A 56,728-nucleotide genomic window follows, 5' to 3' on the forward strand; every position below is an offset into this window, starting at 1 on the left:
CGCGGCGTCGAAGTCGGGCAGACCGGCGCGGCCCTTGCGGGCGATGAGACCCAGCACCGTACCCATGGAAAACTTGGATTGATGCACCGTGCGCGGGTCGACCACGGGGCCGAGCACGTCGATGGCGCCCTGGTGCACATGGGCCACGACGCGGTCGATGCCGTCTTCGGTCAGGTTGTGTTCGCGCAGCACCTGCTGCAGCGCGTCGGCGGCGGGATGGGTGTGGCGGCAGGACGCGTGGAACTTGAACGAGGTTTCGGCCAAGGCCCAGCGGGCGCCCAGGCGGTCGGTCAGGCGTGACGGATCGGCGTCGCGGGACATGCCGGCGGCCATGCCCTGCGGGCCTTCCAGGATGTGGCGCGCGCCGGTGAAGCCTTCGCGCGCCAGGTAGGCGGCGGCGATGCCGTTGGCGGCGGCGCGGGCGGTGTGCAGCTGCTTGGAATCGGCCGCGTCGCGCAGGAATTCCCACAGGCCGGCGGCCTGGGTGCCGGCCGAGCCCAGGGCGTTCAGCATGGCCTCGGGCGACAGGCCCAGCAGGCGGCCGGTGGTGACGGCGGCGGCCAGGGTGCCAGCGGTGCCGGTGGTGTGGAAGATCTTGTAGTGCGACCGTCCCAGGAATTCGCCGACGCGGATGCCGACTTCGTACCCGGCCACAGCGGCCACCAGCAGATCGCGGCCCGAACTGCCCAGCGCCTGGGCGACGGCCAGCGCCGGCGGGAACACCACGGCGGCGGGGTGGAACACCGACCCGTTGTGCACGTCGTCCTGCTCGACCACGTGGGCGGCGGCGGCGTTGACCATGGCGGCGAACACCGGCGAGGTGCGGCGCCGGTTGATCAGGATTTCGCTGGGGCCGTCGGCCGGCCCCATGGCGGCGGCGTAACGGTCGATGGCCAGCACCGGACGGGCAGAGGCGCCGGCCAGGATCGAGGCCAGGCAGTCCAGCAGCAGGTCTTCGGCGCGGCGCAGCACCGGGGCGGGAATGTCTTCAAAGCGCAGGTTGGCCGCAAAAGCGGCGAGTTCGGCGCTGAGGTGGGGAGTGTCTTTGGCGGCGGTCATGTCAGAAAGAGCGGGGCAGGCCCAGGATGTGTTCGGCGACGTAGGACAGGATCAGGTTGGTCGAGATCGGCGCGACCTGATACAGGCGGGTTTCGCGGAATTTGCGTTCGACGTCGTATTCGGTGGCAAAACCGAAGCCGCCGTGGAATTGCAGGCAGGCGTTGGCGGCTTCCCAGGAGGCATCCGCGGCCAGCAGCTTGGCCATGTTGGCCTGGGCGCCGCAAGGCTCGTGGGCGTCGAACAGGCGGCAGGCTTCATAGCGCATCAGGCTGGCGGCCTCGACGTTGATGTGGGCCCGCGCGATGGGGAACTGCACGCCCTGGTTCTGGCCGATGGGACGGCCGAACACCATGCGTTCCTTGGCGTAGGCGGTGACCTTGTCCACGAACCAGTAGCCGTCGCCGATGCATTCGGCGGCGATCAGGGTGCGTTCGGCGTTCAGGCCGTCCAGGATGTACTTGAAGCCCTTGCCTTCCTCGCCGATCAGGTTGTCGGCGGGGATTTCGAGGTTGTCGAAGAACAGCTCGTTGGTTTCGTGGTTGACCATGTTGGGGATCGGGCGGATCGACATGCCATGTTTGACGGCTTCGTGCAGGTCGACCAGGAAGATGGACATGCCTTCGGACTTGCGGGTGACCTGGTCCAGCGGTGTGGTGCGGGCCAGGAGGATCATCAGGTCGGAGTGCTGCACCCGCGAGATCCAGACCTTCTGGCCGTTGATGACGTAGCGGTCGCCGCGGCGTACGGCGGTGGTCTTGATCTTGGTGGTGTCGGTGCCGGTGGTGGGCTCGGTGACGCCCATGGATTGCAGCCGCAGCTCGCCCGCGGCGATGCGCGGCAGGTATTCGCGCTTTTGCGCTTCGGAGCCGTGGCGCAGCAGGGTGCCCATGTTGTACATCTGGCCGTGGCAGGCGCCGGAGTTGCCGCCGCTGCGGTTGATTTCTTCCATGATGACCGAGGCTTCGGTCAGGCCCAGGCCCGAGCCGCCGTATTCCTGGGGAATCAGCGCCGCCAGCCAACCGGCTTCGGTGAGTGCGCGGACGAAGGCTTCGGGGTAGCCGCGTTCTTCGTCGACTTTGCGGAAGTATTCAGCGGGAAATTGCGCGCACAGGTCGCGTACGGCTTCGCGGATGTCCTGGTAGGCGTGGGAGGCGTCGGGCATGGGGTCGGATGGGGTATCGGTGTCGGTGAATGAATCGGTACAGGATCGAATGTGCCGCAAGAGGCCGCGCCTGCCAATTCACGATTCATTAATACGGGGTTCCTGTTCGCAAAAGCGCACTTATGTGACGGCCGTTTGTCATGCGGGGACGGGGATGTGTCAAGAAATTGCCAAACTGCATCTCCATAATCGCCTCGATACGCCTAGGTGGCGATGCAACAGATGGATGGATATGCGGAAAAATCTCAGGGTGACGACGGCGGTTTCGGCGATTCTGGCGATGTTTGTGGCGCTGTTCGCGCTGGCGGCCGCGGCGGGGATCGCCGTGCTGCGCGATAACCGGGCCGATCTCGAAGCGCTCGGCCGGGGCAGCATCGAGCGCGCCAGCGACCTGTCGGACATGACCAGCCGCCTGTTCCAGGCGCGCGCGGCGCTGACCGACGCCAAGACCGCGATGGAAGGCGGGCTGGAAGCGGCCCGCGACCAGTCGCTGAACCAGGCCGACACGCTGCTCAAGCAGGCCGCGGCCAGCCTGGCGCGGCTGCGCGCCAATGCCGACACCAGCGCGCAGGGCGCGCCGCTGTTCGACCAGGCGTTGGCGGCCAACGCCGCCTTCGCCGACCAGACCCTGGTGCCGATGTTCAAGGCCATCAAGGGCTGGAACGGTATCGAGGTCAACCGGCTGGTGGACAAGGTGTTGCCGGTGAGCGGGGCCGCCTACGTGAAGCAGGCGGACGCCTACCAGGCCTACGCCCGGGCGCAAGGGCAGGCCGCGGTGGCCGACGCCAGCCAGACGATGCAGCGGGTGACGGTGGTGGCGGCGGCCGTGCTGGCCTTCGTGCTGGTGCTGGCGGTGCTGATCCGGCTGGCGTTCCGCCGCCGTATCCTGCGGCCGCTGAACGAAGCCGGCGCGCACTTTGACCGCATCGCCGACGGCGACCTGACGGGCAATATCGCCATGCATGGCGACAACGAGATTGGCGTGCTGTATTCGGCCATGCGTCGCATGCAGACGGGCCTGTCGGCGGCGGTGGCGTCGGTGCGCCACGGCGTCGAGGAAATCCATACCGGCTCGGGCGAGATCGCCGCGGGCGGGGCCGACATGTCGGACCGCACGGCGCGCCAGGCCGGCTCGCTGCAGGAAGCGGCGGCCAACATGACGCAACTGGCGCACACAGTGCAGCTGACCGCGGGCAACGCCGACCAGGCCAGCCGCCAGGCCCTCTCCGCGACCCAGTTGGCCCAGCGCGGCGGCGAGGCGGTGCAGGAAGTGGTGATCAGCATGCAGGGTATCGCCGACAGCGCGCGCCGCATCGGCGAGATCGTGGGCGTGGTGGACAGCATCGCCTTCCAGACCAACATCCTGGCGCTGAACGCGGCGGTGGAAGCGGCGCGCGCGGGCGAGCAGGGCAAGGGTTTCGCGGTGGTGGCGGGCGAAGTGCGCTCGCTGGCCCAGCGCAGCGCCCAGGCCGCCAAGGAAATCAAGGGCTTGATCGAGGATTCGGGCTCGCGGGTGCAGGCCGGCGTGCGTCAGGTGAACCTGGCCGGCGACACCATGCGCGAGATGCGGGCGTCGGTGGACAAGGTGACGCAGATCGTGGCGGAAATCTCCGCCGCCACGGCCGAGCAGGCCGCCGGGATCGCGTCGGTCAATGACGCGGTGGCGGACATCGAGCGTTCGACCCAGGAGAACGCGGCGATGGTGGAGCAGACCGCCGCCGCCGCGGCCGCGCTGGAGCAGCAGGCGCAAGGCCTGCGGCGCGCGGTGTCGGTATTCCAGATCGCCCAGGCGGCCGAGGCGGCCGCCCGGCAGGCGTCAGGGGGAGAACTGCGGCAGGGCGGCGCCGCGGTAGCGCTCGGTCACCAGCGACAGATTCCCATGCTTGACCTTGTGCTTGACATGGGCAGCGGCCGACGCGATGTCCTCCGGGCGGATGCGCTCGCATAACGAGGGGGTGACGGTCAGCGCGCCGACCCCCAGTGTCACGAACGGGAAGAAGCGCGGCACGCCGTAGCGGTCTTCGGCCTCGATGCCGCCGTTGCGGCGGCCCTGGTCGTCGTACAGGTCGATGGCGCGCTCATTGAATTCGGCGATGATGCGCTGGATGCGCTCGGTCCAGTCGGGGCTGCGCAGCAGCACCACGAAGTCGTCGCCGCCCACGTGGCCGACGAAGTCGCGCAGCGGGTCGCAGTGGCGCTTGATGACGTCGGCGGTCAGCATGATCATGTCGTCGCCGCGCCAATAGCCGTAGACGTCGTTGAACGGCTTGAAGTTGTTCAGGTCGCCATAGCAGATGGTGAAGTCGGCGGCGTCGTCCAGCAGCGTGGCGATGTGTCGGCTGATGGGGATGTTGCCCGGCAGCGAGGTCAGCGGATTGGCATAGCGCGCGGCCTCGATGCGCATTTCGGTCACCGAGCGCACCAGCGTCTCGCCGGTGGCCAGGCCGTCGTAGCGGCCGTCGCGGGTGATAATCAGGCCGTCCATCAGGTAGCGCTGATCTTCCGAGATCAGCACGTGGCTGAGTTGGTCGATGGACACGTCCAGGTCCACCAGCACCGGCTCGGCGTTCATGAAGGTCGAGCAGGCATCGCGGCCGAACAGTTCGCGGGTGTAGCGCTGGGCGTAATGCTCGGAGAAATCGCGCCGGTTGATGATGCCGACCGGGCGGTTGTCGCCGTCCACCACCGCCACCGCGTGCTGGCTCTTGTGTTCGATGAACAGGCGGTGCACGTCGTCATTGGTGTGCTTGGTCAGGAGCGCGGCGGGCGCCTCGACCCGCAGGCTGGCGGCGGTGCCGCCGGCCGAGCGTTGCGACAGCGGCGCCGGGGTACGCACTCGCAGGGAATCGCGCAACGGCGCCGTCAGCTCGGTCAGCAGCGCCTCGTCCGGGCGGCCCAGCAACCAGCCCTGGGCATAGCGGATTTCCAGGTCACGCACCACGGCCAGGTCCTCGGCGGTCTCGATGCCTTCGGCGACGATGGCGGTACCCAGGTACTGCGCCACCTTGAGAATGGCGCGCACCATGTTCTGCTTGCGGTCGTCGTGGCCGATGCCGTTGAAGAAATAGCGGTCGATCTTGACCAGGTCGGGCTGCATCTCGGACCACAGCTGCAGGTTCGAGTTGCCCACGCCGTAGTCGTCCAGCGCGATGCGCATGCCGTATTCGCGCAGGCAGGCAAAAGCGCTGCCCAGCGTGGCCATGTGTTCGGACAGGGGGTCCTGTTCGGTCAGCTCGACGATGATGTTGGACGGCGCCAGCGTGCAATCCTTGAGCAGGCGCAGCGGCATCTCGTCGCCCCACAGCGTCCAATAATGGATCAGGGCGGATCCCGACAGGTTCAGGAACAGCTTGCCCGGCGCCTCGTTCTGCGTGAAGCCCTGGGCGCCGGCGCGAAAGCTGGCCAGTTCCAATTGCGGATGCAGGCCCTGGCGCCGGGCTTCGGCGAACAGGGCGTCGGGGAAGTGCAGGGCGGTGTCGACCGGCCCGCGGATCAGGCTTTCGTGGCCGTAGATCCTGCTGTGAGAAAGGTCGATGACGGGCTGGAAGCGCGGCCGCAGCAGGCGCTCGCGCAGGATGCCGGCCAGACTGACGGACGCGGGCGCCGCGCCGCTGGGAGGGAGGGGCGCACCGGCCGCGGTCGGCCGTGGCAAAGCGTGAAGTGGGTTCATCGCCGGGACGTTCAGATACGATCAGTGACAAGATTAGTGATATTGACCACTGAATATTTCTGTGTTGTTGCGGTTACACGTAACAGGCGGTCTTCAATGACGACCGCGCCCTATACAATTTGCCCCATGACTTCCCCCAACATTCCCGATTCCCTGCGCCGCGTCGTGCTGGCTTCCAACAATGCCGGCAAGCTGCGCGAGTTTTCCGCCTTGTTCGCACCGCTCGGCATCGAACTCGTGCCGCAGGGCGAACTGGGCGTGCCCGAGGCCGAAGAGCCGCACGTCACCTTTGTCGAAAATGCGCTGACCAAGGCCCGCCACGCCAGCCGCCTGACGGGCTTGCCCGCGCTGGCTGACGATTCCGGCCTATGCGTGGCCGCGCTGGACGGCGCCCCGGGCGTGTATTCCGCCCGCTACGCCAAGATGCACGGCGGCGAAAAATCCGACCAGGCCAACAACGCGCTGCTGGTGTCCAAACTGGCGTCGGCCACCGACCGCAGCGCCTGGTACGTAGCGGTGCTGGCGCTGGTGCGCAGCGAAAACGACCCGCGGCCCCTGATCGGCGAAGGCCTGTGGCACGGTGAAATCATCGACCAGGCCGAAGGCGCCAACGGCTTTGGCTACGATCCGCACTTTTACTTGCCCGACCTGGGGCTGACGGCCGCGTCCCTGGACCCCGAGGAAAAGAACGCCATCAGCCACCGCGCCCGCGCCCTGCGCGAACTGCTGGGCAAGCTGAACCAGGTTTGATGACGCCGGCGCCCGCGCCGCGTCCAGGAACACCGCATGTCCATCACCATACCCATCCGCTCTGAAATGGGCGCGGCTCGTCCGCGTCTGGTCACCCCCGCTGGCGCCACGCTGACCAGCCTGCCGCCGCTGTCGGTGTACGTGCACGTGCCCTGGTGTGTGCGCAAGTGCCCGTATTGCGACTTCAATTCGCACCAGGCCCCTGGCGAAATCCCCGAACGCGCCTATCTGGATGCGCTGCGCAGCGACCTGGAGCAAGCCTTGCCGTCCATCTGGGGCCGCCAGGTGGTGTCGGTCTTTATTGGCGGCGGCACGCCCAGCCTGCTATCGGCCGCCGGCCTGGACGAGCTGCTGGCCATGCTGCGCGCCTGTCTGAACCTGTGGCCCGACGCCGAAATCACCATGGAAGCCAACCCCGGCACGGCCGAGGCAGGCCGCTTCCGTGACTACGCGGCCAGCGGCGTGACCCGGTTTTCACTGGGCATCCAGAGTTTCGACGACGCCCAGCTGAAGAAGCTGGGCCGCATCCATGATTCGGCCCAGGCCCGAGCCGCGATCGACATGGCCCAGCGCGCCGCGCCCCGCGTCAACCTGGACATGATGTTCGCCCTGCCGGGGCAGACGCTGCAGGCCTGTGTGGCCGATCTGCGCCAGGCCATCGGTTTTGGCACGGAGCACCTGTCGCTCTATCACCTGACGATGGAGCCCAATACGGTGTTCGCCAAGTTCCCGCCCGAGGACCTGCCGGACGACGACACCAGCGCCGCCATGCAGGATGCGGTCGAGGCCGAACTGGCCGGCGCCGGCCTGGCTCGCTACGAGGTGTCGGCGTACGCCCGTCCCGGCGCGCGCAGCCGCCACAATATGAACTATTGGGAATTCGGCGATTACCTGGGCCTGGGCCCGGGCGCGCACGGCAAGCTGTCGTTTCATGACCGCATCGTGCGCGAGGCACGGCTGCGCAACCCCGATTCCTGGATGCAGGCCGCCACCGCCCGCGACGGCAGCCACCTGTCGGAAAACCGCCAGGTGGGCCCGGATGAATTGCCCTTCGAGTTCATGCTGAACGCCCTGCGCCTGAAGGATGGGGTGGCCAGCACGATGTTCAGCGAGCGCACCGGCCTGTCACTGGCCGCCATTGCGCACCAATTGGAGGCAGCCTCCAAGCGGGGCCTGCTGGACGCCGATCCGACCCGCTTGCGGGCTACGCCCCTGGGCTGGCGATTCCTGAACGACCTGCAGGAAATGTTCCTGTAGCAGTCTGGCACCAAAATGGGGCATTCGTGCCCCATGATTTGCACCATATTGGTGCTACATTTTCCTTCACCTCGCCACCTCCTCGGGCAATCCCGGGGGTAGAACCTGGCACGCTTATTGCTTCCCTCTTTTATGCCAGTCGAGAGCGGCACAGCCCTCGACCCTTTTATCTAATGGAGATGACATGGCAAGCCCGAAAGACGTCCTGAAACAGATCGCCGATAACGAAGTCAAATTCGTGGATTTCCGCTTTACCGATACGGTTGGCCGTGAGCACCACGTGTCCGTGCCCACCACCGCGATCGACGAAGACAAGCTGGAAAGCGGGCAGGCCTTCGACGGTTCGTCGATTCCGGGCTGGAAGGGCATCGAAGCCTCCGACATGCTGCTCATCCCCGACCTGTCGACCGCCAATCTGGATCCGTTCCGCGAAGAGCCGACGCTGATCCTGTCGTGCGACGTGGTCGAACCGTCCGACCTGAAGGGCTATGACCGCGACCCGCGTTCGCTGGCCAAGCGCGCCGAAGCCTACCTGAAGGCCTCGGGCCTGGGCGACACCGCCTACTTCGGTCCGGAACCCGAGTTCTTCGTGTTCGACGGCGTGACCTGGAACACCGACATGTCGGGCACCTTCGTCAAGATCAAGTCCGAAGAAGCCTCGTGGTCGACCGGCCTGGAATTCGAAGGCGGCAACACCGGTCACCGTCCCGCGGTCAAGGGCGGCTACTTCCCCGTGCCCCCGGTCGATTCGTTCCAGGACATGCGTTCGGAAATGTGCCTGCTGATGGAACAAATGGGCGTGCCGGTCGAGGTGCACCACCATGAAGTCGCCGGCGCCGGCCAGCTGGAAATCGGCACCAAGTTCAGCACCCTGGTGCAACGCGCCGACTGGACCCAGATCGTCAAATACGTCGTGCACAACGTGGCCCACGCCTACGGCAAGACCGCCACGTTCATGCCCAAGCCCATCGTTGGCGACAACGGTTCGGGCATGCACGTCCACCAGTCCATCTGGAAGGACGGCCAGAACCTGTTCGCGGGCAACGGCTACGCTGGCCTGTCGGAATTCGCGCTGTACTACATCGGCGGCATCATCAAGCACGCCCGCGCCCTGAACGCCATCACCAACCCGGGCACCAACTCGTACAAGCGCCTGGTTCCGCACTACGAAGCCCCGGTCAAGCTGGCTTACTCGGCCCGCAACCGTTCGGCCTCGATCCGCATTCCGTACGTCGGTAACCCGAAGGGCCGCCGCGTCGAAGCGCGTTTCCCGGACCCCCTGGCCAACCCGTACCTGGCCTTCTCGGCCCTGATGATGGCCGGCCTGGACGGCGTGCAGAACAAGATTCACCCCGGCGATCCCGCCGACAAGAATCTGTACGACCTGCCGCCGGAAGAAGACGCCAAGATCCCGACCGTGTGCTCCTCGCTGGAACAAGCGCTGGAAGCCCTGGACAGCGATCGCGAGTTCCTGACCCGTGGTGGCGTGTTCAGCAACGACATGCTCAACGCCTACATCGACCTGAAGATGGGCGATGTGAACCGTCTGCGCATGACCACGCACCCGGTCGAATTCGACATGTACTACAGCCTCTGATCGCTAGAGGCCGTGGCTGGGGGAGCGCGATGATGTAGGCAGAAACCAGGGCCCACAGCACGCGCACCGCCAGGTCGCTGACCGATCGCTTGCCCGTCCGGCCCCGTGCCGGCGGGCAGGGCGCCGCCAGAGGCGCCGCGGGGTCCGCGTTCCGATTTCCCCCTGTAGTCATTCGGGTACGTTGAAAAATGAATGTAGAAGCTCTCGATCTGCTTGCCACGTCCGTTTTCCTGGTCAACGAACGCGGGCACATCGAATACGCCAATGCGGCCGCCGAAGATCTGTTCGGCCGCTCACGCAAGCAGTTGTGCGGCCATTCCGCCGCCACGCTGTTCGACAACCCAGAGAACATCCAATCATCCATCGACCGCGCCGCCGCGGGCAGGTATGCCGACGTCCGCCAACTGGCGTCGCTGCGCCGCGCCGCCGAATCCGTGGAAGTGGCCGTGACCACGGTGGGATTGACGGGCCAACGCTGGCCCGCCTTGATCGAAACCCGCGAGATCGAACAGCGCGTGCTGGCCGACCGCAACCATCGCCTGGTCGACGAGATCGAGGCGCACCGCGAATTGCTGCGCAACCTGGCGCATGAAGTCAAGAATCCCCTGGGCGGATTGCGCGGCGCCGCGCAACTGCTGGAAGCCGAGCTGCCCAGCGCGGCGCTGGCGGAATACACCCAGGTCATCATTTCCGAAGCCGACCGCCTGCAGGCGCTGGTGGACCGCCTGAGCGGCCCGCAACGTGTGCCGCTCAATGCGCGGCCGGTGAACATCCATGAAATCTGCGAGCGCGTCTGCGCCCTGATCCAGGCCGAGTTCCGCCACGACGTCACGCTGGTGCGCGACTACGACGCGTCGATGCCCGACTTGAAAGGCGACGCCGCCCGCCTGATGCAGGCCGTGCTCAACGTGGCGCGCAACGCCGCCCAGGAACTGGTCGCCCGTCCGCAAGGGCCGGGCGTCGAGCCCGGCGTGGTGACTTTGCGCACCCGCGTCGCGCGCCAAGTCATGCTGGCGCACCGGCAGCACCGCCTGGCGCTGGAATTGTCGATCATCGACAACGGCCCCGGCGTACCCGACCACATCCGCGACCGCATTTTCCATCCGCTGGTCACGGCGCGTGCCGGCGGCACCGGACTGGGCCTGAGCCTGGCCCAGGACTTCGTGCAGCAGCACGGCGGCATCATCGAATTTGAATCCCGACCCGGGCGCACTGAATTTCGCCTGGTCCTACCGATGGAGCCCGCACACTGATGAAACCCGTATGGATCGTCGACGACGACCAGGCCATCCGCTGGGTCCTCGAAAAGGCCCTGGCCCGCGCCGGTGTCCCCACCCGCAGTTTCTCCCAGGCCGCCGACGTGCTGGAGGCCCTGGCCCATGAAGCGCCCGTCGCGCTGGTGTCCGATATCCGGATGCCCGGCGGCAACGGCCTGGAGCTGCTGCGCCAGCTCAAGGAACGCCATCCGGGCTTGCCGGTCATCGTCATGACCGCCTTCGCCGACCTGGACAGCACCGTTTCCGCCTTCCAGGGCGGGGCCTTTGACTACCTGGCCAAACCCTTCGACGTCAACGAAGCCGTCGCGCTGATCCAGCGCGCCATGCAGGAATCGGCGCAGCCCGAAAGCCCCGAAGGGCAGGGCGAAGCCCAGAACAACGAGCGCTGGATGATGACGCAATCGTCGTCCACCGCCATGCAGGAAGTCTTTCGCGCCATCGGCCGCCTGGCCCAGTCCAAGGTCACCGTCCTGATCACCGGCGAATCCGGCACCGGCAAAGAGCTGGTCGCGCGTGCCTTGCATGGCCACGGCGTGCGCGCCAGCGGCCCCTTCGTCGCCTTGAACGCCGCCGCCATCCCGCGCGACCTGCTCGAAGCCGAACTCTTCGGCCACGAGCGCGGCGCCTTCACCGGCGCCAATACTTTGCGCCGCGGCCGCTTCGAGGAAGCCCACGGCGGCACCTTGTTCCTGGACGAAATCGGCGACATGCCGATCGAACTCCAGACGCGCTTGCTGCGCGTGCTGGCCGAGGGCAGCTTCTACCGGGTCGGCGGCGCGCAGCCCGTGCGCGTCGACGTGCGCATCGTCGCCGCCACCCACCAGCCGCTGGAACAACGCGTGGAACAGGGCCTGTTCCGCGAAGACCTGTTCCATCGCCTGAACGTCATCCGCCTGCGCCTGCCGCCGCTGCGCGAACGCGTCGAAGACATTCCCGCGCTCGCCAACCACTTCCTGTCCGCCAGCGCTCGTGCGCTGGGCGTACCGGTCAAGCGGCTGACCCCCGAAGCGCTGGCCGTGCTGACCAAGTTCGACTTCCCCGGCAACGTCCGCCAGCTGGAGAACTTCTGCCACTGGCTGACCGTGATGGCCCCCGGCCAGACCGTCGAGCGCGCCGACCTGCCGCCCGAAATCCGCGCCATGGAGCATCCACCGGCCCTCAGCGCCACGCCCCCGCGCCTGGCCACCCCCGGCGGCAGCATCTCCACCATCGGCACGGTGGTCCAGCACAACGCCGCCTCCAACGACGACGGCACGCCTCGCAACTGGCAGGACTCCCTGTTGCGCGACGCCCAATACCGCCTGGAACGCGGCGAACCTGCCGTCATGGCCACGCTGACCCGCCAGTTCGAGAAAATCCTGCTCCAAAGCGCCCTCGACGCCAGCCGCGGCCGCCGCGTAGAAGCCGCCTCCCGCCTGGGCATCGGCCGCAACACCATCACCCGCAAGCTGCGCGAGCTGGGCATCGAAGACGAGTAATCCAGGTCCGCGCGCAACGCGCGGACCTGCTCGGCCGCTCGGCCTATCGCGAACGGACAGCGGCCTGGCAGTCCCTGCCTGCGCGCGACAGCGGCACCGACGTACGCAACCCCGCGCCCGTCTCGTAAAGGCTGCCCGGGCCGCCAAGCGCGGCCGCGAAGCGCCCCGCCCAAGGCAGGCGCCGGGACACGCCTGCTCATCGGCTCAAGCCCAGGAAAATCCCACCGCCAGCACTAACGCCACCACCGAGCCCAAACCCACGACCACCCCGACAAGCTTGCGTCTCTCCAACTCCGTCCAGAGCAACACCCCGGTCAAGCACAACGCAATCAGCGCCCCCCCGACGGAATCGGACAACAGCACCCACCCCACGCCCACCCCGTTGGCGCGATGGAAGTTCTGCACCACGCCCCACCATCCCGCCACGCTGCGCCGCGCACTGGCCGCCCCGCTCGACGGCCAGAACTCCACCTGCACCTGATATCCCGGGGCCCGAAACAGCGCTTGCCATTTCTCGGGTTGACGCGCGGTCACGTCTCCCCAATGCACGTCGTGCGCCGCTTCCTTGCGGATGCGTTCCACGGGCTTGTCCAGCTTCAACGCCTGTTGCAGCCATTGCCCCACCGCCGCATCCGTTCGCCCCAGCCCCGGCGGCGCCTGCAGCTGCAGTGTTTCCACCACCGGCCCGGGCATATCGATCTTCAGTACCGCCCGGTGGTTCTGCAAAATGCCGCTGGCCCCGAACAACAGGCCCAGCAGGGCCCCCCACAGGCCCAGCCAGCCATGTGCCTTGCGCAGCGCCTTCAGATAGGCGCCGCGCCGGGTAGGCGGCCGCGGACGGGTGGCGGCAGGCGCGCCTGCGGCAACCGGCACAGGCTTGCTCATGGTTGCGGCTCCCGCAAGCGCAGCGCTGTCACCGTGAAACTGCCGGCGCTGAAATACCGCGAGGCCTCGCTGCCGTCGGCCGGGTAGACCTCGGTATCGTCCATGCTGGGCAGGTAGGCGATGCCGCGCGTGGCGTCGTACGCCATGTTGTGGGCCCAGGGGCGGGTGCCCACAGAAGCCAGGCGGCGCAAGGCGTCAAGCCGGCTGGCGTCGTAGATCGACAGCCGGGCGTCGGCGCCGCTGGGCGCGAGCAGCCAGCCGCGGCGGCCGTCGTAGGCCAGCGCGTTGATGTCGCGGCCGGCGGCGGCGCTGGCCAACAGCGCGCCAGTGTCTGCGTCCAGGCTCAGCACGCGCGGCGCCGCGCCGCGGCAGGCCACGAACAGGCGCTTGCCAGCGGGATCGGCCGCCAGCGCGCTGGGGCGCGGGCATTGCGGCGGTTCCCAGACGTGACGCAGGGCCATGCGGCGCAGGTCGATGACGGCGATGCGGCCTTCATCGCGCATCGGCACGGCCATCAACCCCGGCGCCAGCAGGGTGGGCGCATCGAGTTTGGCGGCTGGCAGGTCCAGGCTGGCGCGCACGCAATCGCAGGCTGGATCCAGCCGGTACACCCGCGACACCGCGCCGCGGCGGCCGCTGGTCAGCAGCACCTGGCCGCTGGCGGGATCGAACAGCGCGTTGTTCAGATTGCCGCTGTCCACTGGCACGCGTTTGAGCACCTGCCTGTCGGAGGCGCGGATCACGATGACGCTGCCGTCCATGGCCGCAACGTACAGCCGGTCCGCGTCGGGCACGGCCACGGCCGCATTGGCGCCTTCGGTGCCGGGGATGTCGGCCAGGACCTCTCGGCGGGCGGCGTCCCAGACCGTCAGGCCGTTCTCGCGGCGAGACAGCAGCAGTTGCCGGCCGTCCTGCGCCAGCGCGGCAAAGCCCCAGCTGTGGCCGCTGCCGGGCAGCACCGTGGCGCCGCGTTCGGCGACGATGGGATCGGCGCCGGCATGCGCCGGCGCGGTCAGGACGGCAAGGGCCGCGGCCATCAGCCCGGATGCCGCCCGCGTCATGAGTTTGGCGGTCAGCGGGGCGGCGGCATATCGTTGCGGCGCCATGCTTAGAACTCCACCCGGGTCGACAGCACGAACTGGCGCGCGTCGCCCATCGAAATGAAGTACTGGTTGGCGCTGGACGTGTAGTAGGTGCGGTCGAACAGGTTGTTCACGTTTAACTGGAACTGCACGTTGCGGCCGGCTACGCGGGTGTCGTAGGTGGCGAAGGCGTTGACGACGGTGTAGGCCGGCAGCACGAAGGAATTGGCCGAGTCCCCCGGACGGGTGCCGACGTAGCGGGCGGCGGTGCCCAGGCGGAGGCGGCCTTCGCCGATCTGGCCGGCGTTGTACACCAGCGCCAACGACCCGGTGTGCTGGGCCACGTTCCACAGGCGGTTGCCCTGGTAGAGCGGATCATCGGTGGTGCGGGCGTCCAGGTACGCGTAGCTGGCCATGAAGTCCCAGCGCGCCGACAGCGAACCGCTCACGTCCAGCTCGATGCCGCGCGAACGCGCCGCGCCGCTGGTGCGCCAGTCGGTCAGCTTGGTGGCGTCGTTGTACTGCGACACCAGCACATTGCGCTTGCGGATGTCGAACAGGGCCAGGGTGCCGGTGGTCTGCCCCGGCATGTCCCATTTCAGGCCAATTTCCCACGACTTGGCCTGCTCGGGCGCGACGCCCGAATCGATCACGGTGCCGCTGGTCAGCGGGGCGATGGTGGACGTGGGCTTGAGCGACTCGGTGTAGCTGCCATACAGCGACACCTCGGGCGTCCATTTGTAGACCAGGCCGGCGCGCGGCAGCCACTTGCCGCCTTCGATATCGGTATTGGTCTTGAACGGGCGGCCGCGCCCGGCCAGCTGTTCGTAGTGCTGATAGCGCAGGCCGCCGACCAGGATCCAGCGTTCGGTGAGATGCAGCGAGTCCTGCAGGAAGAACGAGGTGGCGCGCAGTTTGTCGGTCTGGTCGCTGTCGCTGGCCACCACGGTATTGCCCGGGTCTTGCTGGTCGTAGACCGGGTTGACGTAGCTGAAGGGCTTGGAAAGATTCTGCCGGATCAGGTCGGAGCGGAAGATCTTGCGGCGCTCGTAGTCGGCGCCGACCTGCACGTCGTTGCGCAGGCCGCCCAGATCGAGGCGGCCATCGACATAGCCGATCACGTAGTGGTCGGTAGACAGGGCGCTGCGGGTGCCGTCGTTGCTGCGCTTGAGGGTGCCGGCCACCGGGTCGATACTGGTCACGCGGACCTGGTTGGCGTCGTAGCGCTCCTGGTTCCAGCTGTAGCCCAGGTGGGCTTTCCAGTTGTCGGTGATGCGCTGGTCCACGGTGATCTGCGCCAACTCGGTGCTGCCCCACATGTTGTTGTAGGGCTCGTCCAGACGGCGGCGCGACGGGATGGCGAGCGGCTTGCCCGTGGTGGGGTCCAGCGAGGTGCCGCGGTCGAACGGGTACAGGTAGTCGCGGTGTTCGTAGGACGCCACGATCTGGGTGTCTTCGCCGTACCAGGCCAGCGACGGCGCCACCAGCGTGTCGCGGCGGCGGCCGAAGTCGCGCCAGTAGTCTTCGTTGACGGTGTCCACCACCAGGCGGTAGGCCAGCCGCGAATCGCCGATCGGGCCGGTGCTGTCCAGCGTGGCCCCGGCGCCGTCGCGGCCGTGGGCATAGGTGGAGCCGGTCAGGGTGATGGCGTGATAGGGGGTCAGCGACGGGCGCTTGCTGACGATGTTGATGACGCCGCCGGGGTCCATGATGCCGTACAGCAGCGAGGCCGGGCCCTTGAGCACCTCGACCGAATCGGCGGCCGCGTTCAAGGCGCGGCCCTGCACCAGCGGCATGCCGTTGTGCATGATCGAGCCATCGCGGTTGGCGCCGAAGCCGCGCTTCATCAGCGTGTCCTGGGTGCCGGCCAGGGTGTTGCCCTGGGTGATGCCGCTGACGTTGATCAGCGCGTCGTCCAGGTTGCGCGGGCGTTGGTCGCGCAGCACCTGCGCCGGCACCACGTTGACCGCCTGTGGCTGGTCCAGCACCGCCAGGGAGGAGCGGCTGATGTTGGCGACCGGCTCGGGCTGGTAGCTGGGGTTGGCGAGGGTGGCCCCCACCACGGTGACCGCGTCCAGCTGCGCGGCGTCATCGGCGGCGGGCAGCGGCCGCACGGTGTAGACGTTGTCCGAGCGCCGCTCGGCGCGCAGCCCCGTGCCGTCGAGCAGGCGGCCAAAGCCCTGGTCTACGCCGTACGGGCCCGACAGGCCCGGGCTCTGTTTGCCGGCTACCAGACGGCCGTCCAGGGATAGCGTCACGCCGGCCTGGCTGGCGAACTGGCTGAGCGCCTGCGACAACGGCCCCGGGGCGATCTGGAACGCGGTGGCAGCCTGGACCTGGGCATGGGCTGGCGCGGCGATCAGCAGGGGGGCCGGAGCGGCCAGCGCGAGAGCCAGCGCGCGGACCAGGAGCGGAGAAGAGAGAGTGGGGACGTGCATGGGATTCCTTGGCGGCAGGACGCGCAAAAACGTGGCGTACATCTGGCATGCCAAGCGAGAAGGAAAAAGAGGAACCGGGAATGGGCTGCTGTTACAAAAAAGACCTGGCTGCACGCCGCCCGCCGGGCCGCCCGACATGGCGGTGGCTCCGCCTGCCGTTGATCGGCCTGCCGTTAAGTCGCTTCCAGCCTTACCCAGCCGGGCAGCAGGCGATGGGCGCGCACGGGCAGGGTGGCCTCCAGAGCGCGCAGGATGCGATCGGTGTCGGCCAGCGGGAACACGCCCACCAGCGGCAGCTGCGCGATCTCGGGGGTACAGGTGACGAAGCCGCGGCGATAGCGCGCCAGTTCGGCGGCAAAGCGGGCCAGCGGCATTCCGTCGGCAACCAGCTCGCCGCGGGTCCAGGCATCGCGGGTCAGGTCCAGGGGTTCGGCTGGGCCGATGGCGCGGGCGGAGAACGCGGTGCGCGTGCCGGCTTGGGCGACGCGGCTGGCGGTGTCGGCGGGCTGGATCCGCACCGCGCCGGCGTAGACGTCCAGCCAGGCGCGGCCGCGGTCGCGCAGTACGGCAAAGCGTGTGCCCAGCGCCTGCAATTGCGCATAGCCCACATCCAGCAGGAAGGGGCGGGCGGGGGTGCGGGAATCGGCATGGGTGTCGATCAGCGCTTCGCCATCGACCAGCACGACCCGGCGCGCCGTCGCGTCAAAGCGCAGGTTGACGGCGCTGGCGGTGTTCAGCCACAGGCGCGAGCCGTCTTCCAGCGTGGCCTGGCGCGTCTGGCCGACATCGGTGCGCAGGTCGGCCCAGAGGCGGCGGCTGGCGGGCTGGTTCCAGGCCACGGCGCCCACGCCGCCGGCGCCGGCCAGCAGCATCAGCGTGCGCAGCGCGCGGCGGCGGCCTTGTCCGGCAAGGGTCAGGGCGTCCAGCGCGGGCTGGCCGGCCACGGCATCGAAGCGGGCGCTGATGGCGCTGACGGCGTCCCAGGCGCGGCGATGTTCCGGGGTGGCCGCCAGCCAGGCTTGCCACAGCCGAGTGTCGTCGGGGCCGGCGCGCTCGTCGCCCAGGCGGGCGAACCAGTCGGCGGCGGCTTGCAATACACGGCGGTCGGGAAGCGCGGCGCCCATCACCAGACCCCGTCCGCGATCAGCAGGCACTGCAGCATTACCTGCGACATGTATTTCTTGACCATGCGTTCGGAGACGTCCAACCGCAGTGCGATGTCGGCATAGGTGTGGCCGCCCAGTTGCGACAGCAGAAAGGCCTGGCGGGCGCGGGCGGGCAGCCGGTGCAGCATGGCGTCGATCTGGAGCAGGGCTTCCAGTACCAGCGCACGCCGCTCGGGTGACGGCGTGGTGGCTTCGGGGCGCTGGGCCAGCGCTTGCAGGTAGGCGTGTTCCAGCTCGCGGCGGCGCCACAGGTTGACCACCAGGCCATGGGCGATGCGGGTCAGGAAGGCGCGCGGCTCGCGCAGGCCCGGCGTGTCGCGGGCCGCCATGAGACGCACGAAGGTGTCTTGCGCGAGATCGGCGGCGTCGTGGTCGTCGCGCAGACGGCGGCGCAACCAGGAAGTCAGCCAGGCGTGATGCGAGCGGTAGAGCGTGTCGACGGCATGCGGAGCCGGTAGATCGCCGGGCGGCACGGAAACTCCAGACCTGAAAGAATAATGGGAATGGTTCCTATTATATCTATTCAGGCCCGGACCGCCATCGTTGAAAACAGGCTGGCGCTGGCCGTATCAGGCGGCAAGCGTGCCTTGGGCCGTGGGCAGGGCCAGCCTGGAACGGCTTACTTGAACAGCGCGGCGTTTTCTTCCAGCACGGCGTCGGCGCATTGCGCGTCCAGGTTGCCGCCCGGGGCGCCGGCCACGCCGATGGCGCCGATGACGTTGGCGCCGGCCTTGATCGGCACGCCGCCGCCTAGCAGCAGGAAGCCGGGGATGTCGGTCAGGTTGGCGGCGCCGGGGTTCTTCTGCGCGTTTTCCATCATGGCCAGCGTCGGCGCCTTGGCCGAGGCGGACGTGAAGGCCTTGGCGCGGCTGGCTTCGATGGTGTGCGGGCCGGCATTGTCGCCGCGCACGAAGGCCTTGAGCAGGCCGGCGCGGTCAACCACCGACGCGCTGACGTTATAGCCCTTGGCCTGGCACGCGGCGACTGCCAAGGTGGCCAGCTTCTGCGCGTCGGCGGTCGAGATGTTGCTTTCGTTCAGCACGGCGGCATGGGCGGCGCCGGTGAAGGCCAGGGTGGAAACCAGTGCGGCGAGCGTGTGGCGGGTCATGTCTGCGTCCTTTTTTCGAATGGGGATCAGGAGCAGTCAGTGTGGCCAAAAGGCGGGATCGGCGGTATACGCCCGATTACTCACGCTTCTCCGTAGCGCTACGGAGGCCCGGCGTCGCAGGCCGCCACGCCGCGCCCGGATCAGGCCAGCAGCGACGCGTACTGGCGGATCAACTGCGCCAGCGAGTCGGCTTCGAGCTTGGCGAAGACGTTGGCGCGGTAGGTCTCGACCGTGCGCGGCGACAGGTCGAACTCGCGCGCGATTTCCTTGTTGCTCAGGCCCTGCACGATACGTTCCAGCACTTCGCGTTCGCGCACGGATAGGCGCGCCAGGCGGTCGCTGGCCGCCTGCGTGACGGCCAGCCGTTCGCGGCTGGCGATGTGGGTGCGCACGGCGGCCTGCACGGCATCCAGGAACACGTCGTCGTCCACCGGCTTTTGCAGGAACTCCATGGCGCCGCCCTTGAAGGCACGGCGGCACAGGTCGACGTTGGCGTGGCCGGTCAGCATCACCACGGGCAGGTCGGAGGTGTCGGCCAGGCGCGCCAGCACATCCAACCCGCTGATGCCGGGCATGCGGATGTCCAGCACCACGCAGCCGATGGTGTGCGGCGACAGGCCGTCCAGGAAGGCCTGCGGATCGGCATGGCCCTCGCTGCGCAGGCCGACGCTGCGCAATAGCAGCGCCAGCGCGTCGCGCACGGCGTCGTCGTCGTCGACCAGGTAGACCAGCGGGGAATGATCGGGAACGTTCATGCGGCGCCTTTGGCCAGCGGCAGCGTCACGGTGAAGCAGGCGCCGGACGGTTGCAGGTTGCGCGCGGCCAGACGGCCGTCCATGGCGCCAGCCAGCGTTTCGCACAGCGCCAGCCCCAGGCCCATGCCTTGCTCGCGGGTGGTGTAGAACGGCGTGAACAGGCGCGGCAGCGCGTCGGCGGGGATGCCGGGGCCGTTGTCGCTGACGCTGAAGACATAGGCGTCGCCTTGCACGCAGCCATCCAGGGAGATCTCGCGTTGGCTGGGCGCATCGGCGCGCAGAGGCAGCGGCGTGCCGGGCGGCGCATTGGCGCCGGGCGGGGCAGGTGGAGATATCGGCGCTGCCACCAGCGCGTCGGCCGCGTTCTGCACCAGATTGTGCAAGATCTGCTCCAGCGCGACGCGGTCGCCCAGCGGCCGCGCGCCGGGGTTGGCGTTGCGCCACGTCAGGCGGATGCCCTGGCGGGCCAGTTCGGGTTCGCGCAGGAATTGCAGCGAGGCGGCCAGCGCGTCAGGGTCCAGCGCTTCGCGCCGGCCGGGGACGCGCGGCTGCACCAACGCGCGCATGCGGCTGATGATGTCGGCGGCGCGCTTGGCCTGCTCGGCGCTGGCCAGCAAGGCATGGCGCACGGCGGGGCGTTCGTCTTCGTCGTCCAGCAGGCGCTGCGCGGCGCGGGTCTGCGCCAGGATCGCGGTCAGGGGCTGATTGAGTTCGTGGGCGATGCCGGCGGCCATTTCGCCCAGCGTGCTCAAGCGCGCCATGGCCGCCAGGCGCGCCTGTTCCTGCTGGCGGCGCGCATCGGCGCGCGACCGTCGCGTGGCCGTCACGCCCGCGACCAGCAGCGCGCTGGTCAGGCCCCACAGCAGCCACGGCAGCCAAGGCCATGAGGCGGGCGTCAGGGTACGCAGGCTGTGCAGCATGAAAGGCTGGCTGGCCGCACCCAGCGGCTTGGACAACGCCAGCGGCCAGCCCGGGCCGGTGGCATCGGGCTGGCGCGCCAGCAGCGTCAGCGGGGCCTGGCCGATGGCGAGAGTCAGGTTGGCCAGCCCCGCGGGCAGGTCGGCGGGCGCGACCAGATCGCGCGCGTCCACCAGCAGGCTCCAGCTGGACGGCGCCACCAGCCAGTAGCGGGCAGCATCCCGCGGCAGCACCACCGGGCGGCCCAGGCTGCGGGCTTGCGCCACCGCCGTCGCCAGGCCGGGAGGCTCGTCCGTGCTGCCGGCCCAGGCGCCGCCAGGCAGGTAGCCCAGCCCCTGCAGCTGCGGCATGGCCGGTTGCAGGCTGGGGAACAGGCGTTCGGGGGCGGGCGGGTGCGACAGCGCCGAGAGCGTCGCCAACACGGCTTCGTGCTGCACCGCTTTCTGGCTCAGCATGCGTTGCGCGATGCTGGTGTCCTGGAAAAAGCGGTCGTACTGGTCGACGTAGTTCTGGCGGCCGATCCAGAGGGCGCCGACGAGGAACAGGACCAGCCAGTAGAAGAGGGCGCGATGGCGCAAGAGGGGATTCACGCTTGAAATTATGCCTTGCGGCGAACCCCGACCGGAATCCGTAGGGCTACGGAGGGGGGGCGCTCTGGGCGGCGGCGGACACGGTCATCTGGTACAGCGCGGCCACCAGGTCGGACTGGGTCACCAGGCCGACCAGCGTGCGGTCCTCGCCCAGCACCGGCACGCAATGCAGGTGGTCGGACATGGGGCGCGCCAGTTCCACGGCGGGCAGGGCAGGCGTGGCGAACGGCACCTCGGAGCGCATGCAGTCCGCCACCCGCAGATCGGCGGGTGCGCCGCCCGCGGGCGCCGGCCGGCTCTTGCGCGCCAGCACGTCGCCTTGCGCCAGCATGCCGGCGTAGCGGCCGCAAGCATCCAGCACCGGCAGCCATTGCAGCCGGTGCTTGTCGAACAGCCGCACGGCGTAGTCCAACGGGTCCTGCTGCTGCACCGAGACCACGTCGCGCGACATGATGTCGGCGCAGCGCACGTCGCCAAAACGGCGGGTGCTGGCGCGCAGCTCGGCCGCCAGCACAATGTCTTCCAGGTCTTCCTTGCTGATGTCCAGCAGCTCGCCGCGCTGCGCCAGGGCCTGGTCCAGGTCGGCGCGCGAAAAGCCCAGGCGGGCGCTGGGCGCCAGGTCGCGCGTGTGGTGGCCGGGCGCGGGTTCGGCATGGCGGCGCGGATAGTTGCGTTTGAGCAGGCCATTGAAGACCACGGCGATGCACAGCAGGATGACGGAATTGAGACCCACCGGCCACAGCACGAAGCCGTAGCCCAGCGCCGCGACGGGCGGGCCGCCCAGCACCGCGGTCAGGGCCACGGCGCCGCTGGGCGGATGCAGGCAGCGCAGCGTGAACATGGCGCCGATGGCCAGCGCCACGGCCATGGCGGCGGCCAGTCCGGGATTGCCGATGAAATGGGCGCAGAACACGCCGATCAGGGCCGACACCAGGTTGCCCGCCAGGATGGACCAGGGCTGGGCCAGCGGGCTGGCGGGGGCGGCGAACAGCAGCCCATGGGCGCGATAAACCAGGGGCTGGCAACGCCCAGCGCGTGGCGGCCCACCCATTCGGTGCAGAACAGCCCGACCAGCGCGCCCAGCGCGCCATAGAGCTTTTCGCGTCCGTTGACGCCCACCGGCGCCGGCGCGAACGCGCCCAGCCAGCGCTTGATACCCACAGCCAAGACCCTCTCCTTGCACCCGTTGAATATATCGGGGGACGACAATTTATCACGGTGTCCTGCCGCGGACGGCTTGGGGGCATGGCGGTTGCCGAGGGCGCGTGGCGCCCCGCCGGCCGCTCAATGCTCGGGCGTGTCGTCGTCGATGCGGGTCAAGAGGCGGGTGAGCAGCGGCCGCATGGCGCGCAGTTCTTCCAGGTGCGAGGCCGACAGGCTTTCCAGGATGCGTTCGGCCTTGCCGGTCAGCACGACTTGCACGCGCCGGCCGTCTTCGGGGTCGGCCTCGCGGCGCACCAGGTCGAGTCGTTCCAGGCGGTTGACCAGCTCGGCGGCGGTGTGCGGACGGACCAGCAGGCGTTCGGCGATTTCGCCCACGTACAGGCCGCGGCGCGCGGGCGCGCCGGCGCGGCTGCCTTTGATGGCCAGCAGCGCCTGATGCTGTTGCGGCATCAGGTCCAGGCCAGCGGCGGCGTTTTCGCTGAAGGCGGCGAACTTGCGCAGCGCATAGCGGAAATCGGCCAGCAATTCGTAGTCCGTGGCGGACGGCAGGGCGGGGGGCTTGGGTCGTTTCACGGGCCGATTCTAATGCGGCCCTTCCCGCAGCGCCCACAGCGCATCCAGCACGTGCTGGGTGGCGCGTTCGACCTGGCCGGCCCGATGCGCGATGCCCAGCGGCCGCCACAACGCCGGGCGCAGCGGCCGCATGGCGATGCGCGGGTCGGGCTGTGGCGCGGTGGCTTCGTGCGGCAGCAGCGTGGCGCCGTAGCCGGCGGCCACCAGGCTCTTGATGGCGTCGTTGTAGTTCAGCTGGATGCGCGGACGCGGATTCAGGCCGGCGCCGGCGAACCATTCGCCGGTCTGGCGCGACAGCCGGGTGCTGGCGTCGTTCAGGATCAGCGGCCGTTCGCCCAGCCAGGCCGGGGAGATGCGCGCGGGCGCCTTCCAGCCGGCGGGCAGGAAGGCCATGATGGGGTCGCGCCGCCACGGACGCAGCAGCAAGCCCGGCACCGGCGGCTGCGGCAACGCCACCAGGCCGACATCCAGCGCGCCTTCGGTCAGCTGTTGCAGCGTTTCCTGCGACGTCAGCACCGCCACCTGCACGTCGATGCCGGGGTGGTCGCGCCCCAGCGCTTCCAGCGCCTGGGGCAGCAGATGCGCGATGGCGCCGGTGGACGCGCCCAGCCGCACCCGGCCGCCCAGGCCCTGCACCTGCCGCTGCACGTCGTCCAGCGCCTGGTCGGCCTCGGCCAGCAGGCGGCGCGCGCGTTCGAGCAGGGTGTCGCCGATCGGGGTGGGGCGCACCTGGCCGCGCTTGCGCGTCAACAGCGGCGCGCCGATGCGGGCCTCGAGGTCGGCCACGTGCAGGCTCACCGTGGGCGGCGCCAGGTGCAGCGCGCGGGCGGCGTCGGCGAACGAACCCAGATCGGCGATGGCGACCAGGGTGCGCAAGCGGTCCAGATTGATTTCACGCATGATGGTGACGTTCAGAAAGTCTGAATCAGATCGTCATGATATTCGACTTTTGCTATCTGGAAGAGTAGGCAATGATGGGCATCGCCGGTGCAGGGCGACCTTGTACCGGCATCGATTGACGACCCGCTGGCGCCAGGCCGGCTTTTCAGGATGGCTACGTTCATGACCCACCCCCTAGTATTTATCGACGGCGACCAGGGCACTACCGGTCTGCAGATCCACGAACGCCTGCAAGGCCGCAGCGACCTGCGCCTGGTGACGTTGCCGGCTGCCGACCGCAAGGATCCGCAGCGGCGCGCTGAAGCCATCAATGCTTGCGACATCGCCATCCTGTGCCTGCCGGACGAACCGGCGCGCCAGGCCGCGGCGTCCGTCGTCAACCCCGAAGTGCGGGTGATCGACGCCAGCTCCGCCCACCGCACCACGGCGGGCTGGGTCTACGGTTTTCCGGAAATGGCCGAGGGCCAGGCGCAGCGCATCGCCCAGGCCAAGCGCGTGAGCAATCCGGGCTGCTACCCCACCGGCGCGATCGCCTTGTTGCGGCCGCTGGTGCAAGCGGGTCTGGTGCCGGCCGACTATCCGCTGAGCGTGCATGCCGTGTCCGGCTATTCGGGCGGCGGCCGCGCCAGTGTGGATGCCTACGAAGGCGCGGGCGCGGCGGGCGGGCCGGCGTTCCAGGTCTACGGCCTGGGCCTGGCGCACAAGCACACGCCGGAAATCGAGCGCCATGCGGGGCTGACGCAGCGGCCCATCTTCGTGCCGTCGTATGGCGCGTTCCGCCAGGGCATCGTGCTGACCGTGCCGCTGCAATTGCGCCTGCTGCCGGCGGGCGTCACCGCGCAGCAGCTGCAGCAATGCCTGGCGCGGCACTACGACGGCGCGCAGTACGTGCAGGTGGTGGCGCCGCAAGTCGCGGCCGCGCATACGCACCTGGATCCCCAGGCGCTGAATGGCACCAATCATCTGCGGCTGGCGGTTTACGGCAATGACGCGCATGGCCAGGTGCTGCTGACCGCGGTGTTCGACAATCTGGGCAAGGGCGCCTCGGGCGCGGCGGTGCAGAACCTGGATCTGATGCTGGAGGCGATGGCGCTGGCCGAGGCCTGAAGCCCTGGCGGCGCCAGGGTTCCGGGCGAGGCGCGCGCCGCTCTGGGTATGGGCGCTGTTCGTCTTCTTGCTATATCGCGGCATCCGCGCCTTGCGTCCGCGCCGTATGTCGGTGGCGCGAACCTTCCTGCTGCCCATCCTGTTCCTGGTATGGGTGCTGGTGTCCATCCACGGCGAGGTCACCGATCTGCGGTCTGCCTACGAGGCCTTCGCCGGCGGCGCGCTGGTGGGTGGCGCGATCGGCTGGGTGCTGTGGCTGCGCGCGGGCCGCGCCACCTACTACCCGGAGACGCGGATGATCGAGCGGCCGGGGTCGCCTATCACCCTGGTGCTGCTGGTGCTGGCCTTCGTGTCCAAGTTCGCCTTGATGGCGATGCTGGCGCAAGACCATGGCCTGGCGGCCGATGCCGCGTTTTCGGCGGCGTTCGGCGGCGTGTCCGGGTGGATCGACGGCATGTTCTGGGGCGGCACGCTGTCGCAGGTATGGCACCTGCGGCATCTGGCGTTGCGGGCGTCATTGGCGCGGCGGTGACCCGGCCGCGCCGGGCCCGCAGCGTCGTCTGGCAGGCAGGTTCAGCCTGCCTCTTGCATCACCATTTCATTTCGCCCTTGGCGACTTTCGCGCTGATCTCCAGCGAGGGGGCGGCGCCCGCTTGCGGGTAACGGGCGCGCATGGCCTGGATCAGCGCGGCGCTGTCGGCGGCCTTGGCGGCCTCGGTCTCGAAGGCGCGCAGATAGTTCGCCGTGTATTGCACGGATTCCAGATTCAGCGGCGCGCCGGGCGCGTAGTGGCCGGGCACCACGGTCTTGGGCTTGAGGCCGTCGATACGCGCCAGCGTGGCCAGCCAGTCGGCGCGCGACTGTGGCGTCTGGGTGTCGGCCGTCCAGACGTGCAGGCCGCCGAACACCACCACGCCGCCGACCACGGCTTGCTGCGACGGGATCCATACGAAGCTGCGGTCCGGCTGCGGGCCGTCCAGGCCGGTCACTTTCAGCGTTTCGCCTTCCAGCGTCAGCGTGTCGCCTTGCAGCACCTGCGGAATCACGGCCTTGGCCGGCGCGTCGGCGCCTAGCTTGGGGCCCCAGAACGCCAGCTTGGCGTCCACGGTTTCCTGGATATGGCGCACGGTCGGGGCGGTGGCCACGACCTTGGCGGCGGGGAAGGCGGCCAGGATGGTGTCCAGGCCAAAGTAGAAATCCGGGTCGCCGTGGCTGATGTAGATGGTGGTCAGCTTCTTGCCGCTGGCGCGGATCAGCGCCACGACCTGCTCGGCTTGCGACTTGCCGAACTGCGCGTCGATCAGGATGGCGTCATGCTGGCCGGTCACCAGCACCGACGACACCTGGAAGATGGCGTCGTTGCCAGGGTTGTACGGCGTGATCTTCAGATCGGCGGCGGCGGCAAGGCCGGGGATGGCGAGCGCCAGCGATAGGGCGGGAATCAGGCGGCGCAGGGTAGGCAGGGGGGACATGGCGGTTTCCTGGAAAAAAGGGAGTGATGGCAGTCTAGTTGCGTCAATCGGCCAGATAAACCGGTAAACCTGCGCGAGTCTGTTGCATATACTGGACAAGTCGGGCGCGCGGGCGTCTTGGGCATACACCGTTATTGCCGCAAGGCCTTGTGCCAACCGGCGTTCAGTCCTGCATCGGCGTCACCGGCCGGTCGGCCAATGTGTCCACCACCAGCGCCCGCAGCCACCGGGTGCCCGGATCGCTTTCAAAGCGCGGATGCCAATGCACCGTGACGCTCAGCGGCGGTAGCGCCAGCGGTAGCGGCCGGATCTCGAAGGCGCCGTCGCGGTTGAACCAGACGGCGGCGCGGTGCGGCAGCGTCACGGTCAGATCCGTGCGCCGCACGATTTCGGCGGCGGCCGAAAAATGCGGCAGGGTCAGGTAGGGCTGGCGGTGCAGCCCGGCTTCGCCCAGCACGTCGTCCAGCAGCCGGTGCGCGCTGGCGCGCGAGTCCACCAGGATGTGATCCAGGCGCTTGAACTGCCCGCGCGTCAGGCCGGCCGACAGCACCGGATGGCCGCGGCGGCCCATGCAGGCATAGCGTTCGCTGAACAGGTCCGCGTGGCGCGTGTGCCGGCCCAGCCCCGCCAGGTTGCCGATCGCCAGGTCGACCTCGCCATCCTGCAGCGCCTGCGGCAGGCGTTCCAGCGCGATTTCCACCACTTCGACCTGCAAGCGCGGCGCCAACGCATGCACGCGCTCCATCAGCAGCGGCAGGAACACCATTTCGCCGATATCCGACATCGACAGGCGGAACCGCCGCGTGCTGCGGGCGGGGTCGAAGCGCTGCCGCAGGCTGACCGCTTCGGCAAAGCTGTTCATGCCGCGTTCGATCGGGCCGGCAAGCGCGAAGGCTACCGGCGTGGGCTGCATGCCGGCCGGCGTGCGCACGAACAGCGGGTCGTCGAATTTCTCGCGCAGGCGGCCCAGGGCATAGCTGACCGCGGGCTGCGTCAGCTGCAGCCGTTCGGCCGCGCGGGTGACGCTGCGCTCGTGCAGCACCGTCAGGAAAACCCGCATGAGATTCAAATCGAAGTCCACGCTCGCCCTTGATATCAGTCTGATTTATGCCGGAAATAATACCCATAAATTTGACACATAAATAGTTGATTCCTAGACTAATTTTCACGAGCCGTGGCAACGACCCGCGGCCGCCGACAACAAGGGGAAGCAGGCGTTATGCATGCATTGACATTGCCGTCGCTGTTGCGCGATCAGGCTGCCCGCCAGGGCGACCGCTTGTGGGTCCAGGCGCCGGGCGGCGCGTTGCGTTATGCCGAGGCGCCCACCGTGGCCGCGCGCTGGGCGGCGCTGCTGGCGTCGGCCGGCGTGGCGCGCGGCGACCGCGTGGGCCTGATGGCCGGCAACCGCATCGAATTCCTGTCGCTGGTGCTGGGTTGCGGCTGGCTGGGCGCGGTGGTGGTGCCCATCAATACCGCGTCGCGGGGCATGCAGTTGCGGCACATCCTGGCCAATAGCGGCTGCACCTTGCTGGTGGCGGATGCCGCATCCTGTCCCGCGCTGGCGGGGCTGGACGCGGTGGAGGGCGGGGCGCTGGCGCTGCGCCGCATCTGGCTGCTGGACGATGCCGCCGACGCGGACGGCCAAGCCGTCGGCGATCGGCAGGCAGCGCCGTTAGCCGGCCTGCCCGCGGCCGCTTCGCCATTGCCTGCCTTGCCCGATGGACCGGCGCCCGCCGCGGACCTGGGGCCGGGCGACATGCTGGCCATTCTCTATACCTCCGGCACCTCGGGCCTGTCCAAGGGCGTGTGCTGCCCGCACGCGCAGTTCCACTGGTGGGGCGTCATCGCCGCGCGCAACCTGGAGATCACGGGCGATGACGTGCTCTACACCAGCCTGCCGCTGTTCCACACCAACGCCTTGAATGCCTGCTTCCAGGCGCTGGCGACGGGCGCGTCCATCATCTGCGACGCGCGCTTCTCGGTCAGCCGGTATTTCGAACGGCTGGCAGCCACTCGGGCCACCGTGACCTACCTGCTGGGCGCCATGGTGCCCATGCTGCTGGCGCGCGAACCGTCGGCGGCCGAAAGCGGCCATCGCGCCCGCATCGCGCTGGCGCCGGGCGTGCCGCAACGCTTTCATGCCACGTTCACCGCGCGCACCGGCATCGCACTGCTGGAAGGCTACGGCTCCACCGAAACCAATTTCGCGCTGGGCGGCACACTGGCGCAGCAACGCGCCGGCGCCATGGGCCGCGTCGCGCCGGAGTTCGACGCCATCGTGGCCGACGCGCACGACGCGCCGCTGCCCGACGGCCAGGCGGGCGAACTGCTGCTGCGCGCGCGTCCGCCGTTCGCCATCGCTACCGGCTACTTCGGCATGGCCGACCAGACGGTCGAAGCCTGGCGCAACCTGTGGTTCCACACGGGCGACCGGGTGGTGCGCGACGCCGATGGCTATTTCCGCTTCCTGGACCGCATGAAAGACGCGATCCGCCGACGCGGCGAGAACATTTCCTCGTACGAGGTCGAACAGGTGCTGCTGGCGCATCCGTCGGTGGCGGTCGCGGCCGTGTACGCCGTGCGTTCCGAACTGGCCGAGGACGAAGTCATGGCGGCCCTGGTCTACAAGCCGGGTTGCGACCTGACGCCGCAGGCGCTGCTGGATTTCTGCCAGCCGCGCATGCCGTATTTCGCGGTGCCGCGCTATCTGCGCGTGCTGGATGACCTGCCGCGCACCGAGAACGGCAAGGTTCGCAAGTTCCGTCTGCGGGACGACGGCGTCACCGCCGATACCTGGGACCGCGACGCCGCCGGCTATCGCCTGGCGCGTTAGATCCTGTCAGATCACAACAAGGGGAAAACCATGACGTTGGCATACAAGGGAACGGCGCGCAGCGCCGACGACGAGGCCCGCAGAAAGCGCACGCGCAAGGTGGTGATGGCGTCTGTCGCCGGCAACGCGATGGAGTGGTACGACTTTTTCATCTACGGCACGGCGGCCGCGCTGGTGTTCGGCGAGCTGTTCTTTCCCAAGGGCACGGACCCGCTGCTGGGCACCATGGGCGCCTTCGCGGGTTTCGCGGTGGGCTTTCTGGCGCGGCCGCTGGGCGGCGTGGTGTTCGGCCATATCGGCGACCGCTATGGCCGCAAGCTGGCGCTGGAATGGACCCTGGGCATCATGGGCGCGGCCACATTCCTGATCGGCTTGCTGCCCACCTATGAACAGGTCGGCATGTGGGCGCCGGCGGCCATGGTGTTGCTGCGCATCCTGCAGGGCGCGGCGGCCGGCGGCGAGTGGGGCGGCGGCGTGCTGCTCATCAGCGAGGCCGTGGGCGGCAAGCGCCGCGGCTATTTCTCGTCATTCAGCCAGTTGGGCGTGGCGGGCGGCTTCGTGCTGTCGTCCGGCGTGTTCATGCTGGCGCAACAGCTGCCGCAGGAAGCCTTCATGAGCTGGGGCTGGCGCCTGCCGTTCCTGCTGAGCGTGCTGATCTTCGGCGTGGGCCTGTATATCCGCAAGCACATCCCCGAAAGCGAGGAATTCGTGCAGGCCGCCAAGACCGCCAAGCGCGGCATGCCGGCCGTGGAAGTGTTCCGCCGCTATCCGCGCCAGGTGTTCACGGCGATGGGGCTGCGGGTGGCCGAGAATGGCGGTTCGTACATCTTCCTGGCGTTTGCGCTGGCCTACGGCAAGTTCCTGGGCATTCCCAACGACGTGATGCTGGGCGGCGTGCTGGCGTCCATGTTTATCGAGTTGGGCACCTTGGTGTGGTTCGGCCATTTGTCGGACCGCATCGGCCGGCGCACGGTCTACCTGATCGGCTCGGCCGGCCTGGCGCTGGCGGCGTTTCCGTTTTTCTGGCTGGTGCAGACCAAGGAGCCGCTCTGGATCTTCCTGGCGTTCTTCATGGGCAATACCGTGTGCCACGCCGCGATGATCGGCACCCAGCCGGCGTACTTCGCCGAACTGTTTCCGCCCGAGGTGCGCTACACCGGCCTGGCGCTGGGGCACGAGCTGGCGTCGGTGTTCGCCGGCGGCCTGTCGCCCTTGATCGCCATGGCGCTGCTGCGCAAGTATGAGTCGGCCACGCCCGTGGCGTGGTTCCTGGTGGGCATGGCGGTCATCACCGTCGTCACCTTGCTGCTGACGCGGGAACCGCCGCGGCAGGAGTCCGCGTGAGCCGCGCGCGGGCTGGCGGCCCCGGCATTGTCGGCGTGGGGGAAACGCCCGCGCTGCGCCATCCCGGGCCGGATTGCAGCACGGCGGGGTTGATCGCCCAGGCCGTGCGGCGGGCGCTGGACGATGCCGGCCTGCGGCCCGCCGACGTGGATGGCCTGGGCGTGGCCTCGTTCACGTTGCGGCCCGATCGCGCCATCGACCTGGCGTGGCGGCTGGGGCTGTCGCTGAACTGGTGCATGCAGGACGAGATGGGCGGCGCCAGCGCCATCAATATGCTGCGCCACGCGTGGCTGGCCTTGCTGGCCGGGCAGGCGCGCACCATCGTGCTGGTGGCGGGCGACCATTTCACCGGCGCGGATTTTGCCGCGCTGGTGCGTGGCTACAACCGCAGCGCGCAGGACTATCTGAGCCCGCTGGGCGCGGCCGGCCCCAATCCGCTGTTCGCCATGCTGACCCAGCGGCAGATGGCGCGGACCGGTCTGCGCCGCGAAGACTATGGCGCGCTGTGCGTGGCGCAGCGCGCCTGGGCGGCCGACAATCCCAACGCCGCGTACCGCCAGCCGCTGACGCTGGCGCAGTACCTGGACGCGCCGATGGTGGCGACGCCGTTGGGCCGGTTGGACTGCGTGCCGGTGGTCAGCGGCGCCTGCGCGCTGGTGTTGCAGGCGCGGCCAGGCGGCGTGCATGTGAGCTTGCGGGCCAGCGGGGCGCGCTACAACGGCGACCAGCAGGAGGGCGACGGCCTGGTCACCGGCATTGCCGGGTTCGCAGCCACGCTGTGGGCCGATGCCGGGCTGGGACCGGACGACATGGACGTGGTGGGCGTGTACGACGATTATCCGGCGATGGCCGTGGCGCAGCTGTGCGATCTGGGCCTGGCGCCGGCAGATGACCTGCCGGGCTTCATCGCGCGCCGCATCGCGACCCGCGCCTTGCCCGTCAACACCGCGGGCGGGCAGCTGTCGGCGGGGCAGGCTGGCACGGCGGGTGGCATGCATGGGCTGGTTGAAGTGGCGCGGCAACTGCTAGGCCGGGCCGGTGCGCGGCAGGTGGTTGGGGTCAGGCACGGCGTAGCCACCGGCTACGGCATGGTGCAACTGCACTACGGCATGTGCGCCAATGCGGCGGTATTGGCCAGGGAGGACGCATGAGTTTCACGGTAAGCGAATGCGCGCGCTGTGGGCACCGGGTGTATCCGGCCCGCTTGTGGTGCCCTGCTTGTGGCCACGATCAGGCGCGCGCGGTGGTGGTGGATGAGGCCGAACTGCTGGCCTGGACCCGCGTGCCTGGCTCGACGGCTGAAGACGACCGGTTCATCGCCACCGTGCAGGCGTTGCCGCAAGGACCGGCGCTGGTGGTGCGCCTGACTGCCGCGCCGGGGCGGGTGGGGCAGCGCTTGCGACTGACGACGCGGGTCGAGCAGGGGGTGGGCTTGCCGTGGGCTGACTTTGGCTTTGATTCATTCATTTGATTTAATCAAGTGAATGAATTAATCTTGCCGCCGGACACACTACAAAGGAATGCAACATGTCTATCCCCTCGCCATTGTCGCTGGCCGAAAGAGACCGGCGTTGGAATCTCGCTCGCGAGCTGATGCGGGCAGAAGGCCTGCGGGCGCTGATCGTCTACGGCGACCGGGAAGCGGCCGCGCCCGCCGGTTTCTCGCCGGACAGCTACTTCAGCAATGACCGGCCCGGATCCATGGTCTGCTTTATCGACGACGACACGCCCAGGGTCTATACCTTCGCGTCGCTGATGATTGCCGACCACATCCAGGCGGCCTTGCGTGGCGATCTGCAATGGATCGCGCCGGAACAGATTCATGTCGGCAAGACCGGCAGGGATGTCGGCGCCTGGCTGGCGCAATGCGGCCTGGATGGCGCCCGGATCGGCATCATCGGACTGGAGCCTTATCCTCCCTTCTATTTCGATGGCGCGATGCCGGCGCGGACCATGCAAGGGTTGGCGCAAGCGCTGCCGAAGGCGGAATTCCTGCCGGTATACCGGGCCTTCTTCAAGCGTGCCTCGGTCAAGAGCGAAGAGGAACTGGGATTGATCCGCCATGCTGCGCGGATCGGGGAGGCCATGAGTGAAACGCTACGCGCGACCGCCAAACCGGGCGCGAGCGAGGCCGATCTGGTGGCTGCCGTTGTCGCCACCTGCTTTTCCTTGGGTGGCTACACCGCCGAAGTCTTGCTGGGTTCCGGCCCCGAGTATGTGGGCTGGGGGCCGCCCGCTTGGCAGTATCGCGCGCAATCGCCGCGTATCCTGCGCGAGGGCGATATCGTGCTGTCGGAGATATTTGCCCTCTATGGCCTGATGGAAACGCAGCATCAGGCCGCGGTCGCTGTCGGCGAGGTTCATCCCCACATTCTGCGCGCAGCGGACGTCGCCCGCGCCTGCTACGACGCCGGAATAGTGGCGCTGCGGGCCGGCAACACGTTCGGCGACTTGGTCGATGCCATGGAAGCGCCCCTTCTGGCGTCGGGCGGATGGCACGTGCATCCATTGGTGCACAGCATCAATCCTTACGGCCCGGTAGGCTTTGGCAGCGCACCCGGCATAGAATCGCTGCCTGAAGCCGCGCGCTATCCGCAACTAAGATCCTTGCCGACAGTGGGGCGGGAACTTCCCCTCCAGCCGGGCATGTGCTTTGCATTCGAGCCCAATTGCGGCTTCGGACGCCATTTAGCCAATATCGGCGGCACGGTCATCGTGGGAGAACAAGGCGGCATCGCGCTGAACGAGAACTCCACCCGCCTGATGCACGCCGACGGCTAGGGGGAGGCCGGCCACGGCATCGCGCAGACGTAGGCCGGCGACATGGAAAAAAAATCGAAATGAGCAGATCGAAGATTGAAGACCCTTCCTCCGACCGTGCGGCCGAGACGCGTGAACGGCTGATCGAGGCCGGACTGGCGCTGTTCAGCCGGCTAGGTCTGGAAGGGGTGCGCACACGGCAGCTATCGGAAGCCGCCGGCGTGAACCAAGCCGCCATTCCGTACCATTTTGGCGGCAAGGAAGGCGTCTACGCCGCCGTCCTGGAACAGACCGCGCAGGACATCGCCCGTCGCCTGGAATTGCCTGTGGTGGTGTCCACGGCGGTCGACCAAGCAGCGATGCAGCTCGATGCGCTCATGCGCGCATTCACAACGGCATTGCTGGACTCAGAGGCGTCCGCGGCCCGCAGCCTGCTGCTGGCGCGCGAACAACTCCAACCCACCCCGAAGTTCGACGCGATCCAGGTGGTCTTGTTCGTGCCGCTGCACGAGGCCGTGACGGCGTTGGTCGCCGCGATCCGGCAGGAGGCGCCCGGCAGCCGCGACAGTATCCTGCGCGCCCATGCCATCTTGGGCCAGGCCATCGTGTTCGCGGTGGCGCGCGAGGCACTCTTGCGGCGCCTGGGCACCAAGCGCTTGACCCGCGACATGGTGGCGCAGATCGCTGATCTGGTTGGAAAAACCGCCGTTAACGCGGCCAAGGGTTAGGGGCGCGATGCCGTGGGTGGCCGGATCGCTTCCACGCGCTGCGCCAGCGTGGCGCTGGACAGCTCGCCAACGCGCACATCCATCAGCCGGCCATCGGCGTCCAGGAAGAGCGTGGCGGGCAACCCGCGGTTGCTCATCATGCGCGACGCGTCGCCGGCCGGGTCCAGCAGGGCGTTGGCCAGCGACGGCGCATGCTGGTCCAGGTATTGCCTGACGGCGGCCGGCGTTTCACCTTGGTTCAAAAATACGAAGTGAACGTCCGGATTGGCCGCCTGGGCGCGTTCAAAGGCCGGCATCTCGCGCCGGCAAGGCGGGCACCAACTGGCCCACAGGTTCACCACCGTAGGCTTGCCCTGGAATTCCGATAGCGTCGCGGCGGCGCCGTTCAGGCCTTGCAGCGTCACTCCCGCCAGCGCGGGTTGCGCTTGCGGGGTCAGCGCCAGCAGGTAGCCGCCGGTCAGCCAGGTGGCGGCGGCCAGCGTCAGCGCGCCCAGCAGGGCGGGCCGGGACGCGTGGGCCCGCAGCGCGGCATAGGCCACATAGACGCAGGCAACGGCCAGCCCGGCCATGCCGGCCCAGCCGCCGTCGCGCAGGTCCAGCGCCTGGATCGGGTCCTGCATGATGTGTTCGCGGGTCTGCCAGATGAAGCCCAGGCGCGCGGCCACCAGCCCCAGCAGCAGCGCCCGCCACAGTACCGTGCTGATTTCCGAGGCGCGCTTGCCGCTGAATAGCCGCGCGGCCAGCAGGCCGACCAGGCCGGCCACGATGAGCACGGCCAGTTCGGTGGGAAACACCAGGGGGCCCAGGCGGATGGCGGGACTCATTGGCCGGGCTTCGCAGGTTCGGCGCAGTGCAGCCGCAGTTCGTTGACCAGGCGCGGTACATCGTGCGGTGCCCGAGCGAGCAGCGCGTGATCATCGGAGGATGTCCCCAGCAGCCGAAAGCAGATACCCGCGGCCATGATCTGCAGGTCCTCGACGTCGGCTCGGGTGTGCAAGGGCTGCGGGCCGGAAATCCAGAATCCGTGGCGCGCCACCTTGGCCTGCAGGCGCTCGGTGTCCGGCATCCGCTGTTCGTTGGCGGCCCGTTCAAGCTCCAGGAACAGGGGCGCATAGACGGCGTAGGCATCGGTAGGGGCGAACGTGCCGGTGAACCAGGCACCGGGCGCCGTGCCGACCTCTGCGATACCGATCAGAGCCGCATGACGGTCGTAGAGACGAAATTGCATGTGAGGGTCTGAAAAAACAACGACGGAAAGGCCAAGGCTAGCACGCGGTGGACAGGTCCGTGCCGCGCCAGCGGTAGGTGTTGCGGTTGCGATATGCTGGTGCGTCGCTGTTTCCGGATCCGTGCCAAGATGACCTCGCTTCCCTCGTTGCTGCCTCTGATCCAAGCGCCGATGGTCGGCTCGTTCAGCTCCCTGACCATCGCGGCGTGCCGCGCCGGCGCGCTCGGTTCGCTGGCTTGCGCCGCGCTCGGCGCGGACACCCTGCGCGAGCAGATCAGCGCCATCCGCGCCGAGACCGACGCGCCGTTCAACCTGAACTTCTTCAGCCACACGCCGCCGGTGCCGGATGAGGCTGCCCAGGCCCGCTGGCGCGACACGCTGGCACCGTACTACCGCGAGGCCGGGCTGGACCTGTCGGCCGCCGGCAGCGGCCCTGGCCGCGCGCCGTTCGATGAGGCCATGTGCCAGGTGGTCGAAGACCTGCGTCCCGCGGTGGTCAGCTTCCATTTCGGGTTGCCGGACGAGACGCTGCTGGAACGCGTGCGCCGCGGCGGCGCACGGATCCTGTCGTCGGCCACCACGGTCGAAGAGGCGCGCTGGCTGGACGCGCGCGGCGTGGACGCCATCATCGCCCAGGGGGTGGAGGCGGGCGGTCATCGCGGCATGTTCCTGACCGATGACATCGGTGCGCAGCCCGGGCTGTATGCCTTGCTGCCGCAAGTGGTGGACGCGGTCAGCGTGCCGGTGATCGCGGCCGGCGGCATCGCCGATGGGCGGGGTATTGCCGCGGCGTTCGCGTTGGGCGCGGCCGCGGTGCAGTTGGGCACGGCCTATCTGCTCACGCCGCAGGCAGGGCGGTCGGCGATCCATCGCCAGGCGGTGCGCGAAGCGCGTGACGACGCCACGCGCCTGACCAATCTGTATACCGGCCGTCCGGCCCGGGGGCTGTTGACGCGATTCATGCGCGAGCAGGGTCCGATGAGCGCCGTGGCGCCCGCGTTTCCATTGGCCACCGGCGCGGTGGACCCGTTGCGCGCCGCCGTCGAAAAGACCGGCAGCGGCGATTTTTCGCTGCTGTGGTCGGGCGAGGCCGCCGCGCTGGCGCAGGAGATCGACGCCGAAGCCCTGACGCGTCAGTTGTGGGACGACGCGCTGGCCTGCGCCGGCGGCCTGCAGGCAGGCATGGCGGCCCGGGCCCGCTGAGTCCGGCCGCCCAGGGCGCCGCTGGGCGCCCGGCGGCTGTCCCTATATGTCGTCCTGCTGAAACACATATTTCCAGGAACGCTAAAATACCGGCTCGCGGCTTCTGTCGATCCGGACGGCGAGCCTCCCGGCATTCTTCATTCCTGCGCGTCGCGCACCCAAAAACATGAAAAAACTGACTGCTGTTCTTCTCGTGTCCGCAACCACGATGCTGACCGCTTGCGGCCCGTCCGACAACGCGCCCACCGCCAGCGCCCCGGCGCCCGCCGCCGCGCGCAAGGTCGTGGTCGGCCTGGACGACAACTTCCCGCCCATGGGTTTCCGCGACGCCAGCAACCAGATCGTCGGTTTCGACATCGACATGGCCAAGGAAGCCAGCAAGCGTTTGGGGCTGGAAGTCGAATTCAAGCCCATCGACTGGAGCGCCAAGGAAGCCGAACTGAACGGCAAGCGCGTGGATGTGCTCTGGAACGGCCTGACCATCACCGAAGAGCGCAAGAAGAACATCAGCTTCACCGCTCCGTACATGGCCAACCACCAGATCATCATCGTGGGCAACGCCTCGCCCGTGAAGGTCAAGGCCGATCTGGCTGGCAAGGTGGTCGGCGCCCAGGACGGCAGCAGCGCCACCGACGCCATCGCCAAGGACCCGGTCGCCAGCAGCATCAAGGAAGTCAAGAAGTTCGGCGACAACGTCACGGCCCTGATGGACCTGGCCGCCGGCCGCCTGGATGCCATCGTGGTCGACGAAGTGGTGGGCCGCTACCTGATCAGCAAGCGCGCCAATGAATACCGCGTGCTGGACGAGAACTTCGGCACCGAAGACTACGGCGTGGGCGTGCGCAAGGACGACACCGACCTGCTGGCCAAGCTGGACAAGACCCTGGATTCGATGAAGCAGGACGGCACCGCCGGCCGCATCGCCACCCAGTGGTTCGGCGCCAACATCATCAAGTAATTCCCCTCTGAAACGCCCGGGCCGCATGGCGGTCCGGGCGTTTTGCAGTTCTACGGCGCGAACCCTCCCGCATGGACTATGTAATTTCCCTTCTGGGCCCGCTGGCGCAAGGCGCCAAAGTGACCCTGACGCTGTTCTTCATCACGCTGGCCCTGGCGGTTCCGCTGGGGCTGGTGCTGGCGCTGCTGCGGATTTCCAAATGGACGCTGGTCAGCCGGCTGGTCAACGGCTATATCTGGCTCATGCGCGGCACGCCGCTAATGCTGCAGATGCTGTTCATCTATTTCGCCTTGCCGTTCGTGCCGGTGGTGGGCGTGCGCCTGCCTGATTTCCCGGCGGCGGTGGTGGCATTCGCGCTGAACTACGCCGCGTACTTTGCCGAGATCTTCCGCGCCGGCATCCAGTCGGTGGATCGCGGCCAGTACGAAGGCAGCAAGGTGCTGGGCATGACCTATCTGCAGACGCTGCGCCGCATCGTCCTGCCGCAGATGGTGCAGCGGGTGCTGCCGCCCATGAGCAACGAAACCATCACCCTGGTCAAGGACACGTCCCTGATCTACGTGCTGGCGCTCAACGACATCCTGCGCACCGCGCGGGGGATCGTGCAGCGCGACTTCACGACCACGCCGTTCCTGGTCGCGGCCGCCTTCTACCTTCTCATGACGCTGGTGTTGACGTGGTTCTTCCAGCATATGGAAAAGCGCTATGCCAAATACGACCAGTAATCCGTCCGCCGGCGAGCGCCGCGTCATGATCTCGGCCCGCAATATCGTCAAGTCGTTCGGCGCCAACCGCGTGCTGGACCAGGTATCGCTGGAATTGGGCAAGGGCGAAGTGGTCGCGGTGATCGGGCCGTCCGGCTCGGGCAAGAGCACCTTCCTGCGTTGCCTGAACCACCTGGAAACCATCGACGAAGGCGCGATCGACATCGAAGGCGAAGCCCTGGCCAGCGCCGTGCCGGGCGGACGCAGCCAGTACGCCAGCGACGCCGATGTGCGCCGCATTTGCCGCAAGATGGGCATGGTGTTCCAGTCGTTCAACCTGTTCCCGCACATGACCGTGCTGCAGAACATCATTGAAGCGCCCATGATCGTCAAGGGCATGGCGCGCGCGGCCATTGTGCCCAAGGCCGAGGAATTGCTGCGCAAGGTCGGCCTGCTGAACAAGCGCGACAACTATCCCACGCGCCTGTCCGGCGGCCAGAAGCAGCGCGTGGCGATTGCCCGCGCGCTGGCAATGGAGCCGGACATCATGCTGTTCGACGAACCGACCTCGGCGCTGGATCCCGAACTGACGGGCGAAGTGCTGCGCACCATGCGCCAGCTGGCCGACGAGCACATGACCATGCTGGTCGTGACGCACGAAATGGGCTTTGCCCGCGAGGTCGCGCATCGCGTGATCTTCATGGACGAAGGCCGCATTGTCGAAGAGGCGCCGTCGGCCGACTTCTTTCGCGCGCCGCAACACCCGCGCAGCCGCGAGTTCCTGGCGCATATGCTGTAGTTGGACAGGCTGCCGGCCGCGTAGGCGGCTGGCGCTTGACCCCGCCGCTTCAGCCCCGGCCGCCGCGCCGGGGCACGATCATCGGACTGCCCGTCTCTGGATCCGGCAGCACCCGGCAATCCAGGTCGAACACCTGCCGCATCGCGGCCTCGGTCACCACTTGCCGCACGTCGCCCTGGACCGCGATCCGGCCGGCGCGCATCATCACCACCCGGTCGGCGTAGCGGAACGCCAGGTTCAGGTCATGCAGCACCACCACCAGAGTGCGTCCGGCCCGGTGCAGGCGCGCGCATAGCTCCAGCAGGTCGATCTGGTGGCGGATGTCCAGGAACGTGGTGGGTTCGTCCAGCAGCATGATGCCGGCGTCCTGCGCCAGCACCAGCGCCAGCCAGGCGCGTTGGCGCTGGCCGCCCGAGAGCGTGTGCACGGGATGGTCGGCCAGGTCGGCCAGGTCGGTGTCGGCCAGGGCCGCGTCGACGGCCTGCGCATCGGTCGGCGACCATTGCCGCAGCAAGGTCTGGTGCGGATAGCGGCCGCGCGACACCAGGTCGCGCACGCTGATCATTTCCGGGGCCACGGGGTTCTGCGGCAGGTAGGCCAGGCGCCGCGCCACCGCCTTGCGGCGCAGCGCCGCCAGAGGCTGGCCGTCCAGCCGGGCTTGGCCCTGGGTAGGGGCCAGCGCGCCGCCCAGCACCCGCAGCAAGGTCGATTTGCCGCAGCCGTTCGGCCCCACCACCGCCGTGAAGGCGCCGGGTTCGACATCCAGCGACAGTTCGCGCAGCACGGCGGTGTCGCCATAGGACAGGCCGACCTGCCGCAGTTGCAGCGCGGGAGCGCGGGAAGCGATGTCGTTCATGTTGAAGCCTTGCGCCATTCAAGCACCAGCAGAAAAGCCAGATAAACGCCGCCGATGCCGGCAGTCAGGACGCCCACGGGCAGGCCGTTGGGGCCGGCCGCGCGGGTCAACAGGTCGGCCGCCGCCAGCAGCACCGCGCCGGTCAGGGCCGCCAGCAATGGCTGCGGACCGCTGGACCGCACGCAGCGGCGCGCGATCTGCGGCGCGGCCAGCGCGATGAAGGCGATGGGCCCGGCCACCGTGACCGCGGCCGCCGCGGCCAGCACGGCCACCAGCGTGGCCGCCAGCCGGGATCGCGGCGGCGAGGCGCCCAGCGCCTGCGCCAGGTCGTCGCCCATTTCCAGCAGGCGCAGCCGGGCACACAGGGCCAACGCCAGCGGCAGCAGCACCGCGCAGGCCGCGCCGATCAGGGCGACGTCGTGCCAGGTCTTGCCGGCCAGGTTGCCGTTCAGCCAGGTGGCCGCCACATAGGCCTGTTCGCGCCGCAGGTTGGACAGCCCGTACTGCACGAATGCGAAGGCGATGGCGCCCACCGCGATGCCGGCGATGACCATGCGCTGGGGCGCGGCGAATCCGGCGCCGGAGCCGAACCACACGCCCGCGGTAGCCAACAACGCGCCCGCCGCCGCCCCCCAGGCTACCGGCATCAGGCCGGGCCAGACCATGGCCACCGCCACCGCGCCGGCCGAGGCGCCGGCGGTCAGGCCGATCACGTCGGGGCTGCCCAGCGGATTGCGGGTGATGCTTTGGAACAGCGCCCCGGACAGGCCCAGCGCCGCGCCCGCGCCCAGGGCCGACAGGGCGCGCGGCAAGCGCACCGTGTGCACCAGCCACTGCTCCACCGCGCTGCCGCCGCCTTGCAGCGTCCGCCACAGCGTGGCCCAGGGCAGGCCGGGGTCGCCGGCGCGCAGGGTTGCAACCAGCAAGGCGCAGGCCAGCGCGAGGAGCAATCCGCCGCAGACCAGCGCGCGCGGAGCCAGCGGCCAGGCCAGCCAGACGCCGGCGCGCAGCATGGGTACGGACGGCTGGGCGGGGCGGGCGGTTGCCGGGGCGGCGGACGACGTCATCGCCGGGTCCGCGCGCCGCGTCATACCAGGCTCCGGCCGCGGCTGCGCAACGCCGCCAACAGGAACGGCGCCCCGATGAACGCGACCACCACCCCGGTCAGCAATTCCGCCGGCGCGCGCAGCAGCCGCGCCAGGATGTCGGCCACCAGCATCAGCAACGGCCCCAGCACCACGCAATAGGCCAACAGCCAGCGCAGGTCCGGCCCGGCGTAGCGGCGGGCGATGTGCGGCACGGCCAGGCCGACGAATGCGATCGGGCCGGCCGCCGCCGTGGCGGCCGCCGCCAGCATCGCCACGCACAGCAAGCCCAGCAGGCGGGTCAGGCCGGCACGCAGGCCCAGCGCCTGCGCCAGCGCGTGGCCCAGGGCCAGCAGGTTCAGCGGCCGGGCCAGCACCGCCGCCAGCAGCAGGCCGGCGCCGATGTAGGGCGCGGCGCGCAGCGCGGCGTCCAGATTCTGTCCGGCCAGCGAGCCCACCGCCCAGAAGCGGTAGGCGTCGAAGATATCGCTGCGCAGCAGCGCCACAGCCTGCACATAGGCGAACAGCACGGCGTTGACGGCGGCGCCGGCCAGAATCAGCCGCACCGGCTGCAGGCCACGGCCGCCCGCGCCGATCAGGTAGACCGCGGCCGCGGCGCCCAGCGCGCCGGGCAGGGCGGCCCAGAACGGATGGGCGGGCAGGCCGCCGGCCACCAGCGCCACCGTGACGATCGACGCCGCCGCGCCCGCGTTCACACCCAGCAGGCCGGGTTCGGCCAGCGGGTTGCGGGTCAGCGCCTGGATCAGCGCGCCCGCCACCGCCAGCGCCGCGCCGGTCAACAGGGCCAGCAGCGTGCGGGGGATGCGCGAGGCGACCACCAGCGCGGCGTAGCGGTCGTCCGGCCGTACCAGCGCCTGCCATACCGCGCCGGCCGACAAGCCGCGCGACCCCAGCCACAGGCTGGCCAGCGCCGCGGCGGCCAGCAGCAGACAGGCCGCCAGCAGCAGCGGCGTCCGCAAGCGGCGCGACGGTTGGGGCGCCTGCGTCATGGGGCTGCCCCGTTAGCTTGCTGGGCCCGCTTGGCGGCCTGCGCCAGTTGCGGCGCCAGCCGGTCCAGCATCCAGGCCACGGCCAGCGGCGTGCCGGACGAAGACGCCATGACCAGCGCCGGATCGCTCAACGCCACGTAAGCGCCGCGGCGCACGGCGGGAATCGAGGCATACAGCGGCAGGGCCGCGGTGCGATCGCGTTCTTCGGGGGTGTAGAACCACGACACCAGGATGTCGGCATCGCCCAACGCGTCGGCGTGTTCGAAGCCCAGGTAGTGGGCGAAATGCCCCGCGCTGGCGCGCAGCCCGCGTACGGACGGCGCCAGCGTCAGGCCCATCGCGCTCAGCGTGTCCACACGCGGGTCGCCCGCCACATAGGCGGCGAAGTTGCCCGAGCCCAGGTCGGCCCGCACGTAAGCGAAGGTTTTGCCGGCCAGTTCGGGATACTGGCGCGCCGCCTGCGCCAGGGCACCGTGGATGCGGGCCTTGAGCGCGCCCGCCTCGGCGCGCTTGCCCAGCGCCATGGCGATCAGGTCGATCTGCGTGTCGACGGGCGTGAGAAACGGCTGGTCGGGATAGGCCACCACCGGCACCAGCCGCGACAGTTGCGCATAGGCTTCGGGGCTGACGCCGGAAAAAGGCGCCAGCACCACGTCGGGCCGCAGCGCGATGATCTTTTCGATGTCCAGTTCGGGATACACGGTGATGCGTTCGGGCAAGGGCTGGCCGTGGGCCTGGATCGCGGCGCGCACCCAGGGCCAGTAGTGGTCGCCGTCGCCACCCCAGTCGGCCCGGCTGGTGCCCACCGGCACCATGCCCAGCGCCAACGCCAGGTCGTCCGCGCCCAGGCCCAGCGTGACCACGCGCCTGGGCTGAGCAGGAATCACCGCCTGGCCCAGCGCGCTGTCGATCGTGACGGGAAAGCTGTCCGCCGCCGTGGCCGGTGCGGCGCTTGACGCCGGGGCAGACGACGCAGGCGCGGCTGCGGGCGGCGCGGTCGCCGTGGCAGACGCCGCGCCAGACGATGAATTCGCGGCAGGCGCGGGCGGCGCGCGATCGCACGCCGTCAACGCAAATGCCAGCGCCAACGCCGCGGCAATTGCCGCGGCGCTCCGGCGCATCCGCGCCGTATCAACCAGGTTCAAACGCATCGTGCCGCTGTGCTCCTTGCCTCAGTACTGCGCGCGCACCGTCAGCATGACGTTGCGGGGCGCGCCATACCAGCCCTGGCTGAAAAAGCCGATCTGGTCGTAGTACTTCTTGTCGAAGACGTTATTCAGGTTCAGGGTGGCCGATACCTGCTTGGAAAAATCGAAGCGCGCCATCAGGTTGACCAGCGCGTAGCTGCCTTGCTCCACGTCCACATTGCCGCGCGGGCTGGGCGCGGACTGGAACATGCGGCTCTGCCAGTCGACGCCGCCGCCCACCGTCAGGCGGTGCAGGTCGCCCGGCAGCCGGTAGGTGGTGTACAGCTTGAACAGGCTGCGCGGATGGCTGGTGTTGATGGGCTTGCCGTCGGCGTCCTTGGCGGTGAAATGGGTGTAGCTGGCGCCGATGTTCCAGCCGGGCGCGAGCTGGCCGTTGGTTTCCAGTTCGAAGCCTTCGACCTTGGCGCCGGATGCTGCGCGATATGCCTGGGTGCCCGGCAGTCCGCTGACGGACTCGCCGGCAATGGCCTGCGCCAGATTGTTCTGGCGGGTCTGGTACAGCGATACCGCGGCGTTCAACAGGCCGTCCAGGTAGGCGGCCTTCAGGCCCACTTCGTAGCTCTTGCCGTCGATGGGCGGCAGGATCGAGCCGCTGGGCGTGCGCGCGTTCTGCGGCTGGAAGATCTCGGTGTAGCTGGCGTAGGCGGTGTAGGTGCTGTTGATGTCGAAGATCAGGCCGGCATAGGGCGTGAACTGGTCGTTGATCTTGTATTCGCGCTTGCTGCCGAAGTAGGTCTGGTTGGTCTCCCAATTGCTCCAGCGCCCGCCGATGATCAGGTGCAGCGGATCGGCCAGCGCAAAGCGGCCCACGGCATACGCGCCGGTCTGCTTGACGCGCATGTCATCTGCCGGCGTCTTGTTGCTGGACCATGTGGGTTCGGCGATATGGTCTTGGCGCCAGTCGAAGAAGCTGCCGATGGCGGGCTTGGCGCCGGTCATCAGGTATTGGCCGATGTTGCTGTGGTCGTTCACGCTCATCCAGCCCAGCGCCAGTTCGTGTTTGCGGCCCAGCAATTGGAACGGACCCGATACCGTCAGGTGGATGTCGTCACGCGAACGGTCGCCGTCGTAATTGTTGAACGAGCTGGTCATGCCGGCGCCGGTGGCGCGGTTGGGGTAGCCGCCGCGGTACAGCTGCTTCATGCGGTAGTCGCCGTCGTTGTGGCTGTAGGCCGCGCGCACCTTCCAGTCGTTGGCGAAGCGGTGCGTCAGGTCCACGAACGTGGTGGTGGTCTCGGTGTCGATGCGGGCCCAGGGCGTGTTGTTGGCGACCGAACGGTTGAAGTCGGTGCGTGAACCGTCGCTGTAGAACAACGGAAAGCCGCTGCCGAAGCCGTTGCTCTGGTTGCGCTGGTATTCCAGGCCGGCTGTCAGCACGGTGTCCGGTGTCAGGTCGGCGCTGATCACGCCGTAGAAGGTGCGCTTGCGCGAATCCAGGAAGGTCACGTAGCTGTCGCCCTGGCTGTAGGCGGCCACGAAGCGTGAACGGATACGGCCGTTCTCGGTGACAGGCACGGACAGGTCCAGGTCGCCGCGCAGGTAGTCCCAGCTGCCGGCGCTGGCGCTGCCCGACAGGGCGAATTCGCGCAGCGGCTTCTTGCGGATGAAGTTCACCGCCGCGGAGGGGTTGCCCGAGCCGGTCATCAGGCCGGTGGCGCCGCGCACGATTTCCACCCGGTCGTAGATGGCCGCGTCCATGTCCGTGGCGCCGTAGTTCCATTGGCTCAGGATGGGCGTGTTCAGGCCGTCGAACTGGAAGTTGTCGATTGCAAAGCCGCGCGACGAGAACGATAGCCGGTTGCTGTCGCTGCGCGTGACCGAGATGCCGGGCGCGCTGGCCAGGATCGTGCCGGTGTCCCGCAGGCCCTGGTCCTCGATCTGCTGCCGCGTCACCACGCTGACCGATTGCGGGGTTTCGCGCGGCGACAGGGTCAGGCCCGTGGCCGTGCTCATCGCGTCGGTGTTGTACGAATGGGTGCCTTCGGTCGTGCCGAGGATGCCGGCGCCGCTGACCGTGACCGCGGGCAACTGGGCCACGCCGCTGGTGTTTTCGGACGAGGACGAGGCCGGAGCCGTCGCGCTCTGGGCGCCGGCGTTCTGGTGGGTCAGGGCGGAGCAGCACAAAGCCGTCTGAATCGCGTAGACAAGAGGACGCACCCGGCGCGGACGGGCGGCGGGCGAGGGCAGAACGGACGGCATGAGGGCGAGCTCCAGCGGAAATGTTTGGTAATGAGAATTATTGTTTTTTACCGGCCCGCCGGGGTATGCCGGATGATGCGATCCATATGGCAAACGCCGCCAGCCTATCCCGCCTCCGCTTTTGCCATGGGCGCGGCGCACCGATGCAGCCAGGCCCAGCCCGCCGCGCTGGCCGTCACGCAGGCCAGCATCGCGGCGGCCAGCCACAGCGGCTCTCCATAGACCAGCGGCACGCACCAGCCGCTGACCACCGAGAACGTCAACATCTGCATGAAGCCCAGTACCGACGCCGCCGTGCCGGACAGGTCGGGCACCCGCGCCAGGATGCGCAGCGTCATGGCGGGCACCGACATCGCCAGCCCGCAGGTGAACACGCCGGGCAGCAGCACCGCCCACGGCAGGCGCGGCGTTTCGGCGGCGGCCACATACAGCACATTTGCCAGGCAGCTGCCGCCCATCAATAGATAGGCCAGCAGCGTGATGCGCGAATCCGGCCACTGGCCGGCCTTGCGCGCGGCCAGCAGCGCGCCTGCCATGGCGCCCACCACCAGCGGCACGAACAGGTAGGCGAAATCCGTTTCCGGCAGCCCCAGCACGTTGGCGATGAAATCGGGCGCCGCGCCGATCAGAAAGCCCTGAGCCGCGAACAGCAGGCTGAACGCCAGGCCCAGCGACACATAGCGCCGGTCGCCGAGCACGCGGCCGTAGTTGGCCCCCAGCGTGCGCCAGGACAGCAACTGACGCTGGGCGGGCGGCAGGGTCTCGGGCAGGCGCCGCGCGCACAGCAGCCAAGCCGCGCCGGCCAGTACGGCCAATAGCAGGAAGACGGCGCGCCAGCCCTGGTGCGCGGCCAGGTAGCCGCCGATGATGGGCGCCAGCGCCGGCGACAGGTTGAACACCAGGATCAGGTATGACATGGCGCGGCGCGCCAGCACCCCGTCGTAGCAGTCGCGGATGATGGCCTGGCCCACCACGATGCCGGCGCCGGCCGACAGGCCTTGCACCGCGCGGCCGGCCAGCAGCCAGCCGAAGCTGGGTGCCAGCGCCGCCATCAGCGTGCCACACAGGTACACGCCCAGTGCGGTCAGCACGACGCGGCGGCGGCCCAGCGAATCCGACAGCGTGCCATGCAAGAGCAGCATGGAGGCGTAGCAGGCCATGTAGACGCCCAGCGTCAGTTGCACGGTTTCCTGCGACACCGAAAATTCCCGGCCCAGCGCCCCGAAGGCGGGCAGGTAGGCGTCGATGGTGGCGGGCGCGACGCAGGCCAGCAGGCCCAGCATCAGCACCATGACGGGAAAGGAAGGCGGGGTTTCGGGGCGCGGCACGACGGCATCCATGGCTGGCGCTTCCCGGGGCGGAAAGCTCTGCCGCATGGTCGCCCGCGCGGGGCCCGGCAATGAATGGACAACGCCGCAAGTGCAATGGATGCCGCCGTAACGCGTTCAATGCCGAGCCGAATGCCGCGGCGGCGGGCAGGCGGCTGCCGGGCAACCCGCTCACGGCCCGGCCGTTCAGTTCAGCTCGCTGGGCGCGATGCCGTAGCGTTCGCGGAACGCCGTGGCGAAATTAGTGGCGTGGCGGTAGCCCACGAAGTGCGCCGCCTGCTGCACGCTGCACCCTTGGGCCAGCTGTTCGCGGGCGACTTCCAGCCGGCGCTCGCGCAGCCAGCTGAATACCGACCGCTGGTAGGTGGCCTGGAACTTGGCGCGCAGGGTGCTGGGGCTCATGCAGGCCAGCCGTGCCAGGTCGTCCAGCGTGTGCTCTTCGCCGGGCGCGCTGTGCAGGCGTTCGCGCACCCGCTCCAGCAATTGGCGGTCGCGCTCGGACACCGCGCTTTCCACCGGCGCGCCGGCTTCCAATGAGGCCAGGGCGTGGGCCAGCAACTGCATGGCCACGCCGTCGCGCAGCATGTTCTGCAGCGGGCCGTCCCAGGCGCAGTCCAGCAGATGCTCGATGGCCTGCAACAGATGGCCTTGCACCTGCCAGCGGCGCAGCCGCAGGGCAGGCGAGCGCAGCGCCTTCCAGATCATTTCGCTGGTCTGGTCGTCGCCCGCGCTGTCGGGGTCGGATAGCGACAGGTTGACGCTGCGCAACCGCTGCCCGGCGGCGTGCGTGCCGGTCATGGCGACGGTGTCGCCATACAGCGCGCTGACGCCGCTGTGCGCGGCCAGGCGCACGTCTTCATGGCGGTCTATGCGGGTCTGGGCGTGGCCTTGCAGCATCACGATGGCCGAGAAGCGTGGCGACATCATCGACGTGGCTTCGTAGTGCTGATGCACGCGCACGTCGGACAGCACCAACGTCAGGCCGGGGCGGATGGCGTATTTCTCGACGCGGCCCTCGGCGATGCAGAGGGACTCGGGATCGCCGCGAACCGCGCGGTCCAGCTGGGGCAGGCGGTAGCGGAAACCGCTTTGGTCGCCCATGCGGTTGAAATCGGCGACGGTGAATTGGGCGGGGGAGGCTGATGGGTTCAAGGTCGTCACTCGCGTTACGGGATGAGCCCTTGGCGGCATGGGAAACGCCGCCAAATGTGCAAATGAGAATAGCACATATTCGCATTTTTGCCGGGACTTTCCCATCCTTGCTCCGCCACCGTTTTACGCGGGGCGACGTGCCCCGGCCGGCATAGGGCCGCGCCATATCAAGGCGCCGCGCAGTCGCCCAGCTGGTCCCCCATGACGTCCCGGTACCACTCATGGAAGTGTTGCATGCCGTCTTCCATCGGCGATTGATATGGCCCGCTTTCCGAGACGCCGCGGCGCAGCAGGGCCAGCCGGCCGGCATCCATGCGCTCGCCGATCTCGTCGTCCTCGATCGCGGTCTCCATGTAGGCCGCACGCTGGGCCTCGACGAATTCGCGTTCGAACAGCGCGATTTCCTCGGGGTAATAGAACTCGGCGATGTTGATGGTTTCCTGCGGGCTCTTGGGATACAGCGTGGACAACACCAGCACGTGCGGATAGAGCTCGATCATGTGGGTGGGGAAGTACGTTACCCAGATCGCGCCGAAGTCCGGCGCCGACCCGCCGCGGTAGCGCATCAGCGTGTCGTGCCAGTCGGCATATACGTCCGAGCCGGGCTTTTCCAGCGAATCGTGCACGCCCACGCGCTGCAGGCTGTACTGCTGGCCAAATTCCCAGCTCAGGTCGTCGCAGGTCACAAACCGGCCCAGGCCCGGGTGGAACGGCCCCACGTGATAGTCCTCCAGGTACACCTCGATGAAGGTCTTCCAGTTGTAGTTGCACTGGTGCACTTCCACGTGGTCCAGCACATAGTCCGAAAAATCGAACTCGGGCCGGGTGAACAGATTGCCCAGGTCGCGCTGCGGATCGCGCGGGCCTTCGAACAGCAGGCCGTGGCAGTTCTTCAGCGGAAAGCGCGGCAGGTTCAGGCACGGGGTGCTGGGAAACTGCGGCGCGCCCAGGATCTGGCCTTGGTTGTCGTAGGTCCAGCGGTGCAGCGGGCACACGATGTTGCCCCCGGTGGCCGACAGGTTGCCCGACGGATTGCCCGGACCCGTCACCGCGCCCGTTTCGCCGCCCAGGATCAACGCCTGGCGGTGGCGGCACACGTTGGACACCAGCTCCACGCCGCGGGCGTTGCGCACCAGCACGCGGCCGCCTTCCTCGTTGGGCAGGCGGCGCCAGTCGCCGGGCTCGGGCACGCCTTTTTCGTGGCCCACGTACAGGGCCGATTGCTTGAATATGCGTTCCTGTTCGCGGGCGAACAGGGCTTCGTCGAAATAGGCCCGAACGTGCAGCGGGCTCAACGCCTGTTGCACATGCTCCAGGCGGCCAATGTCCGTCATATCCGACTCCTTGTGCCGTCACGCAAGGCTCCCGGGCCGCCCTTCAGGCGGGCACGGCGCTCTCGGCGTCGATCCGGGCAATGCGTTCGGCAAGATCCAATTTGGGGCAGGTGCTGCAATAGTCGCCGTCGCGCCTGCGGAAGTAGTGGCAGCAGACCTGCCGGTCGACAGCGATGACCGGCAGCGTTGCGCGCTCGTAGGTCAGGTAGCCGCTACGCCCGCCGATGCCCAGCAACGCCAGCCAGCGGCCGGCCTGTTCCTGGGCCCAGGCATTGGCCGCGGCGCTGTCGTCCTGGCGCGCGGCCAGCAGGGCGTACAGCACGCAATCGGCCTGCATGCTCTCGGCAGCGCGCGGGCTGAGCCGCAGCACCTGGGTCAGCTCGCGGTAGAAGGTGGCGCAGATATTGCGCAATTGCGCGGCGGCGGCCTGCATGCGTTCGAGCAGGCCGCCGCGCAAGGGTTCATGGCGGTCCAGCGTATAGCCGATGACGAAGCCGTCCGGCGGCACCGGCTGGCTCATGCTGGACAGGTCGGGCACGATCGCGCTGCGGTGCGCGGCGATCACGCTCAGGTACACGGGCTGCCAGATCAGCAGCCCCCAGCAACGCAGGGCCAGGTAGTGCGGCCCGGCTTCCGGGTAGCGGCGCTGCCAGCAATCGCGCAGTTGCACGATCAGTGCGCCGTTGTCGGCGCCCGGGCGCAGGCCCGGGTCCGCCGCCGGCGCGACCTGGCCCGACAGCCCGGGCACCAGGCGGCCGGTCAGGTCCAGCAGATCGTCCAGGTCGCGGTTCACGCAAGCGCCCGCGCGGAGTCGGCCACGCCCTGGCCCAGCCAAGCGGGGCGGTACGGGGCGATAGGGTTGGCCAGGTTGGGCGCCATCTGGAAACTGCCGATCGGGTCGGCCAGGTTGACCATCTGCAGATTGTTGGCCAATTGCAGGCGGTTCAGGCACGAATGGATCATCTCAGGCGCGAACAGATCGTACTGGCGGTGTTTCTCGCGCTGCTCGGGATGCGCTTCCTGATAGGCGATGACGCGGCCGGCCACCAGTTTCCAGAACGCGTCTTCCTGCATCACGCCGCTGTCGGCTAGCACCTGCGACAGATGGCGGAAGTAGCCTTCGAACACATCCACGAAGATGGTCAGCAGCTTGTATTCCTCGGGCACGTCGGCGGCCAGGCGGCGGGCGTTCTCGGGTAGCGCGGCATCCGGGTTCAGGATCGACGATTCCTCGGCGATGTCCTTCATGAAGGCGCGTACCGGCACGTGATCCTCGATCACCAGGATCACGTTTTCGCCGTGTGGCATGAACACCAGGTCGTGCGCGTAGAAGCAATGCACCAGCGGCGTCAGGTAGGCATCCACATAGCGTTCCAGCCACGCGGCCGCATCGAGCCCGGATGCGCGGATCAGCGCCGGCAGCAGCGCGCGGCCGTCGGGGTCCACGTGCAGCAGCGCCGCCATGGTCATCAGGCGTTGTTCCGGCCCGATCAGTTCCATGGGGTTTTCGCGCCACAGCGCCGAGAACATCTTCTTGTACGGCGTGTCCACCGAAATGGCAGCTTCGTAGTAGTAGTTGCGGAACCCCAGCGACGCCGCCTCGCGCAGGATCGTAAAGCCGTTTTTACGCAGCCACGGGTCCGACGAGATCAGCCCGTGCAGGTATTCGTTGATGGCCGGTGTGCCGGACATGTAATAGGGCGACAGCCCGCGCATGAAGCCCATGTTCAGGATCGACAGCGAGGTTTTCACATAGTGCTTGCCCGGCTGGCTGATGTTGTAGAACGTGCGGATGGACTGCTGCGCCAGGTAGGCGTCGTCGCCATAGCCCAGGCACACGATCTTGCGCGTGGCCACATAGGGCGCGAATGCCAGCGATAGCTTGTTGAACCACTGCCACGGATGCGACGGCATGAAGAAATAATCGGCCGGGTCCAGGTCCTGGTCGCGCAGCGTCTGCGTGTAGCGGGCCACGGTGTCCGCGCCCAGCTCGTCCCGCAGCAGGCTGTCGTAGTCCATGGTCGACAGGCACGCGAAATGCGCGTTGTCCTTGTGCACCGCCAGCCACATCACGCGGATCGGGCTGGCGCATTCGGGCGCATAGACGTGGTAGTCCTCGGCGTCGAAGCCCAGCCGACCGTTATTGGCCACGAAGCTGGGGTGGCCTTCGATCATCGAGGTTTCGATGGTCTGGTAGTCGGCCAGCGCCAGTTGCGCGGACGGCAGCGCGGCGCGGGTGTGCTTGTAGGCGCTGCCGTGCAGCGTGCTGGTGATTTCGTCCAGGTAGATCGGCAGGCGGTCTTCGGGCATGCCCAGCTTGTCGCGGATCTCGATCACGAACTGCAGCGCGTCCAGCGGGGCGGGCGTGCCAGCCATGGTTTTGCTGATGGACTCGGCCGGGATGCGCCAGTGGCGCATGGCCATCAGCTGGGCGTTGAACTGGTATTCGGCGTGGCCGTCGGCCAGCACCAGGCGGTAGCGGTCAAAGCCCGGCGTGTCCGAGGGGCCCAGGCGCTCGGGTTCCAGCAGCCATTCGTGCGCGTATTCCGAGATGGCCTTCTTGACCAGCAGGCGGTTCGCTTTTTCCCAGACCTCGGGGGCAAGGTGGCTGGCGATCTGGGCGGGGTGGGGCTGGGTGCTCATACGGTCGACTCCTGGAGTTGGGCCTGTTCAAACTGTTGCCGGGTGCAGAATGCGATGCTCGCGGTCTTTTCGCGAAAGCGCGCCTGGCCGGTGTAGACAAAACCCATGGCCAGGTTGAGCGCATGGATCTTGGCGTTGTTGCTGTCGGGTTCCACCACCACACGCAGGGCCTGGAGGCGGTCAAACATGAAGCGCATCACCAAGGCCATCACGTTGCGGCTGAAATTGGGGATGCGCACTTGCGGCGGGCCGATGAAGATGTGCATGCCCAGGTCGCCGGCGCGCACGGGGTAGTGTTCGCCGACCTGGTCGTGCGCCGGGTCGTAGCACTCGACCAGGAACGCCGGCCGGCCGTCGTGGCTGCCCAGCCAGGCGCCGGCGTGGCCGCTGTCGCACAGCGCTTCGTAGAATTCGCGCACCTGGGCTTCGGAGAATTCCTGCATCGACCAGAAGCGGGCGTAGTCCATCGAGAACCATTGGCGCAGCAGCGCGGCGTCCTTGGCCGGGTCCAGCGGGCGCAGCGTCAGGCCCTGGCCTTCGTCGTAGCAGCTGCGCGCCTGGCGGTCGATGGCGCCGAGAAAGGCGGATGTCATGGTGATCATGGCGGCTCCCTGGGCGTCAGACCGTGGCGGCCCGGTGCCCGTCCAGCATGGGCATCAGTTCCGGCGCCACCGCGCCGCGGCAAGCCGGCGCAGGCTGCGACGCGCGGTGGCCCAGCACGCCGCTGGCAGGCGGACGGAAGTCCTGCAGCGCGGTGCGCGGTTCGATGGCGTAGTGCTCGTGGCCCGTCAGTTCGCGCAGGATCTGCGAATTGCGGTAGCAGCAAAAGCCCAGGTCGGGGTTGGTGACGCCATGGCTCAGCAGGCCGCTGTTCTGCACGAAGATCTCGTTGCCGCCATGGTCGATGGTGTAGTTGCGCGCGATCCGGTAGCCGCCGTCCTCGGCCCAGGCGATGCGGTCGTGGATGGGGTTGACGCATGACGGGATGCTGCGTGCATAACCGGTGGCCAGCACCAGTCCGTCGGTGGCGTGCGAGAACGGCTGGCCCGTATCGACGTGGCGGAATTCCAGCTGGTAGCGGCCGCTGGCGCGGTCATGGCGGCTGGCGCGCAGTTCGGCATTGGTCAGCAGCGTGTAGCGCCTGTCGCCGTTGTGGATCTTCTCGTCCAGCAGGTCGTAGATCTGGTTGATCAGCGATGCGTTGATGCCCTTGTACAAGCTGCTTTGCTCGGCCAGGATCTCGCGGCGGCGCGCCTCGGGCAGGTCATAGAAATAATTGGTGTAGTCCGGCGAGATCAGTTCCAGCGTCAGCTTGGTGTTCTCCATCTGGAAGAACCGCGGCGACCGCGTGATCCAGGCCAGGCTGTAGTCATGCTCGTCGCTGTCGCGCAGCAGGTCGTGGAACACCTCGGCCGCGCTCTGGCCACTGCCGATCACCGTGATCGACGCGCGGCGTTGCAGCTGGACCTTGTGGTGCAGGTATTCGGCGCTATGAATGTAGGGCGCCTCGCGCCGGTCGCAGCAGCCCGGCAGCACGGGCTGCGAGCCCAGCCCCAGCACCAGCTTGCGGCAACGGAACATGAAGCGTTCGCCATTGACCGTGTGCTGCCCGGTCACCAGGTAGGTGTCTGTCTCGGGGTCGTGCAGCACGCTTTGCACGTCGCTGTTGAAGCGCAGGTTGGGCAGGCGCGCCGCTACCCATTTGCAATAGCGGTTGTACTCGGCGCGCGTCAGGTAGTGGTTCTCGCGCATGTAGTACGAGTAGATGCGGCCCGTCTGCTTGCAGTAGTTCAAGTAGCTATATTCGCTGCGCGGATCGGCCAGGCTGACCAGGTCCGCCAGGAACGGGTTCTGCAGTGTGGAGGCCTCGATCAGCATGCCGGGGTGCCAATCGAAGCCCGGCTTCTTGTCCAGGAACAGGGCGCGCACGCCGGGCAGCGGGGCGGACAGGCACGCCAGGCTGAGATTGAAGGGGCCTAGGCCGATCGCGACAAAGTCATAGATTTCACGGTTCATGGTGGTCACGCCTTTTTGCGGAGTCTCTCGTTGCACGGACGATGCCCGGGGCAGGGCATACTCGGAACAGGGCCGGCTAATCAGGCGGAACGGGACGCGACCGGCTCGGCGGCCCGTCCGTCCACAGCAACAGCAAAGCATTTCCATCGCCGGTATTGCATGAATTGGACATCTGTTTAGGTATGATTTTCATTTGCAATATAGACACTCTAGCAAATGGTTTTTTGGCGCGATGCATTGCCATAGCCATGCAGGCGGCGCTCATATGCAGGGTGGCGAAGCGCATAGGGACGGGGCTCCACGGGTTATGCTTGCCGCCATGTCAGATAACCGTCCCGTGCTCAGGCTGCGCGGCGTCTATAGCGAGCGTCTGTCGCCCGTCAGCCTGACCCTCGCTGCCGGCGAATGCGCCGCCATCACCGGCCCCTCGGGGTCGGGCAAATCGCTGCTGTTGCGGCAGGTCGCCGATCTGGACCCCGGCCATGGGGAAATCGAACTCGACGGCGCGCCGCGGTCCGGCATGCGCGGCTACCAGTGGCGCCGCCAGGTGATCTACTGTCAGGCGGAAGCCGGCTGGTGGGATGACCGCGTCGCGCCGCATTTCACCGATCGCGTGCTGGCTATCGATCTATTGGCGCGCATGGGCCTGGCCGCGGAGAAGATGGACGCCCTGGTGCAGGAACTTTCCACCGGAGAACGCCAGCGCGCCGCCCTGGCGCGGGCGCTGTCACTGTCGCCGCGCGCGCTGCTGTTGGACGAACCCACCGCGGCGCTGGACCCGGCGGCGACGGAACTCGTCGAAACCGAACTGCGCCGCTATCTGGAGGGCGGGGCGGCGATCCTGATGGTCACGCACAACCCGGACCAGGCGCGGCGCATGGGCCGCCGCGGCTGGCGCATGGAGCAGGGCAGGCTGGAGCCGCAATGGACGTAATCCAACTACAGGCCACCGACCTGATCATCGCGTCGCTGCTGGTAGTGCTGTCGGCGGGCATTTCCTTCGCGTTGCGGCTGAACCTGCAGCGCCAGGTGCTATGGGCCGCGCTGCGTACGGTGGTGCAGTTGCTGCTGGTGGGCCACATCCTGCGCATCGTGTTCGCCCACGCGGCGCCCTGGCTGACCGCCCTGGTCGTGGCGGTAATGATGGCGCTGGCGGCCCGCGAGGTCGCCGCCCGCCCCAAGGCGCGCCTGACCGGCCACGGCAATGGCTACGTCGGCACCATGGCCGTGGTCGCCACCACCGTCATCACCGCGCTCTTCATCCTGTCCACCGCGCTGCGGCCCGAACCCTGGTACGACCCCCGCTACACCATCGCGCTGGTCGGCATCGTGCTGGGCAGCGTGCTCAACGCCGCCAGCCTGGCGCTGGACGGCGTGCTGTCCGGCGTGCGGCGGGAAAAACTCGCCATCGAGGCCCGGCTGTCGCTGGGCGCCACGGCGCACCAGGCGTTCGCCTCGTTGCTGCGCGAGTCCGTGCGCCGCGGCATCGTGCCCAGCATCAACCAGATGTCGGCGGCGGGCATCATCACGCTGCCCGGCATCATGACCGGCCAGATCATTGCCGGCATGGACCCTATCGACGCCGCCAAGTACCAGATCCTGCTGATGTTCCTGCTGTGCGGCGCCAGCGGCATGGCCGCCATGGGCGCGGCCTACGGCGCTATGTGCCGCCTGACGGACGAGCGCGGGCGGCTGCGGCTGGACCGGCTGAACGCGGACAACTAGGCGGCGCCGCTTCCGGGGGAACGTCCGGGCGCGGGCCGTCACGGGCCGCGGCCCGACGTCGACCGCGTCATGCCCCTGGATCGATGGCGGCCGGCGCCAATTCGATGAAATATCAACGGGCCTTACGGCATACTGCGGGTCAGACTTGAAGGCCGGCGCCGCCGGCCCCCGCACAGGAAGCCGAATCCGCATGAGTATTCCCGAGATGTTCGCCTGGTTGACCAGCGAGCAGGGCCTGATGGCCCTCTTGGCGCAGAACTGGGTGCTGGGCACCTGCATCATCGCCGCCATCATCTTCATCGAAACCGGGCTGGTGGTCATGCCGTTCCTGCCGGGCGATTCGCTGTTGTTCGCCGCCGGCGCCTTCCTGGGCCTGGCTGGCATCGACCCCATCGTCTCGCTGGCGGTCATCACCGCCGCCGCCATCGCGGGCGATGCGCTCAATTACGCCATCGCCTCGTCCCGATGGGGCCAGAAGCTGGCCCACAGCCGCTGGGTCAAGCCCGGCCACCTGGAGCGCGCACGTTCCTATTTCGCCCGCTATGGCGCCATGACCATCACGGTCGCGCGCTTCGTGCCCATCGTGCGCACGCTGGCCCCGTTCGTGGCCGGCCTGTCGCAAATGCCGCGCCGTACCTTCTTCGCCTACAACGTGATCGGCGGCGTGGCCTGGTGCGGCTCGATGATATTGGCGGGGTACTGGCTGGGCTCGATTCCCTGGGTGCGAACCAACCTGCACTGGGTGTCTGTCATCATCATCGGGCTGTCCTTGATTCCCGTGGCCTTGCAGTGGCTGCATCTGCGGCGCGCGCGCAAGCTGGCATCGCAAAGCTAGGGCCTGTTCACACTAGAAGGCGCCTCGCACAGGCCGGTAATCGGGCGCCAGGCTAGGCGCGGTCGCCGCCGCGTGGCTGTGCCACGCAAGGTGAGCGCAACGACGCCTGGCGCCCGATTACCGGCCTGCCCGAAGGGTGAGTACCCAAATGAGCGCCTCTCAGCGTTGCGAATGCTCGCCGGGGGCCGGCCACGACTGCGCTTCGCGCCTTGATAGTCACTCATTTGGGTACTCATGCGAGGCGCCTTCTAGTGTGAACAGGCCCTAGGCCGCCCCTGCGCCGCCCGCGCCATTGATGCGCTGGCGGACATGAAAAAGCCGGCGGTCCCTGACGGGGCCGCCGGCTTTATCGCACCTGGGCCTGATGGC

49 protein-coding genes and 2 pseudogenes (1 of these 51 running past the window's edge) are annotated in these 56,728 nt (G+C 68.3%); 21 read left to right on the forward strand and 30 right to left on the reverse strand.

The genetic code is table 11. From position 1 onward, the window contains the following. Positions 1 to 1,059: the 5' portion of an MmgE/PrpD family protein gene (locus A9974_RS18075; RefSeq protein ID WP_183005546.1), read on the reverse strand. 312 nt of this gene lie to the left of the window's left edge; the window shows 1,059 of its 1,371 coding nt (coding positions 1-1,059); its start codon is at positions 1,057 to 1,059; its stop codon lies off the left edge, out of view. Between the two features lies 1 nt (position 1,060). Next, positions 1,061 to 2,221: an acyl-CoA dehydrogenase family protein gene (locus A9974_RS18080; RefSeq protein WP_183005547.1), complete on the reverse strand. Its 1,161-nt coding sequence runs from the start codon at positions 2,219 to 2,221 to the stop codon at positions 1,061 to 1,063. A gap of 232 nt (positions 2,222 to 2,453) precedes the next feature. Here A9974_RS18080 and A9974_RS18085 point away from each other — a divergent pair. After that, positions 2,454 to 3,887, forward strand: a pseudogene (locus A9974_RS18085) (methyl-accepting chemotaxis protein); the annotation flags it as partial. 150 nt (positions 3,888 to 4,037) lie between these two features. Here the strand turns inward: A9974_RS18085 and A9974_RS18090 are convergent. Next, positions 4,038 to 5,891: an EAL domain-containing protein gene (locus tag A9974_RS18090; protein ID WP_255468221.1), complete on the reverse strand. Its 1,854-nt coding sequence runs from the start codon at positions 5,889 to 5,891 to the stop codon at positions 4,038 to 4,040. Between the two features lie 126 nt (positions 5,892 to 6,017). Here A9974_RS18090 and rdgB point away from each other — a divergent pair, with 126 nt between their 5' ends. The 5 genes from rdgB to ntrC all read left to right on the forward strand — a co-directional run bounded on the left by rdgB (position 6,018) and on the right by ntrC (position 12,250). Continuing rightward, the gene (gene rdgB, locus A9974_RS18095; protein ID WP_183005548.1) at positions 6,018 to 6,641 is read left to right on the forward strand and encodes an RdgB/HAM1 family non-canonical purine NTP pyrophosphatase; all 624 of its coding nucleotides are present in this window, start codon (positions 6,018 to 6,020) and stop codon (positions 6,639 to 6,641) included. 36 nt (positions 6,642 to 6,677) lie between these two features. Then, positions 6,678 to 7,898: a radical SAM family heme chaperone HemW gene (gene hemW / locus A9974_RS18100; RefSeq protein WP_183005549.1), complete on the forward strand. Its 1,221-nt coding sequence runs from the start codon at positions 6,678 to 6,680 to the stop codon at positions 7,896 to 7,898. Between the two features lie 184 nt (positions 7,899 to 8,082). Beyond that, positions 8,083 to 9,495, forward strand: a complete 1,413-nt coding sequence (gene glnA, locus A9974_RS18105; protein ID WP_025136498.1) for a type I glutamate--ammonia ligase — start codon at positions 8,083 to 8,085, stop codon at positions 9,493 to 9,495. A gap of 188 nt (positions 9,496 to 9,683) precedes the next feature. After that, positions 9,684 to 10,748 (forward strand): nitrogen regulation protein NR(II), encoded by a 1,065-nt coding sequence (glnL, locus tag A9974_RS18110; RefSeq protein ID WP_183005550.1) that lies wholly within the window; start codon positions 9,684 to 9,686, stop codon positions 10,746 to 10,748. Further along, entirely contained in the window at positions 10,748 to 12,250 is a 1,503-nt protein-coding gene (gene ntrC / locus A9974_RS18115) for a nitrogen regulation protein NR(I) (protein ID WP_183005551.1), read from the forward strand. The genes glnL and ntrC overlap by 1 nt, the downstream gene beginning before the upstream one ends. A gap of 204 nt (positions 12,251 to 12,454) precedes the next feature. On the opposite strand, the gene A9974_RS18120 is transcribed toward ntrC, so the two are convergent. The 11 genes and pseudogenes from A9974_RS18120 to A9974_RS18170 form a co-directional block, all read right to left on the reverse strand. Next, the gene (locus A9974_RS18120) at positions 12,455 to 13,135 is read right to left on the reverse strand and encodes a PepSY-associated TM helix domain-containing protein (RefSeq protein ID WP_183005552.1); all 681 of its coding nucleotides are present in this window, start codon (positions 13,133 to 13,135) and stop codon (positions 12,455 to 12,457) included. Further along, positions 13,132 to 14,241, reverse strand: coding sequence for a YncE family protein (locus A9974_RS18125; protein ID WP_183005553.1), 1,110 nt, complete (start codon positions 14,239 to 14,241; stop codon positions 13,132 to 13,134). Before A9974_RS18125 ends, A9974_RS18120 begins: the two co-directional genes overlap by 4 nt. A 2-nt stretch (positions 14,242 to 14,243) precedes the next feature. Further along, a complete protein-coding gene (locus A9974_RS18130) occupies positions 14,244 to 16,655 on the reverse strand; it encodes a TonB-dependent receptor (RefSeq protein ID WP_183005554.1) in 2,412 nt (803 codons plus the stop codon). Positions 16,656 to 16,828: 173 nt separating this feature from the next. Next, entirely contained in the window at positions 16,829 to 17,779 is a 951-nt protein-coding gene (locus A9974_RS18135; protein WP_183005555.1) for a FecR domain-containing protein, read from the reverse strand. Beyond that, positions 17,779 to 18,294, reverse strand: coding sequence for a sigma-70 family RNA polymerase sigma factor (locus A9974_RS18140; RefSeq protein ID WP_183005556.1), 516 nt, complete (start codon positions 18,292 to 18,294; stop codon positions 17,779 to 17,781). The genes A9974_RS18135 and A9974_RS18140 overlap by 1 nt, the downstream gene beginning before the upstream one ends. Before the next feature lie 146 nt (positions 18,295 to 18,440). Continuing rightward, positions 18,441 to 18,929 (reverse strand): heme-binding protein, encoded by a 489-nt coding sequence (locus tag A9974_RS18145; protein ID WP_183005557.1) that lies wholly within the window; start codon positions 18,927 to 18,929, stop codon positions 18,441 to 18,443. A gap of 140 nt (positions 18,930 to 19,069) precedes the next feature. Next, on the reverse strand, positions 19,070 to 19,684 hold the full coding sequence (locus A9974_RS18150) for a response regulator transcription factor (RefSeq protein ID WP_183005558.1): 615 nt from the start codon (positions 19,682 to 19,684) through the stop codon (positions 19,070 to 19,072). Beyond that, entirely contained in the window at positions 19,681 to 21,192 is a 1,512-nt protein-coding gene (locus A9974_RS18155) for an ATP-binding protein (protein ID WP_183005559.1), read from the reverse strand. Before A9974_RS18155 ends, A9974_RS18150 begins: the two co-directional genes overlap by 4 nt. 46 nt (positions 21,193 to 21,238) lie before the next feature. Then, positions 21,239 to 22,359, reverse strand: a pseudogene (locus A9974_RS18160) (HPP family protein). 117 nt (positions 22,360 to 22,476) lie between these two features. Further along, positions 22,477 to 22,929: a MarR family transcriptional regulator gene (locus tag A9974_RS18165; protein ID WP_183005560.1), complete on the reverse strand. Its 453-nt coding sequence runs from the start codon at positions 22,927 to 22,929 to the stop codon at positions 22,477 to 22,479. Between the two features lie 9 nt (positions 22,930 to 22,938). Continuing rightward, positions 22,939 to 23,829, reverse strand: coding sequence for a LysR family transcriptional regulator (locus tag A9974_RS18170; protein WP_183005561.1), 891 nt, complete (start codon positions 23,827 to 23,829; stop codon positions 22,939 to 22,941). A gap of 162 nt (positions 23,830 to 23,991) precedes the next feature. Here A9974_RS18170 and argC point away from each other — a divergent pair, with 162 nt between their 5' ends. Beyond that, complete coding sequence (argC, locus tag A9974_RS18175; RefSeq protein WP_183005562.1) at positions 23,992 to 24,936, forward strand: N-acetyl-gamma-glutamyl-phosphate reductase; 945 nt, start codon at positions 23,992 to 23,994, stop codon at positions 24,934 to 24,936. 4 nt (positions 24,937 to 24,940) lie between these two features. After that, positions 24,941 to 25,468 carry a DUF6622 family protein gene (locus A9974_RS18180; protein ID WP_370539647.1) on the forward strand — a complete coding sequence of 176 codons (528 nt, stop codon included), beginning with the start codon at positions 24,941 to 24,943 and terminating at the stop codon, positions 25,466 to 25,468. A 58-nt stretch (positions 25,469 to 25,526) separates the two neighbouring features. On the opposite strand, the gene A9974_RS18185 is transcribed toward A9974_RS18180, so the two are convergent. After that, the gene (locus A9974_RS18185) at positions 25,527 to 26,408 is read right to left on the reverse strand and encodes an MBL fold metallo-hydrolase (protein ID WP_183005564.1); all 882 of its coding nucleotides are present in this window, start codon (positions 26,406 to 26,408) and stop codon (positions 25,527 to 25,529) included. 163 nt (positions 26,409 to 26,571) lie between these two features. Continuing rightward, complete coding sequence (locus A9974_RS18190; protein ID WP_183005565.1) at positions 26,572 to 27,468, reverse strand: LysR family transcriptional regulator; 897 nt, start codon at positions 27,466 to 27,468, stop codon at positions 26,572 to 26,574. A 159-nt stretch (positions 27,469 to 27,627) separates the two neighbouring features. Between A9974_RS18190 and A9974_RS18195 the strand changes: the two genes are divergently transcribed. From A9974_RS18195 to A9974_RS18220, 6 genes are read left to right on the forward strand one after another with little or no spacing between them, the layout of a single operon-like run. Further along, positions 27,628 to 29,244, forward strand: a complete 1,617-nt coding sequence (locus A9974_RS18195; protein WP_183005566.1) for an ATP-dependent acyl-CoA ligase — start codon at positions 27,628 to 27,630, stop codon at positions 29,242 to 29,244. A 30-nt stretch (positions 29,245 to 29,274) separates the two neighbouring features. Beyond that, a complete protein-coding gene (locus tag A9974_RS18200) occupies positions 29,275 to 30,588 on the forward strand; it encodes an MFS transporter (protein WP_183005567.1) in 1,314 nt (437 codons plus the stop codon). Next, a complete protein-coding gene (locus tag A9974_RS18205; protein ID WP_183005568.1) occupies positions 30,585 to 31,739 on the forward strand; it encodes a thiolase family protein in 1,155 nt (384 codons plus the stop codon). The genes A9974_RS18200 and A9974_RS18205 overlap by 4 nt, the downstream gene beginning before the upstream one ends. Continuing rightward, a complete protein-coding gene (locus A9974_RS18210) occupies positions 31,736 to 32,059 on the forward strand; it encodes a zinc ribbon domain-containing protein (protein ID WP_183005569.1) in 324 nt (107 codons plus the stop codon). The genes A9974_RS18205 and A9974_RS18210 overlap by 4 nt, the downstream gene beginning before the upstream one ends. A gap of 56 nt (positions 32,060 to 32,115) precedes the next feature. Then, complete coding sequence (locus A9974_RS18215; RefSeq protein ID WP_183005570.1) at positions 32,116 to 33,369, forward strand: M24 family metallopeptidase; 1,254 nt, start codon at positions 32,116 to 32,118, stop codon at positions 33,367 to 33,369. A 59-nt stretch (positions 33,370 to 33,428) separates the two neighbouring features. After that, the gene (locus A9974_RS18220) at positions 33,429 to 34,076 is read left to right on the forward strand and encodes a CerR family C-terminal domain-containing protein (protein WP_183005571.1); all 648 of its coding nucleotides are present in this window, start codon (positions 33,429 to 33,431) and stop codon (positions 34,074 to 34,076) included. Here the strand turns inward: A9974_RS18220 and A9974_RS18225 are convergent. Together A9974_RS18225 and A9974_RS18230 are read right to left on the reverse strand one after the other, a co-directional pair. Next, positions 34,073 to 34,900, reverse strand: coding sequence for a TlpA disulfide reductase family protein (locus A9974_RS18225; RefSeq protein ID WP_183005572.1), 828 nt, complete (start codon positions 34,898 to 34,900; stop codon positions 34,073 to 34,075). The genes A9974_RS18220 and A9974_RS18225 overlap by 4 nt on opposite strands. After that, the gene (locus A9974_RS18230; protein ID WP_183005573.1) at positions 34,897 to 35,304 is read right to left on the reverse strand and encodes a hypothetical protein; all 408 of its coding nucleotides are present in this window, start codon (positions 35,302 to 35,304) and stop codon (positions 34,897 to 34,899) included. Before A9974_RS18230 ends, A9974_RS18225 begins: the two co-directional genes overlap by 4 nt. Before the next feature lie 129 nt (positions 35,305 to 35,433). Here A9974_RS18230 and A9974_RS18235 point away from each other — a divergent pair, with 129 nt between their 5' ends. The 4 genes from A9974_RS18235 to A9974_RS18250 all read left to right on the forward strand — a co-directional run bounded on the left by A9974_RS18235 (position 35,434) and on the right by A9974_RS18250 (position 38,968). Continuing rightward, positions 35,434 to 36,507 (forward strand): nitronate monooxygenase family protein, encoded by a 1,074-nt coding sequence (locus A9974_RS18235; protein ID WP_183005574.1) that lies wholly within the window; start codon positions 35,434 to 35,436, stop codon positions 36,505 to 36,507. Positions 36,508 to 36,673: 166 nt separating this feature from the next. Then, the gene (locus tag A9974_RS18240; RefSeq protein ID WP_183005575.1) at positions 36,674 to 37,465 is read left to right on the forward strand and encodes an amino acid ABC transporter substrate-binding protein; all 792 of its coding nucleotides are present in this window, start codon (positions 36,674 to 36,676) and stop codon (positions 37,463 to 37,465) included. A 71-nt stretch (positions 37,466 to 37,536) separates the two neighbouring features. After that, positions 37,537 to 38,190: an amino acid ABC transporter permease gene (locus A9974_RS18245; RefSeq protein ID WP_183005576.1), complete on the forward strand. Its 654-nt coding sequence runs from the start codon at positions 37,537 to 37,539 to the stop codon at positions 38,188 to 38,190. 25 nt (positions 38,191 to 38,215) lie between these two features. Continuing rightward, on the forward strand, positions 38,216 to 38,968 hold the full coding sequence (locus A9974_RS18250) for an amino acid ABC transporter ATP-binding protein (protein ID WP_183005621.1): 753 nt from the start codon (positions 38,216 to 38,218) through the stop codon (positions 38,966 to 38,968). 49 nt (positions 38,969 to 39,017) lie between these two features. Here the strand turns inward: A9974_RS18250 and A9974_RS18255 are convergent, their stop codons facing one another. The 12 genes from A9974_RS18255 to A9974_RS18310 all read right to left on the reverse strand — a co-directional run bounded on the left by A9974_RS18255 (position 39,018) and on the right by A9974_RS18310 (position 53,799). After that, positions 39,018 to 39,824, reverse strand: a complete 807-nt coding sequence (locus tag A9974_RS18255; protein ID WP_220806012.1) for an ABC transporter ATP-binding protein — start codon at positions 39,822 to 39,824, stop codon at positions 39,018 to 39,020. Further along, the gene (locus A9974_RS18260; RefSeq protein WP_255468222.1) at positions 39,821 to 40,915 is read right to left on the reverse strand and encodes an iron chelate uptake ABC transporter family permease subunit; all 1,095 of its coding nucleotides are present in this window, start codon (positions 40,913 to 40,915) and stop codon (positions 39,821 to 39,823) included. Before A9974_RS18260 ends, A9974_RS18255 begins: the two co-directional genes overlap by 4 nt. Then, positions 40,912 to 41,919, reverse strand: coding sequence for an iron ABC transporter permease (locus A9974_RS18265; RefSeq protein ID WP_183005578.1), 1,008 nt, complete (start codon positions 41,917 to 41,919; stop codon positions 40,912 to 40,914). Before A9974_RS18265 ends, A9974_RS18260 begins: the two co-directional genes overlap by 4 nt. Further along, positions 41,916 to 43,070: an ABC transporter substrate-binding protein gene (locus A9974_RS18270; protein WP_255468223.1), complete on the reverse strand. Its 1,155-nt coding sequence runs from the start codon at positions 43,068 to 43,070 to the stop codon at positions 41,916 to 41,918. The genes A9974_RS18265 and A9974_RS18270 overlap by 4 nt, the downstream gene beginning before the upstream one ends. A gap of 21 nt (positions 43,071 to 43,091) precedes the next feature. After that, positions 43,092 to 45,314 carry a TonB-dependent siderophore receptor gene (locus A9974_RS18275; RefSeq protein WP_370539648.1) on the reverse strand — a complete coding sequence of 741 codons (2,223 nt, stop codon included), beginning with the start codon at positions 45,312 to 45,314 and terminating at the stop codon, positions 43,092 to 43,094. A gap of 116 nt (positions 45,315 to 45,430) precedes the next feature. Continuing rightward, positions 45,431 to 46,654 (reverse strand): multidrug effflux MFS transporter, encoded by a 1,224-nt coding sequence (locus A9974_RS18280; RefSeq protein ID WP_370539649.1) that lies wholly within the window; start codon positions 46,652 to 46,654, stop codon positions 45,431 to 45,433. Positions 46,655 to 46,840: 186 nt separating this feature from the next. Further along, entirely contained in the window at positions 46,841 to 47,755 is a 915-nt protein-coding gene (locus A9974_RS18285; RefSeq protein ID WP_255468228.1) for a helix-turn-helix transcriptional regulator, read from the reverse strand. 218 nt (positions 47,756 to 47,973) lie between these two features. Continuing rightward, a complete protein-coding gene (locus A9974_RS18290) occupies positions 47,974 to 49,140 on the reverse strand; it encodes an aromatic ring-hydroxylating dioxygenase subunit alpha (protein ID WP_183005582.1) in 1,167 nt (388 codons plus the stop codon). A 43-nt stretch (positions 49,141 to 49,183) separates the two neighbouring features. Continuing rightward, positions 49,184 to 49,933: a siderophore ferric iron reductase gene (locus tag A9974_RS18295; protein ID WP_183005583.1), complete on the reverse strand. Its 750-nt coding sequence runs from the start codon at positions 49,931 to 49,933 to the stop codon at positions 49,184 to 49,186. Then, positions 49,930 to 51,783: an IucA/IucC family siderophore biosynthesis protein gene (locus A9974_RS18300; RefSeq protein ID WP_183005584.1), complete on the reverse strand. Its 1,854-nt coding sequence runs from the start codon at positions 51,781 to 51,783 to the stop codon at positions 49,930 to 49,932. Before A9974_RS18300 ends, A9974_RS18295 begins: the two co-directional genes overlap by 4 nt. Next, positions 51,780 to 52,385, reverse strand: a complete 606-nt coding sequence (locus A9974_RS18305) for a GNAT family N-acetyltransferase (protein ID WP_183005585.1) — start codon at positions 52,383 to 52,385, stop codon at positions 51,780 to 51,782. Before A9974_RS18305 ends, A9974_RS18300 begins: the two co-directional genes overlap by 4 nt. Positions 52,386 to 52,401: 16 nt before the next feature. Beyond that, positions 52,402 to 53,799, reverse strand: a complete 1,398-nt coding sequence (locus A9974_RS18310) for a lysine N(6)-hydroxylase/L-ornithine N(5)-oxygenase family protein (protein ID WP_183005586.1) — start codon at positions 53,797 to 53,799, stop codon at positions 52,402 to 52,404. A 319-nt stretch (positions 53,800 to 54,118) separates the two neighbouring features. Here A9974_RS18310 and A9974_RS18315 point away from each other — a divergent pair, with 319 nt between their 5' ends. The 3 genes from A9974_RS18315 (at position 54,119) to A9974_RS18325 (ending at position 56,359) form a co-directional block, all read left to right on the forward strand. Beyond that, entirely contained in the window at positions 54,119 to 54,733 is a 615-nt protein-coding gene (locus A9974_RS18315; protein WP_255468224.1) for an ATP-binding cassette domain-containing protein, read from the forward strand. Beyond that, positions 54,724 to 55,524, forward strand: a complete 801-nt coding sequence (gene fetB, locus A9974_RS18320) for an iron export ABC transporter permease subunit FetB (RefSeq protein WP_183005588.1) — start codon at positions 54,724 to 54,726, stop codon at positions 55,522 to 55,524. Before A9974_RS18315 ends, fetB begins: the two co-directional genes overlap by 10 nt. Before the next feature lie 190 nt (positions 55,525 to 55,714). Then, on the forward strand, positions 55,715 to 56,359 hold the full coding sequence (locus tag A9974_RS18325) for a VTT domain-containing protein (RefSeq protein ID WP_183005589.1): 645 nt from the start codon (positions 55,715 to 55,717) through the stop codon (positions 56,357 to 56,359). Positions 56,360 to 56,728: the final 369 nt, after the last annotated feature.

It is taken from the genome of Achromobacter sp. UMC71 (genome assembly GCF_014170305.1).
GTDB lineage: Bacteria > Pseudomonadota > Gammaproteobacteria > Burkholderiales > Burkholderiaceae_B > Achromobacter.

Excerpts from the sequence above, each read along its gene's own strand:
- A9974_RS18080 (WP_183005547.1), bottom strand. The coding sequence starts at position 2,221 with ATGCCCGACGCCTCCCACGCCTACCAGGACATCCGCGAAGCCGTACGC.
- A9974_RS18090 (WP_255468221.1), bottom strand. The coding sequence starts at position 5,891 with ATGAACCCACTTCACGCTTTGCCACGGCCGACCGCGGCCGGTGCGCCC.
- rdgB (WP_183005548.1), top strand. The coding sequence starts at position 6,018 with ATGACTTCCCCCAACATTCCCGATTCCCTGCGCCGCGTCGTGCTGGCT.
- hemW (WP_183005549.1), top strand. The coding sequence starts at position 6,678 with ATGTCCATCACCATACCCATCCGCTCTGAAATGGGCGCGGCTCGTCCG.
- glnA (WP_025136498.1), top strand. The coding sequence starts at position 8,083 with ATGGCAAGCCCGAAAGACGTCCTGAAACAGATCGCCGATAACGAAGTC.
- glnL (WP_183005550.1), top strand. The coding sequence starts at position 9,684 with ATGAATGTAGAAGCTCTCGATCTGCTTGCCACGTCCGTTTTCCTGGTC.
- ntrC (WP_183005551.1), top strand. The coding sequence starts at position 10,748 with ATGAAACCCGTATGGATCGTCGACGACGACCAGGCCATCCGCTGGGTC.
- A9974_RS18120 (WP_183005552.1), bottom strand. The coding sequence starts at position 13,135 with ATGAGCAAGCCTGTGCCGGTTGCCGCAGGCGCGCCTGCCGCCACCCGT.
- A9974_RS18125 (WP_183005553.1), bottom strand. The coding sequence starts at position 14,241 with ATGGCGCCGCAACGATATGCCGCCGCCCCGCTGACCGCCAAACTCATG.
- A9974_RS18130 (WP_183005554.1), bottom strand. The coding sequence starts at position 16,655 with ATGCACGTCCCCACTCTCTCTTCTCCGCTCCTGGTCCGCGCGCTGGCT.
- A9974_RS18135 (WP_183005555.1), bottom strand. The coding sequence starts at position 17,779 with ATGGGCGCCGCGCTTCCCGACCGCCGTGTATTGCAAGCCGCCGCCGAC.
- A9974_RS18145 (WP_183005557.1), bottom strand. The coding sequence starts at position 18,929 with ATGACCCGCCACACGCTCGCCGCACTGGTTTCCACCCTGGCCTTCACC.
- A9974_RS18150 (WP_183005558.1), bottom strand. The coding sequence starts at position 19,684 with ATGAACGTTCCCGATCATTCCCCGCTGGTCTACCTGGTCGACGACGAC.
- A9974_RS18170 (WP_183005561.1), bottom strand. The coding sequence starts at position 23,829 with ATGCGTGAAATCAATCTGGACCGCTTGCGCACCCTGGTCGCCATCGCC.
- argC (WP_183005562.1), top strand. The coding sequence starts at position 23,992 with ATGACCCACCCCCTAGTATTTATCGACGGCGACCAGGGCACTACCGGT.
- A9974_RS18185 (WP_183005564.1), bottom strand. The coding sequence starts at position 26,408 with ATGTCCCCCCTGCCTACCCTGCGCCGCCTGATTCCCGCCCTATCGCTG.
- A9974_RS18190 (WP_183005565.1), bottom strand. The coding sequence starts at position 27,468 with ATGCGGGTTTTCCTGACGGTGCTGCACGAGCGCAGCGTCACCCGCGCG.
- A9974_RS18195 (WP_183005566.1), top strand. The coding sequence starts at position 27,628 with ATGCATGCATTGACATTGCCGTCGCTGTTGCGCGATCAGGCTGCCCGC.
- A9974_RS18200 (WP_183005567.1), top strand. The coding sequence starts at position 29,275 with ATGACGTTGGCATACAAGGGAACGGCGCGCAGCGCCGACGACGAGGCC.
- A9974_RS18210 (WP_183005569.1), top strand. The coding sequence starts at position 31,736 with ATGAGTTTCACGGTAAGCGAATGCGCGCGCTGTGGGCACCGGGTGTAT.
- A9974_RS18215 (WP_183005570.1), top strand. The coding sequence starts at position 32,116 with ATGTCTATCCCCTCGCCATTGTCGCTGGCCGAAAGAGACCGGCGTTGG.
- A9974_RS18220 (WP_183005571.1), top strand. The coding sequence starts at position 33,429 with ATGAGCAGATCGAAGATTGAAGACCCTTCCTCCGACCGTGCGGCCGAG.
- A9974_RS18225 (WP_183005572.1), bottom strand. The coding sequence starts at position 34,900 with ATGAGTCCCGCCATCCGCCTGGGCCCCCTGGTGTTTCCCACCGAACTG.
- A9974_RS18230 (WP_183005573.1), bottom strand. The coding sequence starts at position 35,304 with ATGCAATTTCGTCTCTACGACCGTCATGCGGCTCTGATCGGTATCGCA.
- A9974_RS18235 (WP_183005574.1), top strand. The coding sequence starts at position 35,434 with ATGACCTCGCTTCCCTCGTTGCTGCCTCTGATCCAAGCGCCGATGGTC.
- A9974_RS18240 (WP_183005575.1), top strand. The coding sequence starts at position 36,674 with ATGAAAAAACTGACTGCTGTTCTTCTCGTGTCCGCAACCACGATGCTG.
- A9974_RS18245 (WP_183005576.1), top strand. The coding sequence starts at position 37,537 with ATGGACTATGTAATTTCCCTTCTGGGCCCGCTGGCGCAAGGCGCCAAA.
- A9974_RS18250 (WP_183005621.1), top strand. The coding sequence starts at position 38,216 with ATGATCTCGGCCCGCAATATCGTCAAGTCGTTCGGCGCCAACCGCGTG.
- A9974_RS18255 (WP_220806012.1), bottom strand. The coding sequence starts at position 39,824 with ATGAACGACATCGCTTCCCGCGCTCCCGCGCTGCAACTGCGGCAGGTC.
- A9974_RS18260 (WP_255468222.1), bottom strand. The coding sequence starts at position 40,915 with ATGACGCGGCGCGCGGACCCGGCGATGACGTCGTCCGCCGCCCCGGCA.
- A9974_RS18265 (WP_183005578.1), bottom strand. The coding sequence starts at position 41,919 with ATGACGCAGGCGCCCCAACCGTCGCGCCGCTTGCGGACGCCGCTGCTG.
- A9974_RS18270 (WP_255468223.1), bottom strand. The coding sequence starts at position 43,070 with ATGCGTTTGAACCTGGTTGATACGGCGCGGATGCGCCGGAGCGCCGCG.
- A9974_RS18285 (WP_255468228.1), bottom strand. The coding sequence starts at position 47,755 with ATGGGCGACCAAAGCGGTTTCCGCTACCGCCTGCCCCAGCTGGACCGC.
- A9974_RS18290 (WP_183005582.1), bottom strand. The coding sequence starts at position 49,140 with ATGACGGACATTGGCCGCCTGGAGCATGTGCAACAGGCGTTGAGCCCG.
- A9974_RS18300 (WP_183005584.1), bottom strand. The coding sequence starts at position 51,783 with ATGAGCACCCAGCCCCACCCCGCCCAGATCGCCAGCCACCTTGCCCCC.
- A9974_RS18305 (WP_183005585.1), bottom strand. The coding sequence starts at position 52,385 with ATGATCACCATGACATCCGCCTTTCTCGGCGCCATCGACCGCCAGGCG.
- A9974_RS18310 (WP_183005586.1), bottom strand. The coding sequence starts at position 53,799 with ATGAACCGTGAAATCTATGACTTTGTCGCGATCGGCCTAGGCCCCTTC.
- A9974_RS18315 (WP_255468224.1), top strand. The coding sequence starts at position 54,119 with ATGTCAGATAACCGTCCCGTGCTCAGGCTGCGCGGCGTCTATAGCGAG.
- fetB (WP_183005588.1), top strand. The coding sequence starts at position 54,724 with ATGGACGTAATCCAACTACAGGCCACCGACCTGATCATCGCGTCGCTG.
- A9974_RS18325 (WP_183005589.1), top strand. The coding sequence starts at position 55,715 with ATGAGTATTCCCGAGATGTTCGCCTGGTTGACCAGCGAGCAGGGCCTG.